The organism is Curtobacterium sp. ABR8 (genome assembly GCF_057812125.1).
Map to the genome: position 1 here is coordinate 1,802,541 of NZ_CM173818.1, position 56,818 is coordinate 1,859,358.

53 protein-coding genes, 3 tRNA genes and 1 pseudogene (2 of these 57 only partly in view) are annotated in these 56,818 nt (G+C 71.3%); 37 read left to right on the top strand and 20 right to left on the bottom strand.

The features are described 5' to 3' along the window. The 8 genes from era to ACXKZB_RS08700 form a co-directional block, all read left to right on the top strand. A protein-coding gene (gene era, locus ACXKZB_RS08665) for a GTPase Era (RefSeq protein WP_123312896.1) crosses the window boundary here: on the top strand, positions 1–729 show its 3' portion. It extends 210 nt beyond the left edge of the window; only the last 729 of its 939 coding nucleotides appear in the window; the start codon falls outside the window, past its left edge; it ends in the stop codon at positions 727–729. Positions 730–796: 67 nt separating this feature from the next. Then, entirely contained in the window at positions 797–2,059 is a 1,263-nt protein-coding gene (locus ACXKZB_RS08670) for a sensor histidine kinase (protein ID WP_488825708.1), read from the top strand. Next, the gene (locus ACXKZB_RS08675) at positions 2,056–2,745 is read left to right on the top strand and encodes a response regulator (RefSeq protein WP_488825709.1); all 690 of its coding nucleotides are present in this window, start codon (positions 2,056–2,058) and stop codon (positions 2,743–2,745) included. Before ACXKZB_RS08670 ends, ACXKZB_RS08675 begins: the two co-directional genes overlap by 4 nt. Positions 2,746–2,856: 111 nt before the next feature. After that, complete coding sequence (locus ACXKZB_RS08680; protein ID WP_488825710.1) at positions 2,857–3,609, top strand: ABC transporter ATP-binding protein; 753 nt, start codon at positions 2,857–2,859, stop codon at positions 3,607–3,609. Beyond that, positions 3,606–5,006 (top strand): ABC transporter permease, encoded by a 1,401-nt coding sequence (locus ACXKZB_RS08685; protein ID WP_488825711.1) that lies wholly within the window; start codon positions 3,606–3,608, stop codon positions 5,004–5,006. Before ACXKZB_RS08680 ends, ACXKZB_RS08685 begins: the two co-directional genes overlap by 4 nt. 415 nt (positions 5,007–5,421) lie before the next feature. Further along, positions 5,422–7,197, top strand: a complete 1,776-nt coding sequence (gene leuA, locus ACXKZB_RS08690; protein WP_488825713.1) for a 2-isopropylmalate synthase — start codon at positions 5,422–5,424, stop codon at positions 7,195–7,197. A gap of 163 nt (positions 7,198–7,360) precedes the next feature. Next, positions 7,361–8,224 (top strand): DNA repair protein RecO, encoded by an 864-nt coding sequence (gene recO / locus ACXKZB_RS08695; RefSeq protein WP_123312891.1) that lies wholly within the window; start codon positions 7,361–7,363, stop codon positions 8,222–8,224. Further along, positions 8,221–9,018 carry an isoprenyl transferase gene (locus ACXKZB_RS08700; protein WP_488825714.1) on the top strand — a complete coding sequence of 266 codons (798 nt, stop codon included), beginning with the start codon at positions 8,221–8,223 and terminating at the stop codon, positions 9,016–9,018. The genes recO and ACXKZB_RS08700 overlap by 4 nt, the downstream gene beginning before the upstream one ends. Before the next feature lie 8 nt (positions 9,019–9,026). Here ACXKZB_RS08700 and ACXKZB_RS08705 read toward each other — a convergent pair whose 3' ends face one another. Next, positions 9,027–9,977 carry a LysR family transcriptional regulator gene (locus ACXKZB_RS08705; RefSeq protein WP_488825716.1) on the bottom strand — a complete coding sequence of 317 codons (951 nt, stop codon included), beginning with the start codon at positions 9,975–9,977 and terminating at the stop codon, positions 9,027–9,029. A 70-nt stretch (positions 9,978–10,047) separates the two neighbouring features. On the opposite strand from ACXKZB_RS08705, the gene ACXKZB_RS08710 reads away from it, so the two are divergent. From ACXKZB_RS08710 to ACXKZB_RS08725, 4 genes are all read left to right on the top strand, one after another. Then, a complete protein-coding gene (locus ACXKZB_RS08710) occupies positions 10,048–11,103 on the top strand; it encodes an aminotransferase class V-fold PLP-dependent enzyme (protein ID WP_488825718.1) in 1,056 nt (351 codons plus the stop codon). Positions 11,104–11,210: 107 nt separating this feature from the next. Continuing rightward, complete coding sequence (locus tag ACXKZB_RS08715) at positions 11,211–12,596, top strand: glycine--tRNA ligase (RefSeq protein WP_123312887.1); 1,386 nt, start codon at positions 11,211–11,213, stop codon at positions 12,594–12,596. 116 nt (positions 12,597–12,712) lie between these two features. Next, positions 12,713–13,447, top strand: a complete 735-nt coding sequence (locus ACXKZB_RS08720; protein WP_123312886.1) for a DsbA family oxidoreductase — start codon at positions 12,713–12,715, stop codon at positions 13,445–13,447. A 5-nt stretch (positions 13,448–13,452) separates the two neighbouring features. Then, positions 13,453–13,662, top strand: a complete 210-nt coding sequence (locus tag ACXKZB_RS08725; protein WP_488825719.1) for a hypothetical protein — start codon at positions 13,453–13,455, stop codon at positions 13,660–13,662. Positions 13,663–13,701: 39 nt separating this feature from the next. Here ACXKZB_RS08725 and ACXKZB_RS08730 read toward each other — a convergent pair whose 3' ends face one another. Next, on the bottom strand, positions 13,702–14,187 hold the full coding sequence (locus tag ACXKZB_RS08730) for an aminoacyl-tRNA deacylase (RefSeq protein WP_488825721.1): 486 nt from the start codon (positions 14,185–14,187) through the stop codon (positions 13,702–13,704). A 47-nt stretch (positions 14,188–14,234) separates the two neighbouring features. On the opposite strand from ACXKZB_RS08730, the gene dusB reads away from it, so the two are divergent. The 11 genes and pseudogenes from dusB to ACXKZB_RS08785 all read left to right on the top strand — a co-directional run bounded on the left by dusB (position 14,235) and on the right by ACXKZB_RS08785 (position 27,080). Further along, positions 14,235–15,389 carry a tRNA dihydrouridine synthase DusB gene (gene dusB / locus ACXKZB_RS08735; protein ID WP_123312883.1) on the top strand — a complete coding sequence of 385 codons (1,155 nt, stop codon included), beginning with the start codon at positions 14,235–14,237 and terminating at the stop codon, positions 15,387–15,389. Next, positions 15,386–16,699, top strand: a complete 1,314-nt coding sequence (locus ACXKZB_RS08740; RefSeq protein WP_488825723.1) for a deoxyguanosinetriphosphate triphosphohydrolase — start codon at positions 15,386–15,388, stop codon at positions 16,697–16,699. Before dusB ends, ACXKZB_RS08740 begins: the two co-directional genes overlap by 4 nt. A gap of 113 nt (positions 16,700–16,812) precedes the next feature. Then, complete coding sequence (dnaG, locus tag ACXKZB_RS08745) at positions 16,813–18,726, top strand: DNA primase (protein WP_488825725.1); 1,914 nt, start codon at positions 16,813–16,815, stop codon at positions 18,724–18,726. A gap of 574 nt (positions 18,727–19,300) precedes the next feature. Beyond that, positions 19,301–20,932 carry an ABC transporter substrate-binding protein gene (locus ACXKZB_RS08750; RefSeq protein WP_488825727.1) on the top strand — a complete coding sequence of 544 codons (1,632 nt, stop codon included), beginning with the start codon at positions 19,301–19,303 and terminating at the stop codon, positions 20,930–20,932. Between the two features lie 116 nt (positions 20,933–21,048). Beyond that, a pseudogene (locus tag ACXKZB_RS08755) lies at positions 21,049–21,324 on the top strand (ABC transporter permease); the annotation flags it as partial. Between the two features lie 114 nt (positions 21,325–21,438). Beyond that, positions 21,439–22,125: an ABC transporter permease gene (locus ACXKZB_RS08760; RefSeq protein ID WP_488825877.1), complete on the top strand. Its 687-nt coding sequence runs from the start codon at positions 21,439–21,441 to the stop codon at positions 22,123–22,125. A 2-nt stretch (positions 22,126–22,127) separates the two neighbouring features. Continuing rightward, on the top strand, positions 22,128–23,132 hold the full coding sequence (locus tag ACXKZB_RS08765) for an ABC transporter permease (RefSeq protein ID WP_488825728.1): 1,005 nt from the start codon (positions 22,128–22,130) through the stop codon (positions 23,130–23,132). Next, complete coding sequence (locus ACXKZB_RS08770; RefSeq protein WP_488825729.1) at positions 23,129–24,805, top strand: ABC transporter ATP-binding protein; 1,677 nt, start codon at positions 23,129–23,131, stop codon at positions 24,803–24,805. Before ACXKZB_RS08765 ends, ACXKZB_RS08770 begins: the two co-directional genes overlap by 4 nt. Before the next feature lie 148 nt (positions 24,806–24,953). After that, entirely contained in the window at positions 24,954–25,883 is a 930-nt protein-coding gene (locus tag ACXKZB_RS08775; RefSeq protein ID WP_340195738.1) for an ATP-binding cassette domain-containing protein, read from the top strand. Next, positions 25,880–26,881, top strand: a complete 1,002-nt coding sequence (locus ACXKZB_RS08780) for a D-isomer specific 2-hydroxyacid dehydrogenase family protein (protein ID WP_488825730.1) — start codon at positions 25,880–25,882, stop codon at positions 26,879–26,881. Before ACXKZB_RS08775 ends, ACXKZB_RS08780 begins: the two co-directional genes overlap by 4 nt. 126 nt (positions 26,882–27,007) lie before the next feature. Continuing rightward, positions 27,008–27,080: transfer RNA gene (locus ACXKZB_RS08785), tRNA-Asn, on the top strand. A gap of 100 nt (positions 27,081–27,180) precedes the next feature. Here ACXKZB_RS08785 and ACXKZB_RS08790 read toward each other — a convergent pair. Further along, positions 27,181–28,599: an ArnT family glycosyltransferase gene (locus tag ACXKZB_RS08790; RefSeq protein WP_488825731.1), complete on the bottom strand. Its 1,419-nt coding sequence runs from the start codon at positions 28,597–28,599 to the stop codon at positions 27,181–27,183. Positions 28,600–28,740: 141 nt separating this feature from the next. Here ACXKZB_RS08790 and ACXKZB_RS08795 point away from each other — a divergent pair, with 141 nt between their 5' ends. Further along, complete coding sequence (locus ACXKZB_RS08795) at positions 28,741–29,229, top strand: hypothetical protein (protein WP_488825732.1); 489 nt, start codon at positions 28,741–28,743, stop codon at positions 29,227–29,229. Between the two features lie 17 nt (positions 29,230–29,246). Here the strand turns inward: ACXKZB_RS08795 and def are convergent, their stop codons facing one another. Further along, positions 29,247–29,822, bottom strand: coding sequence for a peptide deformylase (gene def / locus ACXKZB_RS08800; protein ID WP_123312874.1), 576 nt, complete (start codon positions 29,820–29,822; stop codon positions 29,247–29,249). Between the two features lie 39 nt (positions 29,823–29,861). On the opposite strand from def, the gene ACXKZB_RS08805 reads away from it, so the two are divergent. The 6 genes from ACXKZB_RS08805 to ACXKZB_RS08830 all read left to right on the top strand — a co-directional run bounded on the left by ACXKZB_RS08805 (position 29,862) and on the right by ACXKZB_RS08830 (position 34,823). After that, complete coding sequence (locus tag ACXKZB_RS08805) at positions 29,862–30,776, top strand: DMT family transporter (RefSeq protein ID WP_185021365.1); 915 nt, start codon at positions 29,862–29,864, stop codon at positions 30,774–30,776. Between the two features lie 123 nt (positions 30,777–30,899). Further along, positions 30,900–32,111, top strand: a complete 1,212-nt coding sequence (locus tag ACXKZB_RS08810; RefSeq protein WP_488825733.1) for a glycosyltransferase — start codon at positions 30,900–30,902, stop codon at positions 32,109–32,111. A 10-nt stretch (positions 32,112–32,121) separates the two neighbouring features. After that, positions 32,122–32,196, top strand: a tRNA-Ile gene (locus ACXKZB_RS08815). A 61-nt stretch (positions 32,197–32,257) separates the two neighbouring features. Then, positions 32,258–33,331 (top strand): AI-2E family transporter, encoded by a 1,074-nt coding sequence (locus ACXKZB_RS08820; protein ID WP_311316883.1) that lies wholly within the window; start codon positions 32,258–32,260, stop codon positions 33,329–33,331. Continuing rightward, the gene (locus ACXKZB_RS08825; protein ID WP_488825734.1) at positions 33,328–34,152 is read left to right on the top strand and encodes a DUF1684 domain-containing protein; all 825 of its coding nucleotides are present in this window, start codon (positions 33,328–33,330) and stop codon (positions 34,150–34,152) included. The genes ACXKZB_RS08820 and ACXKZB_RS08825 overlap by 4 nt, the downstream gene beginning before the upstream one ends. Positions 34,153–34,343: 191 nt before the next feature. Beyond that, positions 34,344–34,823 (top strand): DUF3145 domain-containing protein, encoded by a 480-nt coding sequence (locus ACXKZB_RS08830; protein WP_111085700.1) that lies wholly within the window; start codon positions 34,344–34,346, stop codon positions 34,821–34,823. A gap of 100 nt (positions 34,824–34,923) precedes the next feature. Here ACXKZB_RS08830 and ACXKZB_RS08835 read toward each other — a convergent pair whose 3' ends face one another. From ACXKZB_RS08835 to aceE, 6 genes are all read right to left on the bottom strand, one after another. Beyond that, complete coding sequence (locus ACXKZB_RS08835; protein WP_123312870.1) at positions 34,924–36,168, bottom strand: beta-ketoacyl-[acyl-carrier-protein] synthase family protein; 1,245 nt, start codon at positions 36,166–36,168, stop codon at positions 34,924–34,926. Between the two features lie 83 nt (positions 36,169–36,251). Continuing rightward, positions 36,252–36,500 carry an acyl carrier protein gene (locus ACXKZB_RS08840; protein WP_017886710.1) on the bottom strand — a complete coding sequence of 83 codons (249 nt, stop codon included), beginning with the start codon at positions 36,498–36,500 and terminating at the stop codon, positions 36,252–36,254. Positions 36,501–36,611: 111 nt separating this feature from the next. Next, complete coding sequence (locus ACXKZB_RS08845; RefSeq protein ID WP_123312869.1) at positions 36,612–37,616, bottom strand: beta-ketoacyl-ACP synthase III; 1,005 nt, start codon at positions 37,614–37,616, stop codon at positions 36,612–36,614. Next, the gene (locus ACXKZB_RS08850) at positions 37,613–38,554 is read right to left on the bottom strand and encodes an ACP S-malonyltransferase (RefSeq protein ID WP_488825735.1); all 942 of its coding nucleotides are present in this window, start codon (positions 38,552–38,554) and stop codon (positions 37,613–37,615) included. The genes ACXKZB_RS08845 and ACXKZB_RS08850 overlap by 4 nt, the downstream gene beginning before the upstream one ends. A 78-nt stretch (positions 38,555–38,632) precedes the next feature. Beyond that, entirely contained in the window at positions 38,633–39,847 is a 1,215-nt protein-coding gene (locus tag ACXKZB_RS08855; RefSeq protein ID WP_111085717.1) for a PucR family transcriptional regulator, read from the bottom strand. 37 nt (positions 39,848–39,884) lie between these two features. Then, complete coding sequence (aceE, locus tag ACXKZB_RS08860) at positions 39,885–42,635, bottom strand: pyruvate dehydrogenase (acetyl-transferring), homodimeric type (protein ID WP_488825737.1); 2,751 nt, start codon at positions 42,633–42,635, stop codon at positions 39,885–39,887. Positions 42,636–42,877: 242 nt separating this feature from the next. Here aceE and ACXKZB_RS08865 point away from each other — a divergent pair, with 242 nt between their 5' ends. Next, positions 42,878–43,366 (top strand): peroxiredoxin, encoded by a 489-nt coding sequence (locus tag ACXKZB_RS08865; RefSeq protein ID WP_222660854.1) that lies wholly within the window; start codon positions 42,878–42,880, stop codon positions 43,364–43,366. A 53-nt stretch (positions 43,367–43,419) separates the two neighbouring features. Then, the gene (locus tag ACXKZB_RS08870) at positions 43,420–44,346 is read left to right on the top strand and encodes an alpha/beta fold hydrolase (RefSeq protein WP_488825739.1); all 927 of its coding nucleotides are present in this window, start codon (positions 43,420–43,422) and stop codon (positions 44,344–44,346) included. A 13-nt stretch (positions 44,347–44,359) separates the two neighbouring features. Here the strand turns inward: ACXKZB_RS08870 and ACXKZB_RS08875 are convergent, their stop codons facing one another. The 5 genes from ACXKZB_RS08875 to ACXKZB_RS08895 form a co-directional block, all read right to left on the bottom strand. Then, the gene (locus ACXKZB_RS08875) at positions 44,360–45,946 is read right to left on the bottom strand and encodes an alpha/beta hydrolase (protein ID WP_488825740.1); all 1,587 of its coding nucleotides are present in this window, start codon (positions 45,944–45,946) and stop codon (positions 44,360–44,362) included. Next, complete coding sequence (locus ACXKZB_RS08880; protein WP_488825742.1) at positions 45,943–46,911, bottom strand: amino acid--[acyl-carrier-protein] ligase; 969 nt, start codon at positions 46,909–46,911, stop codon at positions 45,943–45,945. The genes ACXKZB_RS08875 and ACXKZB_RS08880 overlap by 4 nt, the downstream gene beginning before the upstream one ends. Next, positions 46,908–48,083 (bottom strand): acyl-CoA dehydrogenase family protein, encoded by a 1,176-nt coding sequence (locus ACXKZB_RS08885; protein WP_221180546.1) that lies wholly within the window; start codon positions 48,081–48,083, stop codon positions 46,908–46,910. The genes ACXKZB_RS08880 and ACXKZB_RS08885 overlap by 4 nt, the downstream gene beginning before the upstream one ends. Next, positions 48,080–48,367, bottom strand: coding sequence for an acyl carrier protein (locus tag ACXKZB_RS08890; RefSeq protein WP_222660863.1), 288 nt, complete (start codon positions 48,365–48,367; stop codon positions 48,080–48,082). The genes ACXKZB_RS08885 and ACXKZB_RS08890 overlap by 4 nt, the downstream gene beginning before the upstream one ends. Before the next feature lie 101 nt (positions 48,368–48,468). Continuing rightward, positions 48,469–48,846, bottom strand: coding sequence for a holo-ACP synthase (locus tag ACXKZB_RS08895; protein ID WP_488825743.1), 378 nt, complete (start codon positions 48,844–48,846; stop codon positions 48,469–48,471). A 103-nt stretch (positions 48,847–48,949) separates the two neighbouring features. Here ACXKZB_RS08895 and ACXKZB_RS08900 point away from each other — a divergent pair, with 103 nt between their 5' ends. Together ACXKZB_RS08900 and ACXKZB_RS08905 are read left to right on the top strand one after the other, a co-directional pair. Further along, entirely contained in the window at positions 48,950–49,999 is a 1,050-nt protein-coding gene (locus tag ACXKZB_RS08900) for a nitroreductase family protein (RefSeq protein ID WP_488825744.1), read from the top strand. Further along, positions 49,996–51,570, top strand: a complete 1,575-nt coding sequence (locus ACXKZB_RS08905) for a phenylacetate--CoA ligase family protein (protein ID WP_488825745.1) — start codon at positions 49,996–49,998, stop codon at positions 51,568–51,570. Before ACXKZB_RS08900 ends, ACXKZB_RS08905 begins: the two co-directional genes overlap by 4 nt. Before the next feature lie 33 nt (positions 51,571–51,603). On the opposite strand, the gene ACXKZB_RS08910 is transcribed toward ACXKZB_RS08905, so the two are convergent. The 3 genes from ACXKZB_RS08910 to ACXKZB_RS08920 are packed head-to-tail and all read right to left on the bottom strand — an operon-like array spanning position 51,604 to position 53,695. Next, positions 51,604–52,155 (bottom strand): hypothetical protein, encoded by a 552-nt coding sequence (locus tag ACXKZB_RS08910; RefSeq protein ID WP_396291018.1) that lies wholly within the window; start codon positions 52,153–52,155, stop codon positions 51,604–51,606. Then, positions 52,152–53,132 (bottom strand): aldo/keto reductase, encoded by a 981-nt coding sequence (locus ACXKZB_RS08915; protein ID WP_488825746.1) that lies wholly within the window; start codon positions 53,130–53,132, stop codon positions 52,152–52,154. Before ACXKZB_RS08915 ends, ACXKZB_RS08910 begins: the two co-directional genes overlap by 4 nt. Positions 53,133–53,167: 35 nt before the next feature. Then, positions 53,168–53,695 (bottom strand): hypothetical protein, encoded by a 528-nt coding sequence (locus ACXKZB_RS08920; RefSeq protein ID WP_488825747.1) that lies wholly within the window; start codon positions 53,693–53,695, stop codon positions 53,168–53,170. 408 nt (positions 53,696–54,103) lie between these two features. On the opposite strand from ACXKZB_RS08920, the gene ACXKZB_RS08925 reads away from it, so the two are divergent. Beyond that, a complete protein-coding gene (locus ACXKZB_RS08925) occupies positions 54,104–54,859 on the top strand; it encodes a hypothetical protein (protein WP_488825748.1) in 756 nt (251 codons plus the stop codon). A gap of 181 nt (positions 54,860–55,040) precedes the next feature. Here the strand turns inward: ACXKZB_RS08925 and ACXKZB_RS08930 are convergent, their stop codons facing one another. Beyond that, a complete protein-coding gene (locus ACXKZB_RS08930; RefSeq protein WP_488825750.1) occupies positions 55,041–55,904 on the bottom strand; it encodes a hypothetical protein in 864 nt (287 codons plus the stop codon). Continuing rightward, positions 55,904–56,548 carry a SatD family protein gene (locus ACXKZB_RS08935; protein WP_488825752.1) on the bottom strand — a complete coding sequence of 215 codons (645 nt, stop codon included), beginning with the start codon at positions 56,546–56,548 and terminating at the stop codon, positions 55,904–55,906. The genes ACXKZB_RS08930 and ACXKZB_RS08935 overlap by 1 nt, the downstream gene beginning before the upstream one ends. A gap of 111 nt (positions 56,549–56,659) precedes the next feature. Between ACXKZB_RS08935 and ACXKZB_RS08940 the strand changes: the two genes are divergently transcribed. Together ACXKZB_RS08940 and ACXKZB_RS08945 are read left to right on the top strand one after the other, a co-directional pair. Then, a tRNA-Val gene (locus ACXKZB_RS08940) sits at positions 56,660–56,732 on the top strand. A 25-nt stretch (positions 56,733–56,757) separates the two neighbouring features. After that, positions 56,758–56,818: the 5' end (the start) of a hypothetical protein gene (locus ACXKZB_RS08945; protein WP_488825754.1), read on the top strand. It continues 137 nt past the right edge of the window; 61 of the gene's 198 nt are visible here — the first part of the coding sequence; it begins with the start codon at positions 56,758–56,760; the stop codon falls past the right edge of the window.

Genomic DNA, 56,818 nt, shown 5'->3' on the forward strand with positions numbered 1-56,818 from the left:
GACACCCCGGGCGTGCACCGTCCGCGCACCCTGCTCGGCGAGCGGCTCAACGACCTCGTGCAGTCCACGCTCGGCGACGTCGACGTCATCGGGTTCTGCGTCCCCGCCAACGAGCCGATCGGGCCGGGCGACCGCTTCATCAACGACACCCTCGACCAGTACCCGCGGGCCAAGAAGGTCGCGATCGTCACGAAGATCGACCGCACCTCGAAGGACAAGGTCGGGGAGCAGCTGCTGGCCGTCTCGAGGCTCCGTGACTGGGACTCGATCATCCCGACGTCGGGCACGAAGGGGCTGCAGCTCGAGGACCTCCTCGGCGAGATCACCTCGCTGCTGCCGGAGTCGCCCCAGCTCTACGACTCGTCCGCCGTGACCGAGGAGACGGACGAGGAACGCATCAGCGAACTCATCCGCGAAGCCGCGCTCGAGGGCGTCCGCGACGAACTGCCGCACTCGCTCGCCGTCGTGATCGAGGACATCGTCGAGCCCGACGAGGACGACGACGCCGACGGCCCCCTGCGCATCTTCGCGAACCTGTTCGTCGAGCGCGACAGCCAGAAGGCGATCGTCATCGGCCACAAGGGCGAGCGCCTGAAGGACGTCGGCTCCCGTGCCCGCGTCGAGATCGAGTCGTTGCTCGGCGGTCGGCACGTGTACCTCAACATCCGCGTGAAGGTCGCCAAGGAGTGGCAGCGTGACCCGAAGCAGCTCGGACGCCTCGGGTTCTGAGCTCCCGGCGCCGGGTGTCATCCAGGCGAGGGACGCGACGGTGACCCGAGCGCCGTACCGTGGACACGTGTTCCGTCCCATGTTGCGCGCGCAGGTCATCACCGACGTCGTCATCGCCGTGGTGCTCGGCTCGCTCGTGCTGATCACCTCGGCCCGGGGGATGGACACCCCGCTCGCGATCGTCACCGTCGTCGGGATGACCGCCGCGCTGGCGCTCCGACGGCTGTCACCGGGACTCGCCCTGGCGGTCGCGTGGGTGTTCGCGGTCTTCGAGATGCTGACGGGCCAGATGCCCGACCTGTCGAACGTGTTCATCGCGGCGGTGCTCTACACGACGAGTGCCTACGGCAGCCGACGGGTCCGGCTGGCGGGACTCGTCTCGGCCATCGTCGGGTCCGTCACCGCGGCGCTCTACATCGGCGTCGACGACTACCGGAACCGCCTGACGATCGAGACCGCCTCGACCCCGTTCCAGGAGTCGCTGCAGGTCACGGTCTCGTACTTCGCCGTCGTCCTGCTCCTCCTGCTGCTGCCGTGGTTGGCGGGCCTCGTCCTGCGCACCCGTCGGTCGGCGAGCATGAGCCGCGAGGCGCAGCTGCTCGCCGAGCGCGACGCCGCCCGCGCCGACCGCGCCGTCGCCGTCGAACAGGAACGTGTGCGGATCGCCCGCGACATGCACGACATCGTCGCGCACTCGCTCGCGGTCGTCATCGCCCAGGCGGACGGCGCTCGCTACGCGCTGAAGGCCGACCCCGCCGTCGCCGACCAGGCGCTCGGCACCATCTCGACGACCGCCCGCCGTGCGCTCGGCGACGTGCGCGAGCTCCTGGGCGCGCTGCGGCACGAACAGGGGACCGTCCCGACACCCGAGATCGACGACATCGACCGGCTCATCGGTGAGATGCGGCAGGTCGGCCTCGACGTCCGGGTCGAGCGCGAGGGCGACCCTGCCGGTCTCCCCACCACGACGCAGCTCGCGGTGTACCGGATCGTCCAGGAGAGCCTGACGAACGCGTACAAGCACGGTGAACCGGGGACCCCGGTGCACGCATCGCTGACCTACCGCCCGGACACCGTCGAGATCGCGGTCGTGAACCGCCGCGCGGACGACGGCACGCGGGGTCCCGGCACCGGCCACGGCCTCGTCGGGATGCGCGAGCGTGCGACCATGACCGGCGGCACGATGACCGCAGGGGTTCGCGGACCGGACTTCGAGGTCTCGGTCCGGATGCCCGCGGTCCCCGCCAGCGGACAGATGCCCCGCGGCCGTGTCACCCCGACCGCCGGCCCGACCGCCAGCCCGACCGAGCAGGAGCGCACCGCCCGATGACCACCACCCCGCCGGCCGACGGCCGGATCCGCGTCGCCCTCGTCGACGACCAGGCACTCTTCCGCACGGGCATCCGGATGCTCATCGACTCCCAACCCGACCTGCAGTTCGTGGGCGAGGCGGGCGACGGCGCCGAGGGTGTCGAGCTCGTCCGTCGCACCCGTCCGGACGTCGTCCTGATGGACGTCCGCATGCCCGTGATGGACGGCATCACGGCGACCTCGCACATCGTCGACCAGGCCGGGACCGACGGCGCCAAGGTGCTCGTCCTGACCACGTTCGACTTCGACGAGGCCGCGGCGAAGGCCATCCGGGCCGGGGCGAGCGGCTTCGTGCTGAAGGACGCCGACCCCGAGTTCCTGCTCGCCGCCGTGCGGACCGTCCACGCCGGCACCGCGGTCTTCGCGGCCTCGGCGACGCGGGAACTCCTGCGGCGCTACGACGACTCCGTCGAGCAGACCGCGACCGTGCCGGCGACGTTCGACGACCTCACCCCGCGCGAGCGGGAGATCTTCGACCTGGCTGCCCGCGGCTTCAGCAACAGTGAGATCGCGCAGCACGAGTACGTCAGCGAAGCGACCGTGAAGACCCACATCTCGCGGGTCCTGACGAAGCTCGGACTCCGCGACCGCGTGCGCCTCGTCGTGTTCGCGCACGAGCACGGGCTGGTGAGCAAGGCCGACTGACGGAGGTCATCCGATCGGATGACCCGTCCACAGGAAGTCGAGCCGAGCGGCTCATCCACAGGAGCCGCCCGACGGACGCGGGGCGGGCCTCCCGGCCGTCATCGTTGGTGCATGACCACCAGCCACGCTCCGATCATCCGACTCGACCACGTGTCCAAGCACTACGGCGATGCCGCGCGCCGGGTGACGGCACTCGACGACGTCAGCGTCGACATCGGCGCGGGGGAGTTCACCGCCGTGATGGGGCCGTCCGGGTCCGGCAAGTCCACCCTCATGCACGTCGCCGCGGGCCTCGACGCGGTGTCCGCGGGCCGCATCGAGATCGACGGGGTCGACATCACCGGGCTCGGCGACAAGGACCTGACCGAGCTCCGTCGCCGCCGGCTCGGGTTCGTGTTCCAGTCGTTCAACCTGGTGCCGACGCTCGACGTCAGCGAGAACATCCGGCTGCCGTTCCTGCTCGGCGGCCACAAGCCGTCGAAGGACGAGAGCGCATGGATCGACCGCCTGGTCGACCAGCTCGGACTCGGCAACCGGCTCGCGCACCGGCCGCACCAGCTGTCGGGTGGGCAGCAGCAGCGCGTCGCCATCGCCCGGGCGCTCGCCTCGCGGCCGGCTGTCGTCGTCGCCGACGAGCCGACCGGTGCCCTCGACTCGCGCACCGGCCGTGACGTGCTCGCGATCCTGCGCGGCGCCGTGCAGGAGTGGGGTCAGAGCGTCGTCATGGTGACGCACGACCCCGTCGCGGCCGCCAACGCCGACCGGATCCTGTTCCTCGCCGACGGCCGCGTCGTCGCCGACCGTCCGGCGATGGACGCCGGCGCGATCTCCACCACGATGCTGGGGATGGAGGCAGCAGCGTGAACGGCGTCCGCTCCTTCGCCCCGACCGTGCTGGTCGCGGCGCTCGGCACGACGTTCGGCTCGGCACTCGTCATCGCCCCCGGCATCGTGACCGAGGCGCTCGGCGCGGCCGGGCTCGCCGACCTCGGGCCGGTCAAGGCGATCCTGTCCGTCGTCGGGTGGCTGTTCCTCGGCATCGCGCTGTACGTCGGTGCGATCGTGACCGCCAACACCTGCGCGACCCTCATCGCCGGCCAGACCCGCATCATCGCGCTGCAACGTCTCGTCGGTGCCACCGGCGCCACGCTCCGGGCCCGGATCACCCGCACCGGACTGGTCGTCGGGGTGCTCGGCGGACTGATCGGCGCCGTCGTGGGCACCGGACTGTCCGCGGTGTTCGTCGTCGTCCTGCGCGGCAACGGCTTCCTGCCCGACGCGGACTACACGCTCCTGCCGTGGGAGCTCGTGCTGCCGGTCGTCGCCGTTGTCCTGGCGACATGGGGAGCCTTCGCCGCGGGCTCCCGCCGGGTGCTGACCGTCACCCCGCTCGAGGCGCTGTCGTCGAGCGTCGAACCGAGCCACGACGACGTCCGCTCCGGCACCGGCCGCAAGGTCTGGGCCATCGTGCTCATGGGCGGCGGCGCGGCGCTGATGCTCATCGGGCTCGCAGTCAGCGCGAGCTCGCCCATCGCGGTGCTGCCGGCTGCCCTCGGCGGGTTCGTGTCGTTCGCCGGCGTCGCGGTCGGGGCGACCATCGTGATGCCGCCCGTCCTGCAGCTCATCGGCCGGATCGGCTCGCACGACCCCGTCGTCCTGCTCGCCGGCCGCAACGCCATGCGTGCGCCGGGTCGGTCCTCGCGGGCGACGATCGGGCTCGTGATCGGCGTCACCCTGCTCGTCACCTTCGCGGTCGCGCTCGGCATCATGCAGCACGTGCTCGAGGCCCAGCTCGAGGACCTGGGGCAGGGCCAGATGACGACCGAGATGGTGCAGGCGCAGCGCGACTTCTTCGTGCAGCTGAACGCCGTCGTCAGTGTCATCGTCGGGTTCTCCGCCGTGATCGCCGCCGTCGGGGTCGTGAACGCGCTCGCACTCGGGGTCCTGCAGCGTCGCCGTGAGCTCGGGCTGCTGCGGGTGCTCGGACTCACCGGGGCGCAGGTCCGCCGGATGATCGTGACCGAGGCCGTGCAGATGGTCGTCGCGGCCGTCGTGTCCGGGCTCGTGCTCGGCACCTTCTACGGCTGGGTCGGCGGGCAGACGCTGCTCGGGTCGCTGGGCGCCCCGGTCACGCCCGTGCTGCCGCCGCTCACCATCGGGATCGTCGTCGTCGGGGCGCTCGTGCTCGCGGTCGTCGCGACGATCGCGCCGGTGCGGCGCGCGATGCGCGTGCCCCCGACCGAAGCGCTCGCGGTCGACTGACGAGCGGCCGTGGTCCGCCCACGCGACGGACGGGAGGCACGGTGCCAGCTGGCACCGTGCCTCCCGTCCGTCGTCCCGTGCCTCCACCGCCCCGGCCGCTCCCGCCCCGCCGCGCCCGCCACGCCGCTCGCGTTCGCCGAGGTTCCACGATCTTGGACTCCGGACGGACGCCGGCGACGGTTCGTGGAACCTCGGCGTCCGGCCGACGGCATGTCGTGACCACTCGAACGCCCCTCGCTGTCACACGAGTCGCGGCCGGTGCTACCGTGGACCCGATGTACTCGGCACTCCTCCTCCTTCGCTGCCGCGACGAGGCCTGACACACCGGCCCACCTCGTCGCGGAGTCCGTCGTGGCCGCCTCAACCCAGAGCCCACGAACACCGGCTCACGAACACGCGACGAAAGCGACGAACGATGCAGAACACGCAGCAGCCCTCCGGGATGCCGATCCACAAGTACGTCCCCTTCCACGAACAGATCGCGGTCGACCTGCCCGACCGCACCTGGCCGACGAAGCGCATCGACAAGGCGCCGCGCTGGTGCGCCGTCGACCTGCGTGACGGCAACCAGGCCCTCATCGACCCGATGGACGCCGAGCGCAAGCGCGCGATGTTCGACCTGCTCGTCGGCATGGGCTACAAGGAGATCGAGGTCGGGTTCCCGAGTGCCTCGCAGACCGACTTCGACTTCGTCCGGTCGCTGATCGACGAGGGCGCGATCCCCGACGACGTCACGATCCAGGTGCTGACCCAGGCGCGCGAGCACCTCATCCAGCGCACGTACGAGGCGATCGACGGCGCGAAGCAGGCCATCGTCCACCTGTACAACTCGACGAGCATCGTGCAGCGCGAGGTCGTCTTCCGCACCGACGTGCAGGGTGTCGTCGACATCGCGGTCGCCGGCGCGAAGCTGTGCAAGGCGGCCGAGGCGACGCTGCAGCACGACACGACGGTCTACTACGAGTACTCGCCGGAGTCCTACACGGGCACCGAGCTCGAGGTCGCACTGGAGATCTGCAACGCCGTGCTCGAGGTCTTCGAGCCGACCCCCGACCGCAAGGTCATCATCAACCTGCCGGCGACCGTCGAGATGGCGACGCCGAACGTCTACGCCGACTCGATCGAGTGGATGTCGCGCAACCTGGCCCACCGTCAGGACGTCATCCTGTCGCTGCACCCGCACAACGACCGTGGTACCGCCGTCGCGGCCGCGGAGCTCGGCTACATGGCCGGCGCGGACCGCATCGAGGGCTGCCTGTTCGGCAACGGGGAGCGCACCGGCAACGTCGACCTCGTCGCGCTGGGCATGAACCTGTTCACGCAGGGCATCGACCCGGAGATCTCGTTCGCGGACATCGACCAGGTGAAGCGCACCGTCGAGTACTGCAACCAGCTGCCGGTGCCGGAGCGTCAGCCGTGGGCGGGCGACCTCGTCTACACGGCGTTCAGTGGCTCGCACCAGGACGCCATCAACAAGGGCTTCGAGGCGATGAAGGCCAAGGCGGCCGCGGCGGGCAAGGACATCGACGAGATCGAGTGGGCGGTGCCGTACCTGCCCGTCGACCCGAAGGACATCGGCCGGTCGTACGAGGCCGTCATCCGCGTCAACTCGCAGTCCGGCAAGGGCGGCGTCGCCTACCTGCTCAAGACGGACCACGCCCTCGACCTGCCCCGCAAGCTGCAGATCGAGTTCTCCGGCGTCGTGCAGCGGCACACCGACACCGAGGGCGGCGAGTTCTCCTCGCAGCGCATCTGGGACGTGTTCCAGGACGAGTACCTGCCCGCACCGACCGACGACGACAAGTGGGGCCGCTACGAGCTCACGAAGACGGCGACGTCGAGCGACTTCGACGGCACGACCTCGCTGTCGGTCGCGCTCCGCGTCGACGAGGGATCAGTCACCGCTGACGCCGTGGGTACCGGTCCGATCGACGCCTTCCTCAAGGTCCTCGCCGAGCAGGGCGTCCAGGTCACGCTGTACGACTACTCGGAGCACACGATGAGCGCCTCCGGTGACGCCAAGGCGGCGTCCTACGTCGAGCTCGACGTCGACGGCGTGCGGCTGTGGGGCGTCGGCATCGACGCCGACATCTCGACGGCGTCGCTCAAGGCGATCGTCTCCGCGGTGAACCGTGCGGTCCGCGCGGGAGCCGCGACCGGCGCCGACTCGCCGGAGCTCGTCTCCGCCTGACACGCGCGGTACTTCCCCCGTCACGCGCGATGGCACGTCGGATCGGGCGTACCTGGTCGTTTCTTTCGACCAGGTACGCTCGGTTCCGCCGAGTACGCGCCGCGCACGCCCAGCCCCCGCCCCCGCGCGGCGCGGTGTCGGCGGGGCGGGGGATACTGGTGGCATGCCGCTGTACCGGGACGAGTGCGTCGTGTTGCGCACCCACAAGCTCGGTGAAGCCGACCGGATCGTCACCATGCTCAGCCGGCAGCACGGCAAGATCCGCGCGGTGGCCAAGGGCGTGCGGCGGACCGCGTCGAAGTTCGGCAGCCGCCTCGAGCCGTTCATGGTCGTCGACGCCCAGTTCTACGAGGGGCGCTCGCTCGACATCGTCACGCAGGCCGAGTCGCTCGGCGCCTACGGTGCGCAGATCGTCGCCGACTACGGCGCGTACACGGCTGCCAGCGCGATGGTCGAGACCGCCGACCGCCTGAGCGAGGCCGACGCCGGCCTGCAGCAGTACCTGTTGCTCGTCGGCGCGCTGCGGTCGTTGTCCCGCGGTGAGCACCACTCCAGCGCCACGCTCGACTCCTACCTGCTCCGCGCGATGAGCATCGCGGGGTGGGCGCCCTCGTTCGGCGACTGTGCGGTCACCGGGGAGCCCGGGCCGCACTCGGCCTTCGTCGTGCAGCTCGGCGGCGTGGTCGCCGATCGCGCTGCGCCTCCCGGCACGCCGCGGCTCGACCCGGCGACCCTCGGGGTGCTCGGCTCGCTGCTCGCCGGCGACTGGGCGAGCGTCGACGCCACCGACGAGCGGACGCGGTCACGGGCCTCCGGCGTGGTCGCGGCCTACGCCCAGTGGCACCTGGAACGATCGCTCCGGTCCCTGCCGCACGTCGACCGGTCGGAGCACCCGCTGCCGGTGCCGCTGACACACGACGGGCCCGAGGCGACGGCCCGTGCGGTCGCCTCCACCCCGGCGCCCTCCGTCCCGGACCCCGCCGACTCCGACCTCGATCCCGCCGCCGAAGGAACCCCCACCGCATGAGCCCCCGCCGCCCCGACGACGCCGAGCCGTTCCGCCCGATCGACTGGACGGGCCAGACGCCCCCGGCGATCCCGGCCCGGTTCGTGCCGGACCACGTGGCCATCGTGATGGACGGCAACGGCCGGTGGGCGAACGGCCGAGGGCTCACCCGGATCGAGGGGCACAAGGCGGGTGAGGCCTCGCTGCTGGACGTCGTCGCCGGCGGCATCCAGATCGGCGTCAAGCACATCTCGGCGTACGCGTTCTCGACCGAGAACTGGAAGCGGTCCCCGGAAGAGGTCCGGTTCCTGATGGGCTTCAACCGCGACGTCATCCGCCGACGGCGCGACCAGCTCAACGAGTGGGGCGTCAAGGTGCGGTGGGCCGGTCGGCGTCCGCGGCTGTGGCGGAGCGTCATCGACGAACTGGACCGCGCCGAGCAGATGACCGCGGGCAACGACGTGTTGACCCTGACGATGTGCGTCAACTACGGCGGCCGGAACGAGATCGTCGACGCCCTGCGGGGGATGGCGGAAGAGGTCGCCGCCGGACGCCTCAAGCCGAGCCAGGTCACCGAGAAGGCCCTGGCGAAGCGGCTGTACGTGCCCGAGATGCCCGACGTCGACCTGTTCCTCCGCAGTTCAGGGGAGCAGCGCACGAGCAACTTCCTGCTCTGGCAGTCGGCGTACGCCGAGATGGTGTTCCTCGATCGCCTGTGGCCGGACTTCCGCCGCACCGACCTGTGGGGCGCGATCGAGGAGTACGCACGTCGCGACCGTCGCTACGGCGGTGCGGTCGACGCCCCGACTGCGTAGCGGAACCGTCAGCCGGGTCCGTCGAGCAGGTGCGCCGCCGACCGCACGGCGTCCAGGGCGGCCAGCACGCTGGGGACGCGCTCGGCCCCGCGCGCCACGACGACCTCGACGCGTCGAGCCAGGTCGTCGTCGACGGGATCGACCCGGACCTCGGCGGGGATCACCGTCGTCGCGAGTGCCAGCCGGGGGAGCAGCGCCACCCCGAGTCCGGCGGCGACGAGCCCCACGACCGCCGCCGCGTTGTCGGTCTCGAGCACGATGTCGGGCGTGAACCCGGCGGTAGCGCACGAGGCGAGCAGGTGCCCCCGGCACCGCGGGCAGCCGCCGATCCAGCGGGCATCGCGGTGTGCCGCCAGGTCCACGGGAGCTGGGCCCGCGGGGCGGACGGACCCCGGGCCTCCCGGTCGGCCTGCCCCGGACGGCGTCACCAGCGCGAGCGGGTCGCGCCCCAGCGCCCGGGTGACGAGCCCGGGGTCCGGGGTGGCTCCGACCTCGTCGCCGACGTAGGTGAAGGTGAGGGCGACGTCGACCTCGCCGCTCAGCAGCAGGTCGTGTGCTTCGGGCGGTTCGACCTCCACGTAGGAGGTCGTCACGCCCGGAGCCGTCGCCGCCAGCCGAGCGAGCACGGCGGGCACGAGGGCGGAGGAAGCGCTCGGGAACCCGGCGAGGCGCACCCGGCCGCGGGTCAGGCCCCCGACGGCATCGAGGTCCTCGCGCGCGGCGGTCAGCGCGGCCTGCACGTGCAGGGCGTGGTCGGCGAGCACCTGCCCGGCGTGCGTGAGTGTGGCACCGCGTCCGCCACGGAGGACCAGTGCGTGCCCGAGCCGCTGTTCGGCGCGTGCGAGCAGCTGGCTGACCGCCGGCTGGCTTGACCCGAGCGCTGCGGCGGCACGGGTGATCGACCCGCCGTCGGCCACGGCGCGCAGCACCCGGAGCAACTGGGGATCGATCTCGTCCATCACGTCATGTTATCGGTGGCACAACGAACCGGGCCTGGTGTGATGGGGAGCGAGCCGAGACGCTGTCCGCATGGACTCCTTCCCCGCCGGCCGCGGCTACCTCGCGGCGTGCACCGCCGGTCTGCCGACCCACGGCACCCTCGCGGCCCAGCGCGCCGACCTCGACGCATGGTCCCGCGCCGAGACGTCGCCGGCCCACTACGGGGCGCTGGTCGAACAGGGACGCTCGCTCTTCGCGGAGCTCGTCGGGGTCCCGGCGTCCCGCGTCGCGACCGGCTCGCAGACCTCGGTGATGGCCGCGGTCGTCGCCGACGCGCTGCCGGACGGTGCCGAGGTGGTCGTCCCCGACGGCGACTTCAGCTCGGTCGTGTTCCCGTTCCTCGCCCAGGCACACCGCGGCGTCCGGGTCCGGAGCGTCCCGCTCGACCGGCTCGCCGCGTCCGTCGGGCCCGACACGGCCCTCGTCGCGTGGTCCGCGGTGCAGTCCGCCACGGGCGCGGTCACCGACCCCGACCCGGTCGTGGCTGCGGCCCGCCGCGTCGGCGCCCTGACCCTGTGCGACCTCACGCAGGCCGCCGGGGTCCTGCCCGTCGACGCGGCACCGTTCGATGTGACGCTCACGCACGCCTACAAGTGGCTCTGCGCGCCGCGCGGCGTCGCCTTCATGACACTCTCCGACACCGCCCTCGGCCGGCTCCGCCCCGTGCAGGCCGGCTGGTACGCGGGGGAGGACGTGTGGTCGTCCTGCTACGGACCCGCGATGCACCTGGCCGACGACGCCCGTCGCTTCGACGTCTCGCCGGCCTGGCAGGCGTGGCCCGGTGCCGTGGCCGCGCTCGAGCACGCGGTCGCGCTCGACCAGCAGGCGGTCTGGAGGCACGCCACCGGTCTCGCAGATCGGCTGTGCGACGCCCTCGGGTCGCCTCGGCAGGGCGACGGGCAGGCGATCGTGACGTTCGCGGACGCCGACGGGTCGGCCCTCCGGGCCCTCACCGCCGCGGGGCTCACCGCCTCCGGACGTGCCGGGCGGCTGCGGATCGCGTTCCACCTGTGGAACGACGAGGCGGACGTGACCGACGTCGTGGCCGCGCTGGGCGGGGTGGGGCCGGGCGCGTCGGGAAGGTGAGCGCGGACGGCGGACGCGGGGCGGGCCTCCCGGCCGACGAACGCCGGTAGTCTTGCCCGGACCGTTTCCGCACCGAGCACCCAGCTCGGCGACCTCTGGAGCACCCTTTGGCACAGCCCTCCCGTCTCGACAGCGTCATCGCCCTGGCCAAGCGCCGCGGCTTCGTCTTCCAGTCGGGTGAGATCTACGGAGGCTCCCGCTCCGCGTGGGACTACGGGCCCCTCGGTGTGGAGCTCAAGGAGAACATCAAGCGCCAGTGGTGGCAGCGGTTCGTCCGCGGCCGCGGGGACATGGTCGGCCTCGACTCGGCCGTCATCCTGCCCCGCAAGGTGTGGGAGGCCTCCGGCCACGTCGCGACCTTCACCGACCCGCTCGTCGAGTGCCTGCACTGCCACCACCGGTTCCGTGCGGACCACCTGACCGAGGCGTTCGTGGCGAAGAAGGGCCGCGACCCCGAGGGCGGCATGGCGGAGATCGCCTGCCCGAACTGCGGTACCCGCGGCGAGTGGACCGAGCCCCGCGAGTTCTCCGGCATGCTCAAGACCTACCTCGGCCCGGTCGAGTCGGAGGAAGGCCTGAACTTCCTGCGCCCCGAGACCGCGCAGGGCATCTTCGTCGACTTCGCGCAGGTCGTCACGACCAGCCGCATGAAGCCCCCGTTCGGCATCGGCCAGGTCGGCAAGGCGTTCCGCAACGAGATCACGCCCGGCAACTTCATCTTCCGCACCCGCGAGTTCGAGCAGATGGAGATCGAGTACTTCGTGCCGCCGGCCGAGGCGGGCGAGCACTACGAGCAGTGGATCGCCGACTCCGTCGCGTTCTACACCGACCTCGGCATCGACCCGGAGAACCTCCGGCGCTTCGACGTGCCGGACGGCGAGCGGGCGCACTACTCGGACGCCACCGCCGACATCGAGTACCGCTTCGGCTTCACCGGTTCGGAGTGGGGCGAGCTCATGGGCGTCGCGAACCGCACCGACTTCGACCTCAACAACCACATCGAGTCGTCCGGCCAGGACCTGCGCTTCTTCGACCAGGCCGCCAACGAGAAGTACGTGCCGTACGTCATCGAGCCGTCGTTCGGCCTGACCCGTGCGCTCATGGCGTTCCTGCTCGACTCGTACCACGAGGACGAAGCCCCGAACGCGAAGGGCGGCGTCGACAAGCGCACCGTGCTGCGCCTCGACCCGCGCCTGGCGCCCGTCAAGGCCGCGGTGCTGCCGCTGTCACGCAACGAGCAGCTCTCGCCCGTCGCCCGTGGCCTGGCAGATGACCTGCGCAAGAACTGGAACGTGGACTTCGACGACGCCGGCGCGATCGGTCGCCGATACCGTCGCCACGACGAGATCGGCACGCCGTTCTGCATCACGGTCGACTTCGACACGCTCGAGGACAAGGCCGTGACCGTGCGCGAGCGCGACACGATGGCGCAGGAGCGGGTGGCGTTGGACCAGCTGCAGGGCTACCTGGCGCAGCGGCTGCTCGGCGCGTAGGGGTTTCGGCGGGCGTCGGAACCAGGTTCCGGACACAGCACCACGAAGATCCACGGTGCGGTGTCCGGAACCAGGTTCTGCGGGAATGCGCGCGCACGCCGCGCGTTGGCATCAGCATGAACGACTCCGTGAAGGTCGATGTCTGGTCGGACATCGCCTGCCCCTGGTGCTACATCGGCAAGCGCAAGTTCGAAGCCGGCGTGGCCGCGTTCGGCGCCTCGTCGGACTCCCTGCCGGTCGAGGTCGAGTACCACTCCTTCGAGCTCAGCCCGGACACCCCCGTCGACTTCGAGGGCACCGAGGCCGAGTTCCTGTCGAACCACAAGGGCATGCCCGTCGAGCAGGCGCAGCAGATGCTCGACCAGGTCACCGGCATCGCCGCGAGCGTCGGACTTGACTACGACTTCGAGGCCATGCACCACACCAACACGGTGAAGGCGCACCAGGTCATCCACCTCGCCAAGCAGCACGGCAAGCAGCTCGACATGGTCGAGCGCCTGTTCACCGCCTACTTCGAACGCGGCGAACACGTCGGCGACGAGGCGACGCTGGCCGACCTGGCCGCCGAGATCGGGCTCGACCGCGACGAGGTCCTCGCGACGCTCCGCGACGACGCACAGCTCGCCGCCGTCCGCGCCGACCAGGCCCAGGCGCAGGCCTTCGGCATCAACGGCGTCCCGTTCTTCGTCATCGACGGCAAGTACGGCGTCTCCGGCGCGCAGGATCCGGCCGCGTTCGAGCAGGTCCTGACGCAGGTCGTCGCGCTGCGCGGGACGACGCCCGACGAGGTCGCCTCGGCGACCGAACGCGCCGCGGACGACGCGAGCGCCGACGTGGCGGCGACCCGATGACGGACATGACCATCAGCGACCAGGGCGCGGTGCGCCTCCAGGCCGTGACGTCCGTGTCGTCCGTGCCGGACGCGCTCACCGGCCTGGAGGCGCGCCCCACCCTGCTGACGCTCGTCACGCCCGGCGGGGCGCCGGTCTGCGAAGGCGATGCGTGCCTGATCGACGCCGGCTCGTTCGCCGGCGCCGAGGGTGACTGGTCCGAGGTGCCGGACTGACGACTCCGTCGGTCGCGCGTCGCGCTGCTGCCGACGCGATCAGTCGCGCTGCGGTTCCTCGTCGGTGATGTCGGCGACCGTCGCGCCGTACGCGGCGATGAGGTCGTCGGCGTCGACGAGGGCGCTCGCGCCGTGGCGACCGGCGCCGAGGGCGACCCGTCGACCGACGATCCGTTCGTCGGCGTAGACGGGCAGGTCACCGGTCGCTCCGATGGGGGTGATGGTGCCGCGCTCGTAGCCGGACGCCTGGAGCGCGGTCGCCGCGTCGGGCATCGAGAGCTTGTTCACGCCGACCACGGTGCGGAGCTTCTTCCACGCGATGCTCCGACCGCCCGGCACGAGTGCGAGCAGGAAACCGCCGTCGTGCCGCTTGACGACGAGCGTCTTGACGATGTCGCCGGGGTCGATGCCGAGCAGCTCGGCGGCCTGCTGCAGGGAGTCCGCAGCGGGGCGTTCGACGACCTCGACCGTGAGGCCGCGGGCCGCTGCGTCGGTGTCGAACCGGGTGCTGGCGTCGATCGTCATGTGGAGAACGCTACCGCCGCGCACCGACGTGGGAGGATGGAACAGGTATGACGATCACACAAGCCCCAGCACGGCCTCTGCGCATCGGCCCGATCGAGGTCGACGTGCCGGTCGTGCTCGCGCCGATGGCGGGCATCACGAACATGGCGTACCGCCGGCTCTGCCGCGAGTACGGCGCCGGTCTGTACGTCTGCGAGATGATCACCTCGCGCGCGCTGGTCGAACGCACCCCCGTGTCGATGCAGCTCATCCAGCACCACGAGTCCGAGACCCCGCGGTCGATCCAGCTGTACGGCGTCGAGCCGAACACCGTGGCCGAGGCGGCATCGATCCTGGTGGGCGAGGACCGCGCCGACCACATCGACCTGAACTTCGGCTGCCCGGTGCCCAAGGTCACCCGCAAGGGCGGCGGGGCGGCACTGCCCTGGAAGCTCGAGCTGTTCCGCGAACTCGTCACGAAGACCGTCCGCGCGGCGGGCGACGTTCCCGTCACCGTGAAGATGCGCAAGGGCATCGACGAGGACCACCTCACCTACCTGGACGCCGCACGCATCGCGCGGGACGCCGGCGTCGCCGCGGTCTCGCTGCACGCGCGCACTGCGAACGAGCACTACTCCGGTCACGCCGACTGGTCCGCGATCGCGACGCTGAAGGAAGCCGTCACGGACATCCCGATCCTCGGCAACGGGGACATCTGGTCCGCGGCCGACGCCCTGCGCATGGTCGACGAGACCGGCGCCGACGGTGTCGTCGTCGGGCGCGGGTGCCTCGGGCGTCCGTGGCTGTTCGGCGACCTGGCAGCGGCGTTCCGCGGCGAGGGCCTGCGGTACATGCCGTCGCTCGGCGAGGTCGCGGACGGCTTCCGCAGGCACGCCGAACTGCTCGTCGAGTTCTTCGGGTCCGAAGAGCACGGCTGCCGCGACATCCGCAAGCACGTGGCCTGGTACTTCAAGGGGTACCCGATCGGCAGCGACGTGCGGTCCGGACTCGCGATGGCGTCGAGCCTGCAGGAGATCGACGACCTGCTCGGGCAGCTCGACCACGACGCGCCGTACCCCGGGGCCGACGCCGAGGGGCCCCGCGGCCGCTCCGGCAACCCGAAGCGCACCGCCCTGCCCGACCGCTGGCTCGAGTCCCGCGACGTCGACAGCGAGTTCCGCAAGGTCCTCGCCGCCGCCGAGCTGCACCACAGCGGCGGATGAGCGCCACCGCCTCGTACGGTCCGGCCGACGCCGAGCGCTGGCTGCCGGAAGAGCACGGCAACCGCAGGTCGGACTTCGCCCGCGACCGTGCACGGCTGCTGCACTCGAGTGCGCTCCGACGCCTCGCCGCCAAGACCCAGGTGCTCAGCCCGACGACTGGACTCGACTTCGCCCGGAACCGCCTGACGCACTCGCTCGAGGTGGCGCAGGTCGGTCGTGAACTCGCGGACTCGCTCGGCCTCGACCCCGACGTGGTGGACACCGCGTGCCTGGCGCACGACATCGGCCACCCGCCGTTCGGTCACAACGGTGAGACCGCCGTCAACGCCTGGGCAGCCGGCATCGGTGGCTTCGAGGGCAACGCGCAGACGCTGCGGCTGCTCACCCGGCTCGAACCGAAGGTCTACGGGCTGCGGCCGGGCGCCGACGTCGGCGCTGCCGGGAGCGGGGACCGTCCGTTCGGGCTGAACCTGACCCGGGCCTCGCTCGACGCCAGCTGCAAGTACCCGTGGCCGGCGGCGCAGGGCGTCTCCGAGTCGTCATCGGGCCGGACCAAGTTCGGCTTCTACGACGACGACCACGACGCCTTCGAGTGGCTCCGCGCCGGGGCGCCCCGGCGCCAGCGGTGCATCGAGGCGCAGGTCATGGACCTGTCGGACGACATCGCCTACTCGGTGCACGACTTCGAGGACGCCGTCGTCGCCGGCTTCATCGACGTCGCGGCCCTCGGTGACCGCGTCGGCGAGAACGACATCGTCACCGCGATGCACGCGTGGGTGGGCGACGACCTGAGCCGCGAGGAACTGCTCGAGGCGTTCGACCGCCTCCGGGCACTGCCGCTCTGGATGACCTCGTACGACGGGTCCCGCCGCGACGCGGCGCACCTGAAGAACCTGACCTCGCAGCTGATCGGACGCTTCGCGCGGACGGCGACGGCTGCGACACGCGAGTCCTACGCCTCCGGGTCCCTCGTCCGGTTCGCGGCCTCGGTCGTCACACCGCCCGAGATCATCGGGGAGATCGCGGTGCTCAAGGGCATCGTCGCGGCGTTCGTGATGACCCAGGGCGACCGGCAGCCCGTGTACGAGGACCAGCGGCGGATCCTGACGGAGCTGCTCGATGCCCTGGCGGCGTCCGGGCCGTCGGACCTCGAACCCGGCTTCGCGGCCGACTGGCGTGCGGCGACCGACGACGACGGACGACTCCGGGCAGTGGTCGACCAGGTCGCCAGCCTGACGGACCAGGGCGCGATCGCCTGGCATCGGCGGTTGGTGGTCGGCGAGCGGGAAGCGGTCCACATCCCGGTGTGAGCGGGGGCGTCGGTGGCTCGTCCACATCTCGGTGTGAGCGGGGGCCTCGGTGGCTCGTCCACATCTCGGGGCCGCGGTCGGCCGAGGTCGGCGCCACGAACTAGGATCAGAGGGTGGCTGGCAGGATCGCGCGGAACGACATCGACGAGGTCCGCTCGCGTGTCAACATCGCCGACGTCGTCGGCGACTACGTCACGCTGAAGAACGCGGGCGTCGGCTCGATGAAGGGGCTCTGCCCCTTCCACGACGAACGCTCCCCGTCGTTCCACGTCCGGCCCCAGGTGGGCCGGTACCACTGCTTCGGCTGCGGTGAGGACGGCGACGTCTTCAGCTTCATCATGGCGCAGGACCACACCACCTTCGCCGAGGCCGTCGAGCGCATGGCCGCCAAGATCGGCTTCACCCTGCACTACGAAGAGGGCGACGGGCCGCGCACCGACTACAACACCCGCGCCCGGTTGATCGCCGCCAACGAAGCCGCGCTCGAGTACTACACGGCGCAGCTCACCACCGCCGCGGCCGACCCCGCACGGCGGTTCCTGGGGGAGCGCGGGTTCGATCCCTCGGCGGCGCAGCACTTCGGTGTCGGCTTCGCGCCGAAGTCGTACGACATGCTCAAGGACCACCTGCGCGGTCGGGGCTTCACCCTCGAGGAACTCACCTCGGCCGGGCTCGTCAGCCAGGGCGACCGGTCGCCGTACGACCGGTTCCGCGGGCGCCTGATGTGGCCCATCCGCGACGTCACCGGGGCGACGATCGGGTTCGGTGCCCGGCGCCTGCTCGACGACGACAAGGGCCCGAAGTACCTCAACACGCCCGAGACCCCGATCTACCACAAGAGCCAGGTGCTCTACGGGCTCGACCTGGCCCGTCGCGACATCTCGAAGCAGAAGCAGGTCGTGATCGTCGAGGGCTACACCGACGTCATGGCCTGCCACGTCGCCGGCATCACCACCGCCGTCGCCACGTGCGGCACCTCGTTCGGCGTCGACCACATCAAGGTGCTGCGCCCGATGCTCGGCGACCTGGCCGGTGCCGACCCGAACGCCAACGGCGAGGTCGTCTTCACGTTCGACCCGGACGAGGCCGGGCAGCGAGCCGCCTCTCGCGCCTTCGCCGAGGAGCAGCGGTTCGCCGCGCAGACCTTCGTCGCCGTGGCACCCGGCGGCCTCGACCCGTGCGACCTCCGGCTCGCCCGCGGCGACGACGCCATCCGCCGGCTCATCACCAACAAGCGTCCGATGTTCGAGTTCATGATCCGCCGTACGTTGGAGGGCCACGACCTCGAAACGGTCGAGGGTCGCGTCGGTGCACTCCGCGCAGCCGCCCCCGTGCTCGCCGGCATCCGCGACCGATCGCTCACCCAGGGCTACGTCCGTGAGCTCGCCGGGTGGCTCGGCATGGACATGCCCGAGGTCCGCCGAGCGGTCGAGACCGCGCGTCGGCGCGCGGGGTCGACGGACGATCGGTCAGGAGGCCCGGGGCGCGACGGTCGCGCCGGTCACGCCACCGACGGGGCCGGTGTGGTCGAGGAGCCCGTCGCCGGGATCCGCTCGCTGCCGAACGACCCGATCAGCCGCATGGAGCGCGACGCCGTGATGGCGATGGTGCAGCAGCCGACCTCCGTCGGGGCGCCGTTGCTCGGGCTCGCCGCGTCCGCCACGTTCTCGGCACCGATGCTCGCGGTCGTGCGGGACGCCGTGGTCGCCAACGTCGACGTCATCGGGGCGCAGGACTGGCTCGACCGGTTGCTCGCCGACGTGCCGACGCCGTTGCGCACCCTCACGCACGAACTGGCCCTCGCGCCGATCCCTGCGCGGAACGCCGAGGACCTCGCCGCGTACTGCCGGAGCATCGTCGTGGCCCTGGTCGAGCGGGACCTGCTCGCCCGCAAGGCCTCGCTGCTCGGGCAGCTGCAGCGCGCGGATCCGCACGAGCAGGCCGAGCGTCGCGCCGAGATCCAACGGCAGCTCGTGGACATCGACGCACAGCGGATGCGGTTGCGCGCCGACGCCGAGGCGTCCTAGCCCCCGAGCCGCCCGGCGGCTGTGTGCGGTTCGTCCAGGTTCCGAAATCTGCACATCTGGCCGCACTCGAGCGGCCCTTCGTGGAACCTCGGCGAGCACGAGTGCCGAGGTGACGCGACCGCACGACGTGACTGAGGCCGTGCGGCGCGACCACGTCGGCGAGGTGACGGTCACGGAGGAGGTGTGACGGGCCTCCCGGTCGGCGTGCCGAGGTTCCACAACACGCCGCGTGCGCTCCGCCGAGGTTCCGGTGCCGGGCCGAACGAGCGCCGAGATGCCGAGATTTCGGAACCTCGGCTGGCCGGAGGTTGGCCGGAGGTGGGCCGGACGCGGGGCCCGGGCGCGCTCGGGCGATGCGTTGCACGGCGCAACTTTCGTGTGCGGCGCGCCGGGTCGATGCGCACGAATGATGCATCACGCGACGGGTGCGTGCATTACAGCGGTGTAAACAAATCGCTCCCGGTTCGATCTGTTCCGTGACAGGGTGATACCAATGAGCGTTCCTGGCCGGGCACACAGACGTTCCACCCGCCGGTCAGGACACTTGCACCCATCTTCAAGAGAGGCATCGAACATGGCATCCGTGTTCAAGAAGCACACAGCCACGTGGGGCAGGCGCGGCATCGCGCTCGGCGCCGGAGCAGCAGCGACGGCGCTGGTGCTGACCGGCTGCGCGAGCAGCAGCGTGAGCGACACCGAGCTGAACGGCCTGAGCATCGGGACGACGGACAAGGTCACGTCCCTCGACCCGGCCGGTTCCTACGACAACGGCTCCTTCGCCGTGCAGAACCAGGTCTTCCCGTTCCTGATGAACACGCCCGTGGGCAGCCCGGACGTCGAGCCGGACATCGCCACGAAGGCGGAGTTCACGAGCCCCACCACGTACGAGGTCACCCTCAAGGACGGCCTCGAGTTCGCGAACGGCAACAAGCTCACCTCGAGCGACGTGAAGTTCTCGTTCGACCGTGAACTCAAGATCAACAACGAGAACGGTCCGCAGTCGCTGCTGGCCAACCTCAAGAGCATCGACACCCCGGACGACACGACCGTGGTGTTCAACCTCGACCACGCCGACCAGACCTGGCCGCAGGTGCTCTCGAGCCCCGCCGGCCCGATCGTCGACGAGGACGTCTTCAGCGCGACGAAGCTCACCAGCGCCGACGACATCGTCAAGGGCAAGGCGTTCGCCGGGCAGTACCAGATCAGCTCCTACAAGGAGAACCAGCTGATCCAGTACAAGACGAACCCGAAGTACGACGGCCTGCTCGGCAAGGCGAAGACGTCGGAGGTGACGGCCAACTACTTCACGAAGGAGACCGACCTCAAGCTCGCCGTGCAGAAGGGCGACGTCGACGTGGCGTACCGCTCGCTGACGCCGACCGACATCTCGGACCTGCGCAAGGACGACGACCTCAAGGTCACCGACGGCCCCGGCGGCGAGATCCGCTACGTGGTCTTCAACTTCAAGACGCAGCCGTTCGGCACCGGTCAGGACGACGCCGACGAGGCGAAGGCCCTCGCCGTGCGCCAGGCCGCCGCTGACGTGGTCGACCGCGCCGCCCTGGCGAAGGAGGTCTACAACGACACCTTCACGCCGCTGTACTCGATGGTGCCGGACGGCCTCACCGGTGCGGTCCAGCCGTTCAAGGACATGTACGGCGACGGCGACGGCGGCCCCGACGTCGCCAAGGCGAAGAAGACCCTCGCCGACGCCGGTGTCTCCGGCAAGGTGCAGCTCGACATCCAGTACGCGCCCGACCACTACGGTTCGGCCTCGGACGACGAGTACGCGCTGCTGAAGACGCAGCTCGAGGACTCGGGCCTGTTCACCGTGAACATCCAGTCGACGGTCTACACGACCTACGCGCAGGAGCGCACGAAGGACGCGTACCCGGAGTACCAGCTCGGTTGGTTCCCGGACTTCTCCGACGCCGACAACTACCTGTCGCCGTTCTTCACCAAGGAGAACTTCGTCCAGAACCACTACGACGACTCGGTCATCCAGGACCTCATCGCGAAGGAGCAGGCGGAGTCCGACCCGGACAAGCGTGCCGACCTGATCGAGCAGGCCCAGGAGCGCGAGGCTTCGCAGATCTCGACGCTGCCCCTGCTGCAGGGCAAGTCCGTCGCCGTCGCCGGCAAGGACGTCAAGGGCCTGACCCTCGACGCCTCGTTCAAGTTCCGGTACGCCACCCTCAGCAAGTAGCACCACGCCCCTCGCGCAGGCCGCGGGCGTTCCCACGAGGAACGCCCGCGGCCTGCGCACCGGCATGAAAGGCACCCCTCCCCGTGACCCTGAGCACCCCAGAGGCGACCCAGGACGTGAACGGCACCGATCCGACCAAGCCACAGGCACAACGCAGTGCCAAGAGCAGTGGCGGCGGACTCGGCCGGTACATCCTCGTCAGGTTCCTCCTCATCATCCCGACCGTCTTCATCCTGGTGACGCTCGTCTTCTTCCTGATGCGCGTCATCGGGAACCCGATCACCGCGTCGGTCGGCGGCCGGCTCACGCCGACGCAGCTGCAGGAACGCCTGCACGCCGCCGGGTACGACCGTCCCGTGCTCGTGCAGTACTTCGAGTACCTCGGCAACATCCTGCGTGGTGACTTCGGCAACGCGTCGACGGACAACCGGCCGATCACCGAGATCATCCTGCAGTACGGCGGTGCGACCGCCGAGCTGGTGTTCTACGCCCTCGTCGTCGCGCTCGTGCTCGGCATCCCGCTGGGCATGCTGGCCGCGTACACGCGCGACAAGTGGCCCGACGTGCTGCTCCGCGCCCTCGCGATCCTGACCTACGCGACCCCGGTGTTCTTCGGCGGCCTGCTGCTGAAGCTCGTCTTCTCGGTGTGGCTCGGTTGGCTCCCGCTCGGCGACCGCGCCTCGACCAGGGTGGAGCTCATCCTGGACGGCATCCCCGGTGCGAGCGGCATCTACATCATCGACGCGCTGCGGACCGGCAACGCCGCGATCATCGGCGACGTGCTGCAGCACGCGGTCCTGCCGGCGCTGACGCTCGGGCTGCTGACCGCCGGCATCTTCCTGCGCCTGGTGCGCGCGAACATGATCGGGTCGCTCGGCTCCGAGTACGTCGACGCGGCGCGCTCCCGCGGTGTCCGCGAGTCCCGGCTTGTCCGGACCCATGCATTCCGCCCCGCGCTCGTGCCGATCATCACCGTGATGGGCCTGCAGATCGCGATGCTGCTGGGCGGCTCCGTCCTGACCGAGACCACCTTCGGGTGGCGCGGCCTGGGCTTCGAGCTGAACCAGTACCTGTCGGCCCGGGACTTCGTCGCCGTGCAGGGCATCGTCGCGATGCTGGCGGTGATCGTCGCGGTGACCAACTTCATCGTCGACGTCGTCGCCGCCCTGATCGACCCGAGAGTGAGGTTCTGACGATGGCCGACATCACCCTCGTCGACCGCCACGAGCCGCTCTGGAAGCGGCTGCCCGTGGTGGTCCAGCTCCGCAAGAGCACCGGCTGGCAGCGCGCCATGCTCATCGTCGGCGTGGTCATCTGCGCCCTGTACCTGCTCGTCGCGGTGTTCGCGCCGCTCCTGGCCCCGTACGGCTTCGGCCAGCTGCAGGGCGCGGACGGCGAGAGCTTCCCGCGCACCGGCGCTCCGAGCGCCGAGCACATCTGGGGTACCACCGTCGGCGGGTTCGACGTGTTCAGTCGGGTCGTCTACGGCGCCCGCACCGCGGTCCTCGTCGTGATCGTCGCGGTCGTCGTGTCGATCATCGTCGGCGTCCTGCTCGGCCTGGTCTCCGGTTACCTGGGCGGCTGGCTCGACCGGGTCCTGGTCGTGGTCGCCGACGCGATCTACGCCTTCCCCTCACTGCTGCTCGCGATCGTCGTGTCGATCGTGATCTCCGGCGGCAACTCGAGCTACTCGGGCGGCATCATCGCGGCGGCGATCTCGATCACCGTCGTCTACGTGCCGCAGTACTTCCGGGTGGTCCGTGCCGAGGCCGTGCGCCTGAAGAACGACGCGTTCGTCGAGTCGGCGCGCGTGATGGGCACGAACCCGTGGCGCATCATGATCCGGCACGTGCTGCGGAACTCGACGCGGTCCCTGCCGCTGATCCTGACGCTGAACGCCAGCGACGCGATCCTGACCCTGGCCGGCCTCGGCTTCCTCGGGTTCGGCATCGGTCCGACGTCCGGCGCCGAGTGGGGCTACGACCTCAGCCGCGCGCTGTCCGACGTCGCGAGCGGCGTCTGGTGGACCGGCGTCTACCCGGGTGTCGCGATCGTGGTGCTCGTCCTCGGTGTGACGTTCATCGGCGAGAGCCTCAACGACATCTCCGACCCCCGTCTGCGTGCGCGCCGACGGCTGAAGCAGCTGGTGTCCACGCGCGACGCGCGCAACACGGCCACCGCGGATGGAGCGGGCGCATGACGACCGACACCGAGAACGCACCCGTCGTCGTCGTCGACGACCTGACCGTCACCTTCGCCACCGACGGCGGCGCCGTCGACGCGGTCAAGGGCGTCAGCCTCGACGTCCGTCCCGGCGAGGTCCTCGCCCTGGTCGGCGAGTCCGGCTCCGGCAAGTCCGTCACCGCTCGCGCGATGCTCCGGTTGATGCCGGAGACGGCGACGCTCGGCGGCGCGGTGCTGCTCGACGGCACCGACGTGGTGAGCGTGGGCGCGCAGAAGCTCCGCAGCCTGCGGGGGACCGCCGGGGCGATGGTCTTCCAGGAGCCGTCGACCGCCCTCAACCCGGTGTTCACCGTCGGGTGGCAGATCGCCGAGGGGCTCCGCGCCCACGGCGGGATGTCGAAGAAGGAGGCACGGGCGAAGGCGATCGACTACCTCGGTCGCGTCGGCATCCCCGACCCCGAGACCCGCGTCGACCACTACCCGCACCAGTTCTCCGGTGGGCAGAAGCAGCGTGTGGTCATCGCGAGTGCGCTCGCGCTCGAGCCGTCGGTGATCATCGCCGACGAGCCGACCACGGCGCTCGACGTGACGGTGCAGGCCGAGATCCTCGACCTGCTCCGCCGGTGCCGCGACGAGTTCGGCACCGCGATCGTGATCATCACCCACAACATGGGCGTGGTGGCCGACCTCGCCGACCGCGTCGCCGTGATGTACCAGGGTGAGATCGTGGAGGAGGCGTCGGCGACGGACCTCTTCGCGCGGCCGCAGGCCGACTACACGAAGCGGCTGCTCGCCGCGGTGCCCCGGCTCGAGGCGTCGACGGGGACCGCCCGCCGTGCCGCGATCACCGAGGACGTCACACCGCTGGTCGAGGCGAAGGGGCTCGAGATCGAGTACCCGGGCCGCCTCGGTTCGCCCGCGTTCAAGGCCGTGAAGGGCGTCGACCTGGCGATCCGTCCCGGCGAGGTCCTCGGACTGGTGGGCGAGTCCGGTTCCGGCAAGACCACGATCGGGCGCGCGATGGCCGGCCTGACGAAGGTCACCGGCGGGTCCCTGAAGGTCCTCGGTGCGGAGATGCTCGGCTACCGCGAGCGGGAGTTCAAGCACCTGCGGAAGGACATCGGGTTCGTGTTCCAGGACCCGGCGACCTCGTTCAACCCGCTGCTCACGATCGCCGAGTGCGTCGCCGAGCCGCTGGTCGTCCACAAGGAGGTGTCGAGCCCCCGTGCGGCCCGCCAGCGCGTCGACGAACTCCTCGAGGCTGTCCAGCTGCCGAAGGCGTACGGCGACCGCTACCCGCACGAGCTCTCCGGCGGCCAGCGTCAGCGCGCTTCGCTCGCCCGGTCGCTCGCGCTCCGGCCGAAGCTGCTCATCGCCGACGAGCCGACGAGCGCGCTCGACGTGTCGGTGCAGGCGCGCGTGCTGGAGCTCTTCCTCGAGCTCCAGCAGGACCTGGGCTTCGCGTCGCTGTTCATCAGCCACGACCTGGCGGTCGTGGGCGCGCTGTCCGACCGGATCGCCGTGCTCTACCGCGGAGACCTGGTCGAGGTGGGCACGACGGCGCAGGTCCTCGGTGCCCCGCAGCACCCGTACACGCAGCGCCTGCTGGCGTCGCTCCCGGTGCCGGACCCTGCGGAGCAGGCCGAGCGACGGCGTACGCTGGAGCGACTGGAGAACGCCGGGTCCTGACCCGACGTGACCCGCCCAGGAGGCCCGACCTGCGTCGTCGACGCACGCCGGGCCTCCTGGGCGGTCGCCTCCACAGCTGTACGCACGACGGTCCTGCCAGCGCGGTCCGTCGCGAACCGCCGCCAGGGGGCGGCGTGGAAGGGGACCCATGATCGCGGTCAACGGACCGGCGGTCGTCGCGGACGACGTGTCGATCGAGTACCGGGGCGGACGGGGGTCCGAGTCGATCCGAGCGGTCGACGGGGTCAGCCTGACCGTGCGGCAGGGCGAGATCCTCGCGCTGCTCGGGGAGTCGGGGTCCGGCAAGTCGACCTTCGCCGCCGCGATCGCGGGCCAGCTCGGGTCGCACGGCGAGGGCGACGGTGCGCTCCGTCGCCACATCGTCGGGGGCGAACTCACCGTCCTCGGCCAGAAGACCCGCGGTCTGCGCGGTTCGTCACGGAAGCTCGAACGGTTGAGCGGACGCATCGGCTACCTGCCGCAGGACGGTGCCGACCGGCTCAGCCCGGACCTGACGGTCGGCGAGGCCATCGCCGAACCGATCTACCAGCGCGACCGCCGCTTCGACCGGAAGGAGGCCGGCTTGATCGTCGCCCGACTGGTCGACGCCGTGCACCTGCCGCTCGGCGTGATGCGCCTGAACACCTGGGAACTGTCCAGCGGGCAGCGGCAGCGCGTCGCCCTGGCGCGGGCCCTCGTGCTGGAACCGCAGCTCCTGGTCGCCGACGAGCCCGCCCGCGGTGTCGACGTGCTCGTGCGCCAGTCGGTGCTCGAGGCACTGGCGACCCTGCAGCGCAACCGGCAGTTCTCCGCCGTCGTGGTGTCCAGCGACCTGCGCGAAGCGGGTGCCCTGGCGGACCGCGTCGCCGTGATGGCCGACGCCCGGCTCGTCGGCCTCGGCACCTTCGACGAGGTCCTCGACAACCCCGTCGACCCCTACGTGAAGACCCTGGCTGCGACCGCGGCCCGCGGCGTCAAGCGACGCCCGGCAGCCACCGCCCCGCGCCGCTCGACGGCGCCGCGCCGACCGGTCGCCGCCGGCACCGGCCCCCGCACGGACCGACAGGAGAACCCGTGAGCACCGCCACCCGAGGCCACCGCGCCGTCGTCCCGACCTCCGGTGCCCCGTTGCCGATCGACGCGCCGCAGTCCGGTCCCGTCGCCGTGCTGCCGGAACCGACCGACCTGCACGTCACCGCGGTGACCGAGGCCGGCGGGACCGTCGCGCCGCTCGACGCCCAGACCCGCGGGCTCGTCTGGCTGGACCCCCGCGACCCGTCCGGGCTCGCCGACGCGCTCGACGCCGCTCCGGGTGTCGGCTGGGTGCAGTTGCCGTTCGCCGGTGTCGACGCCTTCGCGCACCTCATCCAGGAGCACGGGGACCGCGTCCTCTTCACCTCGGCGAAGGGCGCGTACGCCGAACCCGTCGCCGAGCACGCCCTGGCGCTGACCCTCGGGACGCTGCGGGTGCTGCAGAAGCGTGCCCGTGCGCACTCGTGGGCCACCGAGCCCGAGGGTGTGTCGCTGTACGGCCGCAACGTCGTCGTCATCGGTGCGGGCGGGATCGCGCTCGAGTACATCCGCCTGCTCGCCCCGTTCGACGTCGACGTCACCGTGGTGCGCCGCTCGGCCGACCCGGTGGACGGCGCCTCCCGCACCGTCACGACCGACCAGCTCGACGCGGTCCTGCCCGACGCCGACGTCGTGATGATCGCCGCCGCCATGACCTCGGGCACCGCGAAGCTGTTCGGCGCGCGGCAGTTCGCGATCATGAAGCCGTCCGCCCGGCTCGTGAACATCGCCCGCGGGGGACTCGTGGACACCAACGCCCTGGTCGACGCCCTGCGAACGGGTGCGATCGCCGGCGCGGGGCTCGACGTCACCGACCCCGAGCCGCTGCCCGACGGCCACCCGCTGTGGTCCGAGCCCGGCGCGGTCATCACGCCGCACCAGGCGGACACCCCGGAGATGGTCGCGCCGCTGCTCGCCGAGCGGGTGCGGCTCAACACCACGGCGTTCCTCGACGGCAGCGGCGAGGGGTTCGTCGGCGTCGTCGACCCGGTCGCCGGGTACTGAGGAACAGCGCTGCACCGGGGTGCGCGTCGCGGCGCGCCCGGGCGGCGTGTCCGATGCGGTGAGTGGCCCCGCGGTGCTGCTATGCTGTTACCCGTTGTTCGCACGACATTCGCCAGCGGACAGTGATCCTCGATAGCTCAATTGGCAGAGCAGCCGGCTGTTAACCGGCAGGTTGTTGGTTCGAGTCCAACTCGGGGAGCGTCTGGCCCGGATCCTCACGGATCCGGGCCGTTTGCGTTTCCGGGCCGTTTGTGTTTCAGGGGCGGTGCCCGCGGCCGCGCGTCGCGCGGGCGCGCCGATCAGGACGCGGGGGTGTCCGGCTCGATGCGGAGCGTGCCGTCACGGTTGTTGTCGTCGATCGTGCCGGTCTTGGTCACGTAGACGTCGAGGTAGTCGAGCCGGAAGTGGTCGAGCTGGTCGGCGTACTCGGACAGGAACTCCGCGACCTGGTGCGGCATGGCGCGGCGGTCGTCGTGCCCGACGACGATCGCGTCGAAGGGTCCGTACTGCGGCTTCTGCGTGCCACGCTCGGGCAGGTAGATCCGCCAGGTGTTCGCGCTGAACCGGGCGAACAGCACGCCCTCGGAGTCCTTGCCGCGCACCTGGAGCGCATCGGAGAGCAGGGCGATGCCGCTCGGACGGGACTGCGCCACCGCGACGCCGAGCCGTACCGCCGGCACGAGCAACGACGCCACGAGCACCGTGGCCACGATGCGACCGACGGGCGGGCGCACCGCGGTCAGCCGGGCGTACCCGATCGCCGCGAGCGCGATGACGAGCGGCATCCACGCGTCGTAGTAGTAGGGGAGCGAGACGTTCGCGACGATGACGTAGAAGACGAGGAAGACGCCGAGCGCGATGCCGAGGAACGCGACGAGCCGGTCCGGCCGGATCGCGAAGGCGCAGACGACGCCGACGAGGAGCACCGAGAGCAGCAACCAGCCGGTGCCGGCCGCCAGGAACGCGAAGTTCGCCCACCACGGGGCTGCGGGGTAGATCGTGCCGAGGATCGTCGTCGGGTGTCCGTGCGCGTTCTGCTGCGCCTGGAACTTCAGCATGTGCCCGATGGCGGTGAACAGCCCCACCGGCAGGTACAGGAGCACGAAGACGACCACGAACGCGAGGCCGCCGAACAGTGCACCGACGCCCAGGTCGCGCCAGCGCCGGAACAGCAGCGGCAACGCGCCGATCGCGAGCACGAGCACCGCGGTCGAGACCTTCGACGTCACCGACATCGCGAGCAGCGCACCCGCGGCCGCGATCCACCAGCGGTTGCCGGTGCGCATCCAGGTCCAGGCGGCTGCGAGCGAGGCGACCGCGAAGAACACCATCAGGGGCTCCAGCATCGCGAAGCGGTCGATCCGCGCGCCGATGACCGAGCCGGCCTCGGCCCAGCCGGCGCCGGACCCGCGCGGCGTCAGCCACCACGCGCCCGCGGCGAGGAGTCCTGTCCAGAAGCCGACCTCGCGCCGCAACCAGACGAGCAGGACCACGCCGGTGCCGAGCATCGCGGCCGCGGCGACCAGGCGGGGCCCGAGCGGTCCCTGCCCGACGACGAGCTGCGCGATGCCGTACAGGTACTTCGCCGTCGGCGGGTGCTCGAGGTTGAGCGAGAAGTTGCCGTGCACGTAGGCCCAGCTCGCCCGCAGGTACACGAACTCGTCGTTGACGATGGTCGGGCGGCCGAGGTGCCAGACGGCGACGAACAGGGCAGCCACGGCGACGACCACGAGGGCGGCGACGCGGACGGGGCGGGAGTGCAGGCGGGGGATGAGGACCTCCAGGGCGGGGCGTGCCCGACCATCATCGCAGGAGCGGCCGTGCGGCTCCTGCCGGGCAGTTGCTGTTAGCGTTCACAGGTGCACCGATCCCGTCCGACCCGCGACGCGCTCCTCGGCGTGCTGCTCGCGGTCGTGGTCGCGCCGGTGCTGGTCGGGTGCAGCGGTGCCGGACCGGACACCGATTCGTCCGAGGAGCCCACGAGTTCGGAGACCGGGCTCGGGTCGGGTGCCTCGCCGGTCGTGTTCGCGTTCGTGTGCGACGACGGCGACCCCGAGACCTACACGACGTACTCCGCGGTGTGGGAGGACGAACGGACCTCGTGCACCGCGAAGCGGCTCACGGGCTCGGTGCCGTCGGCGCAGCAGCAGGCCGCGGTCGACGCGGCCCGCGGTGACGCGACGCTCGTCGAGCTCGCGAGCACCTGCGCCGTGACCGGCACGGACCCGTGGACGTCGGCCGTGGCCGACGACGGCGCCGCGCACGTCGCGGCCGGGCTCCTGCAGTACTGCCCGGGGCACCCGGAGACCGACCACCTGCGCGACGCACTGTCGACGTACCGGAGCTGAGCCGGGCCTCCTGGCCGTCAGCCCTCGGGGTGGTCGCGACCCGGCAGCCACGACTGGCCGGGGCCGCCCCAGCTGTTCTTGCGGATCGCCTTCGCGACCTGCTTGCCGTAGGGGTGCACCAGGCGGTCGGCGTAGAGCCAGCCGTCCAGGTGGTCGTACTCGTGCTGGAAGACGCGCGCGAGCCAACCGTCGGCCCGGACCTCGAAGGGTTCGCCGTGCTCGTCGAACGCGCGGAGCAGTGCGCTGCCGGAACGTCGGAGCGGGAAGCGCTCGCCCGGCACGGACAGGCAGCCCTCGGACTCGTCGTCCTCGTCGAGCTCGTCGACGGACTCGGGGACCGGCGGGCTGATCCACAGGACGGGGTTCACGGCGGCACCACGGTGCAGGACCTCGTCGTCGTCGGTGTACGAGTACACGAACAGGCGCTTGCCGACGCCGACCTGGGGTCCGGCCAGCCCGACGCCCGGGGCGAGGTCCATGGTCTCGAACATGTCGGCGACGAGCGAACGGAGGTCGTCATCGAACTCGGTGACCTCGGCTGCACGCTCGTGCAGGACGGGTTCGCCGGTGATGCGGATCGGGAGAACGGCCATTCACCCAGGTTATCCGGCGCGGAACGGTAGCCTCGACGCGTGACGACGGACCTCCAGCTGCCGGACGCAGTGAGCAACCTCACGCCGTTCCAGGCGCTCATGATCCCGGTCGCGCTCATCGGTGCGGTGTTCCTGTCCCTCGGTGCGCAGTTCCAGAGTCGCGGCGTGCAGCGGGTCGAGGCACGGCTCGGGCGGCAGTCGAAGGGGCTGAGCGTCCGGCACGTGGTCGGCCTGCTCTCGAGCGGCTCCTGGGTGCTCGGCACGCTGATGCTCGGCATCGCGGTCGTCCTGCAGCTGGTCAGCATCACCTTCGCGCCCCTGATCGTGGTGCAGCCCCTCGGCGCCGTCGCGCTCGTGATCACGACGTGGTTCTCGTCCCGGTCGTCGGGCGTGCCGCTGGGGCGTCGAGCGCGGCGTGCGGTGTGGACGTGCATCATCGGTGTCGCGATCTTCGTCGGCATCGCGGCCTTCGTCGGGCACGAGAGCGCCATCACCCGGCAGCAGCTCGTCACCGTCCTGGTGATCCTGGCCGTGGTCCTGGTGCTGGTGCTCGTGTCGTTCCGGCTCGTGGCCAAGCACAAGAGCGCGCTCTACTACATCGTCGGCGCCGGCGTCCTGTACGGCTTCGTGGCGACCTTGGCCAAGGTCGTGCTGAACCGGTTCGTGAACGGCACGTTCGACTGGTTGACGGTGCTCGCGATCGTCGGGGTGGTCGTGGCGGCATCGCTCGGCGGGTACTTCGTGCAGAACGCGTACTCGAGCGGCTCGGCCGACCTGGTGATCGCGGGGTTGACGGTGATCGACCCGATCGTCGCGGTCGGGATCGGCGTCATCGTCCTCGACGAGGCGTCCGGGGCGCCGTGGGGTGCGGTCGCCGGGTTCGTGGTCGCGGCCGGCATCGCCATCACCGGGGTGTTCCTGCTCGCCAAGCACCACCCCCAGACCCGCGCCTGACGGCTGGGGCTGCGTCACCCCGGGGGACCACGGGGTCCTCCGCGCGGCTGACGCGGCAGCGGAACCAGGTGCGGTACCGTCGCAGTCCGACCAGCAATCGCCCACGAGAGGACGACGCCCGCCGTGTCAGGAGACGTCACCACCGCCACCGCCGAACCGACGGGTGCGACGGGCGGGCACCGACCGTTGCGCGTCCTGATCGCCGCGGACACCTTCCCGCCGGACGTCAACGGCGCCGCCACCTTCGCCGAGCAGCTCGCCGTCGGCCTGGCCGAGCGCGGGCACGAGGTCCACGTCGTCGCCCCGGCGTCGAGCCGCCAGTACGGCACCTTCGACGAAGAGCACCAGGGCGTGACCCTCGTCGTGCACCGCCTGAAGTCGTACAAGTGGCCCCTGCACGCCTGGCTCCGCTTCGTGTGGCCGTGGAGCGTCAGGAAGTGGACCGGCCCGATCCTCGACGCCGTCAAGCCGGACGTCCTGCACATCCAGTCGCACGTCGTCATCGGCCGCGGCATCGTCCCCGAGGCGAACGCGCGCGGCATCCGGGTCGTCGCGACGAACCACTTCATGCCGGAGAACCTGCTCGAGTACACGCCGTTCGGCAAGTGGACGCTGCCGATCGCGCTGAAGATCGCGTGGAGCGACGCCGCGAAGACCTACCGGCTCGCGGACACCATCACGACGCCGACCAACCTGGCCGCCGACTACCTGCGGAAGGCCATCGCCGGGCAGCGCGTGCTCGCCATCTCCTGCGGCATCGACGCGTCCCGCTACGTCGCACGCGAGGGTCGACCGGCGAACAACGACATCGTGTTCGTCGGCCGGGTCGCGCCGGAGAAGAACCTCGACGTCCTGGTCCGCGCCGTGGCCCTGCTGCCCGGTTCGCTGGCGGCGACCCTGACGATCGTCGGCGACGGCGAGATGATCCCGAAGCTCACCGCCCTGGCGAAGGAGCTCGGGCTCGAGGACCGCGTCCGCTTCCTCGGGTTCGTCTCGGACGAGGCCAAGCGCACCGCCCTGACGAACGGCACGGTGTTCGCGATGCCCTCGACCGCCGAGCTGCAGAGCATCTCCTCGCTCGAGGCGATGGCGTCCGGACTGCCGGTCGTCGCCGCGGACTCGATGGCCCTGCCCCACCTGATCGACGGCAACGGGTACCTGTTCGTCCCGGGCGACGAGCACGACCTCGCCGCCAAGCTCGAGGCCGTGCTCACGGCCCCCGAAGCGCAGTACACGGCCATGCGGCAGCGCAGTACGGCCATGATCGAGGCACACGACATCAACCGCACGCTCTCGACGTTCGAGGCGCTGTATCGTGGGGAACCGGTGGCCTGAGGGTCGTCGAGGGGCGGTAGCCAAGCTGGTCAAGGCAGTCGGCTCATAACCGAACGATTCGCGGGTTCAAGTCCCGCCCGCCCTACGTGCACCTGCCGAGAAAGCGCGACACACCGCAGCAAGAGGACCACAGCCCGACGCCCAACGTGACGTTCGAGGTGACCCGTGGTGGCACCGGCGTGCGCGTCAACGCCTTCCGCATCGGGTTCATGGGTGCCATCGGTGTGCTCGTCGCGCTGCTCGCCGGCACCATCATCGGCGAGCTCAGCACCGTCCTCGTCTACATCGGGGTCGCCTTGTTCCTCGCGCTGGGCATCGACCCGCTGGTGTCGTTCCTCGAGCGGATCATCCCGCGGTGGGCGGCGATCACGATCGTGGTGGTGGGCGTCCTCGGGGTGTTCGCCGCCGTCGTGTTCGCGGTCGTCCCGATCCTGGTCGAGCAGGCGACGAACCTGATCCAGAACTTCCCCGAGGTCGTCGACGACATCTCGAAGCAGCAGTGGGTGCAGGACCTGTCGAAGCAGTTCGCCGGGTCGTTCGACATCGACCACGCCCTCGAGTCCGTGCAGTCGTTCGTCGAGAACCCGGGCAACCTGCTCAGCGTCGGCGGCGGGATCCTGGCGGTCGGCAGCGGCATCCTGTCCGGGCTCACCGGCGTCCTCATCGTCCTCATCCTGATGCTCTACTTCCTCGCGTCGATGCGGGGGATGAAGCGTGCGGCGTACCGGTTCGTGCCGGCGTCGCGCCGCGAGAACTTCATCGACGTCAGCGAGCAGATCACCCAGGCGGTCGGTCGGTACGTGGTCGGGCAGGTGTCGCAGGCGCTCATCAACGGCATCCTGAGCCTGGTGTTCCTGCTCATCATCGGTGCGCCGCTGCCGGTGCTGCTGGCGTCGTTCGCGTTCCTCGGGTCGCTCATCCCGCTCGTCGGCACCCTCGGAGCCGCGGTCGTGATCTCGCTGCTCTGCCTGTTCGCGTCGCCCGCGACCGCCCTTGCCGCGGCGATCTACTACCTCGTCTACATGCAGGTCGAGGCCTACCTCATCTCGCCGCGCATCATGTCGCGTGCCGTGCAGGTGCCCGGTGCTCTCGTGGTCATCGCCGCGGTGGCCGGTGGCACGATCGGCGGCGTGCTCGGTGCCCTGGTCGCCCTGCCCGTCGCCGCGTCGGTCATCATCATCGTGCAGAAGGTCATCTACCCGCGCCAGGAGCTGGCGTGACCGACGCCGCCTTCGCCGCGCACGTCGGCGAACGCGATCGCTGGGCGCGCGGCCCCCGGGGTCCGCTCGCGCTCGTGAACGCCCAGCGCGTCGACCACCCGCAGCCGGTGTGGCCGGTGCCGGGCACCTGGGCGCCGACGGCAGGCGGCCTCACCGTGACGGCTGCCGCGGCCGACGGCGTCGTCGTGGACGACGCGCCGGTGGACGGCACCGTCCTCGTTGCCGGTGACACCGCCGTGGTGCCGTCCGTCGTCGTGTTCCCCGACGGCTTCGCGGGCACCGTGTCCGGTTCGACGCTGCGCGTCTGGGACCCGGCGGCGGAGCCGATCCAGCGGTTCGCGCGGATCGCCCGGTTCGACCGGTCCGACGACTGGGTGCGGTCCGGCACGTACGTCCCGCTGGGGGATGGTCCCGGTGACGACCGGGAGGCCCGTGGCAGCGTCCTCGACGCCGCCGGCGACGCCCTTCCGGTCGCCGGGCACATCGAGACGGCCGTCGGCAGCACCACGGTCCGGTTCGTCGCGGTCCGGTCGGCAGCGTTCCGGGGTGCACCCCGGCTGCAGCTCATCGTGCAGGACGCCACGAGCGCCCTGCCCGAGGACGACCCCGGGAGCACGTACTCCATGGGTCGGTTCCTGTACCTCGACGACCCGGGCGCCGCAGGCCCGGTCGAGCTCGACTGGAACCTGCTGGTGCTGCCGCCATGCGCGTTCTCGTACCAGTTCGCCTGCCCGATCCCACCCGAGGACAACCGCGTCACCGTGCCGATCACGGCGGGGGAGCGGCACCCCGTCGACGCCGCGGGCACCGTCCTGCACTGAACCGGATCGCACCCGGCGAGGTCCTTGCCGTTCCCAGCCGGAACGCTGCATAATGGGCGTGTCCTGTACGGACATCACAATCGCATACCGAATGGTTCCGTGGCTCGCAGCCGCTCGGATCCTCCGCACCAGGTCGATGGGGAAGTCGCACCTGACGTATCGGAGGAACCGTGAACGGAACGACGACAGGAGTGCTCTACGTGCACTCCTCACCCCGCGCGCTCTGCCCGCACGTCGAATGGGCAGCAGGTCGCGCGATGAACCGCGCCGTGAACTTCTCGTGGCTCGACCAGCCGGCACAGGACGGTGCACGTCGGACCGAGTTCACGTGGACCGGTGCGGTGGGTGCCGGTGCCGCGATCGCCTCCGCGCTGCGCGGCTGGGAGCACCTGCGCTACGAGGTCACCGAGGAACCGACGACCGAGTCCGACGGCGGCCGCTGGATGCACACCCCCGACCTCGGGGTGTTCTACGCGCAGACCGACGTCACGGGCAACATGGTCATCCCCGAGGACCGCGTCCGCTACGCCATGGAGGTCGCGGGCAGCAACGCGCTCGAACTCCACCGCGAGCTCCGACTCGCCCTGGGCCAGGCATGGGACGACGAGCTCGAGCCCTTCCGCCACGCGGCCGAGGGCAACCCCGTCGTCTGGCTGCACCGCGTCGGCTGACGGACACACGCCCCCGCGGGCCGGACCCTGGACAGCGCCACCGGACGACGGAAGCCCGCCCCGACGACGCGGGACGGGCCTCCTGGCAGGGTGCGACGGATCAGACGCTGCGGAACGCGACCACGGCGTTGTGGCCGCCGAAGCCGAACGAGTTGCTCACCGCGAGCAGGTCACCGTCGGGCAGCGCACGCGGCTCGCGCGCGACGTCCATGACGATCTCCGGGTCCTGGTCGTGCAGGTTGATCGTGGGCGGTGCGACGCGGTTGTGCAGGGCGAGGACCGTGAACGCGGCCTCGATCGCACCGGCACCGCCGAGCAGGTGACCCGTCGACGCCTTGGTCGCCGACACGACGATGTCGTCGAGGTGGTCGCCGAAGACGCGACGCATCGCGTGGTACTCGGCGACGTCGCCGACCGGCGTCGAGGTGGCGTGCGCGTTGACGTGCACCACGTCCTCGCGGCTGGCGCCGGCGTGGTCGAGCGCCTGCAGGACCGCACGGGCGGCAGCGCTGCCCTCGGGGTCCGGTGCCGTGATGTGGAACGCGTCCGAGGTGATGCCGGCTCCGGCGACCTCGGCGTAGATCGTCGCCCCGCGGGCCTCGGCGTGCTCCTTCGACTCGAGGATGAGCGCCGCTGCGCCGTCACCGAGCACGAAGCCGTCACGCGTGACGTCGTACGGACGCGACGCGGTCTCGGGGGAGTCGTTGCGGCGGGACAGGGCCTGCATCGCCGCGAACGCCGCCAGGGGCAGCGGGTGCAGGGCGGCCTCGGCGCCACCGGTGATCACGATGTCGGCGTCCCCGTCGGCGACGTGGCGGTAGGCCTCGGCCAGCGACTCGGTCGACGAGGCGCAGGCCGACAGGTAGGTGCGGGCGCCGCCACGGGCGCCGAACTCCATCTCGATGGCCGCGGCCGGGCCGTTCGCCATGAGCATCGGGACCGTCATCGGCAGGACCCGACGCGGTCCCTTCTCGCGCAGGGTGTCCCACGCGTCGAGCAGGGTGTTCACACCGCCGATGCCGGTCGCCCAGTCGACGATGAGGCGCTCGGGGACGACGGACTCGGCGTCGATGCCGGCGTCGGCCCACGCCTCACGCGCCGCGACGAGCGACAGCTGCGAGGACGGGTCCAGGCGCTTCGACTCGGGGCGGGTGAGCTGATCGGTGAGGAACCGGCGCGCCTGGCCGGCGAACTCCACGGGGAGCTCGAGCTCGGCGTAGCGCGGGTCCTCGATGCGGGTGATGCCGGACTTGCCGGCGAGCAGCGCGTCCCACGTTTCCGGGGCAGTCGCGGCGAGGGGTGAGATCGCACCGATCCCGGTGACGACGACGGTCTTCTTGGTCATGGAACGACGGTTCTTTCGTTGGGGAACAAGATGAGCGCCGCGGCCGACGGTGACCGCTGGCCGCGGCGCTCAGGAAGCTCGTGTCAGGCCTGGGCCTTGACGATGTAGTCGACCGCGTTGCCCACGGTCTTGAGGTTCTTGACCTCTTCGTCCGGGATCTTCACGTCGAACTTCTCCTCGGCGTTGACCACGATGGTCATCATCGAGATGGAGTCGATGTCGAGGTCGTCCGTGAAGGACTTGTCGGCGGCGACGGTGTCGGTGGCGATACCGGTCTCGTCGTTGATCAGCTCGGCCAGGCCGGCGAGGACTTCTTCGTTGGACAGGGCCATGAGTTTCTCCTTGAGGGGGTGTCGTTTGACCGTGGACCAGCCTAGGGCACGCAGCGTGCTCGCGCCCGGAGGCTGGTCGGGGTGGTCGCGCGGGTGCGCGGCCGGGTGGGTTCAGGGGAGCACGACGACCTGCGCGCCGAACACGAGTCCGGCACCGAAGCCGATCTGCAGCGCGAGCCCGCCGGACAGCTCGGGGTGTTCCTCGAGCAGGCGGTGCGTGGCGAGCGGGATGCTCGCGGCCGAGGTGTTGCCGGTGGTGGTGATGTCGCGGGCGATCGTGACCGACTCGGGCAGGCCGAGCTGCTTCGCGAACTCGTCGATGATGCGGATGTTCGCCTGGTGCGGCACGAACGCGGCGAGGTCCTCCGGCCGGACGCCGGCGGTCTCGAGGGCTTCGCGGGCCACCTTGACCATCTCCCACACGGCCCAGCGGAAGACCGTCTGGCCCGCCTGGCGCATGGTCGGGCGGGGTGCGCCGGCCTCCCACTCGTTGTAGGTCGCCGTCATGCCGATGGCGTCCCACTTGGAGCCGTCGGAACCCCAGATGGTGGGGGCGATGCCGGGGAAGTCGCTCGGGCCGACGACGGCCGCGCCGGCGCCGTCACCGAGCAGGAACGAGATCGAACGGTCGGTCGGGTCGACCACGTCGCTGAGCTTCTCGGCCCCGACGACCAGCACGTGGTCGGCGAGTCCGGACTTGATGAACGAGTCGGCCTGGGCGATGCCGTAGGCGTACCCGGCGCAGGCGGCGCTGATGTCGTACGCGGCCGCGGGGGTGGCGCCGATCCGCTCGGCGAGCAGCGACGCCATCGACGGCGTCGCGACGGTGTGCGTCACGGTGCTGACCAGGACGACGCCGATCTGCGACGGCTCGATGCCGGCCTTCTCGATCGCCTCGCGCGCGGCGGTCTCGGCGAGGTCGACGGCCTCGACGTCCTTGCCGGCGCGCTTGCGGGTGATGATCCCGGTGCGCTGGCGGATCCACTCGTCGGACGAGTCGATCGGGCCGACGAGGTCGTCGTTCGGCACGACGTTCTCGCCGCGGGCGGCGCCGAACGCCAGGATGCGGGTGAACTCGTGGCCGCGGCGCTGGGACAGTGCGGGGCGTTCGGTCATGCGGATGCGTCTGCTTCCTGGCCCGCGCGCTGCAGCAGGTCGATCGCTGCGGGCAGGTCCTCGGGGGTCTTGATGGCGACGGACGGCGTGCCGCGCAGGCCGCGCTTCGCCAGGCCGACGAGGGCACCGGCCGGTGCGAGCTCGATGATGCCGGTCACGCCGGCGGCGGAGAAGGACTCCATGACCGCGTCCCAGTGCACGGGGTTCGCGATCTGCTGGACCATCAGGTCGACGAACCGGCGACCGTCGTCGACCCGGGAGCCGTCGGCGTTCGTCCAGATCGGCAGGGTCGGGTCCTGCACCGTGGCGGCGGCGGCGACCGGGGCGACCCGCTCGACGGCGGGGGCCATGTACCGGGTGTGGAACGCACCGGCGACCGCGAGCGGGATCACGCGGGCCTTGGCGGGCGGGTCGGCGACGAGCGCGGCGATGGCGTCGGCGGCGCCGGCGACGACGGTCTGGCCGCCACCGTTGTGGTTCGCGGGGACGAGTCCGTGCTGCTGCAGTGCGGCCGCGACCCCGTCGGCGTCGCCACCGAGGACGGCGGCCATCGAGGTCGGCTCGAGCGCAGCGGCGTCCGCCATGGCCCGGCCGCGCTCGGCGACCAGCGAGACGGCGTCGGTCGGTTCGAGGATCCCGGCGACCGCGGCGGCCGTGAACTCGCCGACCGAGTGTCCGGCGACCCCGCCGACCAGCGCACGGCGGCCGTCGGCGAGCAGGGCGTCGGCGGTCACGAGACCGGCGGCGACGATGAGCGGCTGTGCGAGCGCGGTGTCCTTGATGGTGTCGGCGTCCGACGTGGTGCCGTGCGCGGCGAGGTCCACCCCGATCGACTCGGACCACTGCCCGACGCGTTCACGAACGGCGGCGTCCTCGAGCCAGGGGGCGAGGAAGCCGGGGGTCTGGGAGCCCTGTCCGGGCGCGACGACGACGATCACCGGACAATCCTGTCGCTCATGCACCGCGGGGCCCGTGTGGGCTTCCCACACGAAACCCCGCGTGACATTGTCGGATCCCTACCGGCGCGGGGTGATCCGGCGACGACCCGTGGCCGATTCCGACATGGCGCCGAGGATCAGGGCGGACTGCACGATCAGGGCATCCCGCGCGTGCGTGGCGTCCCACCCGATGATGTCCGCGACGCGGCGCAGGCGGTAGCGGACGGTGTTCGGGTGCACGAAGAGCTCGCGCGCCGTGGCCTCGAGTGACCGCCCGGTGTCCAGGTAGCACCACAGGGTCTGCAGGAGTTCGGTGGACTGGTCCTTCAACGGCACGTAGATGCGCTGCACCAGGGCGGACCGGGCGAGCGGATCGCCGGCCAGGGCACGCTCGGGCAGCAGGTCGTCGGCCAGTGCCGGACGCGGCACGCCCCGCCAGGCGCGTGCGACGGCGAACCCGGCGAGGGCCGCCTTCGCGCTGGTGGAGGCGTCGACGACCCCGGGGACCTCGTTGCCGAGGACCAGGTGGCCCTCGCCGAACAGCGGTTCGAGCGCCTGCGCGATGGCGGTGAACGAGACCGGGTCCTCGCCCTCGGGCACGTCGTCCCGCGGGGTGGAGCGGCCGATCACCACGACGAGCCGCGAGCCCTGCACCCCGACGAGCACGTCGGCGTCCATGTGGCGGGCGGTGCGGCGCACCTGGTCGACCTCGAGCTGCTTCGGCGCCGTGCCGACGAGCACCGCCACTTCGCCGTGTCCGTGCCAGCCGAGGGCCGCGATCCGGGACGGGAGTTCGTCGTCGTACTCGCCCGACAGGATCGAGTCCACCACGAGCGCCTCGAGTCGGGCGTCCCACAGCCCGCGGGCCTCGGCGGCGCGCGCGTAGACGTCCGCCGCCGCGAAGGCGATGTCCCGCGAGTACTTGAGGATCGCCTCCTGCAGCATCTCGTCGTCGGCGGCGCGTTCCTCGACCACGGTGACGACCACGCGGATGAGCTGCAGGGTCTGCTGCAGGCTCACCGAGCGCAGGAGTTCACGCGGAGCCGAACCGAAGACGTCGGCCGCGGCGATCCACGGCGTCGACGCGGTGCCCTCGAGCCAGCTGATGAACGAGGTGATGCCCGCCTGGGCGACGAGCCCGACGGCCGAACGGCGCCCCGGTGGCATCTCGCTGTACCAGGGGAGGGTGTCCTCGAGCCGCTTGATGGTGGCGGTGGAGAGTTCCCCGGACACCTGACGGAGCCAGGAGAGCGCCCGCTCGCGCGCGCTCTCCTGGCTCTGGGCCTTGGACAGCCCCTCGGTGTCCGGTCGGACTGGCGTCACCGGCTGATCAGCTCTCGCCGCCCGCGCTGCCCGTGGTGCCGGCGGTCACGTCGTGCAGGCGGTACTTGTCGATCGCCTGCTGGACGAGTGCGCCGTCGACCTTGCCCTGGCGGGCGAGCTGCTGCAGCGTCCGCACGACGACCGAGGGGCCGTCGATGTGGAAGAAGCGGCGCGCGGCCGGACGGGTGTCCGAGAAGCCGAAGCCGTCCGCGCCGAGCGTGGCGTAGTCGGTCGGCACGAACGGACGGATCTGCTCCTGCACCTGGTGCATGAAGTCGCTGACCGCGACGACCGGCCCCTCGGTGGCGAGCAGGCGCTCGGTGACGTAGGGCGTGCGCGGCGACTCGTTCGGGTTGAGGAACGCGTGCTGCTCCGCGTCGAGACCGTCGCGGTACAGCTCACCCCAGCTCGTGACGCTCCAGACGTCGGCGGAGACACCCCAGTCCTCTGCGAGGAGCTGCTGCGCCTCGAGGATCCACGGCACGGCCACACCGGACGCGAGCAGCTGGGCCTTCGGGCCGTCGTGCTCGCTCGACTTGAGCAGGTACATGCCCTTGACGATCCCGTCGACGTCGACGTCGACGCCCTCGGGCTCCGCCGGCTGGACGATCGGCTCGTTGTACACCGTCAGGTAGTACATGACGTTCGGGTCGCTGTGCTTGGGCGAGCCGTCCTCGTTCGTGCCGTACATCCGGTCGAGGCCGGCCTGCACGATGTGCCCGATCTCGTACCCGTACGCGGGGTCGTAGGACACCACGGCCGGGTTCGTCGTCGCGAGGAGCAGCGAGTGGCCGTCGGCGTGCTGCAGGCCCTCACCCGTCAGGGTCGTGCGACCGGCGGTGGCGCCGATCATGAAGCCGCGGGCCATCTGGTCGCCCGCCGCCCAGATCGCGTCGCCGGTGCGCTGGAACCCGAACATCGAGTAGAAGACGTAGACCGGGATGAGCGGCTCGCCCTGCGTCGAGTACGAGGTGCCGACCGCGGTGAACGCCGCCAGGGCGCCCGCCTCGTTGATGCCGACGTGGATGATCTGGCCCTGCGGGCTCTCCTTGTAGGCCAGCAGGAGCTCCCGGTCGACCGACGTGTAGTGCTGGCCGTTCGGGTTGTAGATCTTCGCCGACGGGAAGTACGCGTCCATGCCGAACGTGCGCGCTTCGTCCGGGATGATCGGGACGACGCGGTCGCCGAAGTCCGGGGAGCGGAGCAGGTCCTTCAGCAGTCGGGCGAACGCCATGGTGGTGGCGATCTCCTGCTTGCCGGAGCCCTTCTTCACGACCTGGTACTTCGAGTCCTCGGGCAGGGTGATCGAGGTGTACTTCGTGCGACGCTCCGGCACGTAGCCGCCGAGCGCCTGACGACGCTCGTGCATGTACTGGATCGCCTCGTCGTCGTTGCCCGGGTGGTAGTACGGCGGCGTGTAGGGGTTCTCCTCGAGCTGCGCGTCGGTGACCGGGATGCGCATCTCGTCGCGGAACTGCTTGAGGTTGTCGAGCGTGAGCTTCTTCATCTGGTGGGTCGCGTTGCGCCCCTCGAAGCTCGGGCCGAGGCCGTAGCCCTTGACCGTCTTCGCCAGGATGACCGTCGGCTGGCCCTTGTGCTCGGTCGCGGCCTTGAACGCGGCGTAGACCTTGCGGTAGTCGTGGCCACCGCGCTTGAGGTTCCAGACCTGGTCGTCGCTGTAGCCCTCGATGAGCTCGAGCGCCTTCGGGTCGCGCCCGAAGAAGTTCTCGCGGACGTACGCGCCGTTCTCGGCCTTGTACGTCTGGTAGTCGCCGTCCGGCGTCTGGTTCATCAGGTTGAGCAGCGCGCCCTCGGTGTCGCGGGCGAGCAGGTCGTCCCACTCACGCCCCCAGACGACCTTGATGACGTTCCAGCCCGCGCCGCGGAAGAACGCCTCGAGCTCCTGGATGATCTTGCCGTTGCCGCGCACCGGACCGTCGAGCCGCTGCAGGTTGCAGTTGATGACGAAGTTCAGGTTGTCGAGACCGTCGTTCGCGGCGACCTGGAGCTGTCCGCGCGACTCGACCTCGTCCATCTCGCCGTCGCCGAGGAAGGCCCAGACCTGCTGGTCGGAGGCGTCCTTGATGCCGCGGTTGGTCAGGTACTTGGCCTGCTGCGCCTGGTAGATCGCGTTGATCGGGCCGATGCCCATCGACACCGTCGGGAACTGCCAGAAGTGCGGCATGAGGCGCGGGTGCGGGTACGACGACAGGCCGCCGCCGGCGTGGGACTTCTCCTGACGGAACCCGTCGAGCTGGTCCTCGCCGAGACGCCCTTCCATGTAGGCGCGGGCGTACATGCCGGGGGAGGCGTGGCCCTGGAAGAAGACCTGGTCGCCGCCGGACGCGTGGTCCTGCGCACGGAAGAAGTGGTTGTAGCCCACCTCGTACAGCGCGGCACTCGACGCGTACGTCGAGATGTGGCCGCCGACGCTGATGCCCGGACGCTGCGCGCGGTGCACCGTGATGGCCGCGTTCCAGCGGATCCACCGGCGGTACCGGCGCTCCAGCTCCTCGTCGCCGGGGAACTCGGGTTCGTTCTCCGGCGCGATGGTGTTCACGTAGTCCGTCGTCGGGACCATCGGCACACCGAGGTGCAGTTCCTTGGACCGCTTGAGCAGGCTCAGCATGATCTCGCGACCGCGCTGGTGTCCGTGGGTCTGGACCAATCCGTCGAGGGACTCACGCCATTCGGCGGTCTCCTGCGGGTCCTGGTCGTTCGCCCCGGTGCTGTACGGGTCCTGGTCGTTCACCGTCACCCTTGACCTCGTTCGTTCTCGTGGTGGTGGACATGGTGGCTCCGGTGGTCGGGTCGCGACCGGATGGGGCCCCGTCCACTCTAGGCCCCAGCACCGACTCGGATGCTGATGGTGCCGTGCAGGTGGACGGGTGCTTGCTTTCGCGTGTCGTCGGCGTAGCATGGCCGATCGTGCACACGCGACCCGCGTGCGCACGGACCCGACGGGCACACCCCACACCCGAGGAAGAAGCACACCTACCGATGGCTCTCGAGATCGGCTCTCTCGCGCCGGACTTCGAGCTCCCGAACCAGTTCGGTGAGCACGTCCGACTCAGCGACTTCCGCGGCAACCGCCCGGTCGCACTCGTCTTCTTCCCGCTGGCGTTCTCGTCGAACTGCACGAACGAGCTCTGCGCCCTGCAGGACAACGTCGCGATGTTCCAGGACCAGCGCGTCGAGCTCATCGGCATCTCGGTCGACTCCAAGGCGACGCTCCGGTCGTTCGCCGAGCTCAACGGCTACGACTTCGAGCTCCTCGCCGACTTCTGGCCGCACGGCGCGGTGTCGAAGGAGTACGGCGTCTTCCTCGAGCACAAGGGCTTCGCCACCCGCGCGACCTTCGTGATCGACGTGCAGGGCCGCATCAAGGCATCGATCATCACCGAGCCCGGCCTGCAGCGCGACGTCGCGGAGTACAAGGCGGCCCTCGACCGGCTCGCCGCCTGCGCCGCACCCGTCCCGGTCGGCTAGCGTTCCGAACCCCTCCTGCGACGCATCCGCGTCGACAGCTGACAGGAGGCACGGTGCACGCCATCGACACGGACGCACGTGACCGTGTGGTCACCACCGAGGCCTACGCCCCGTACCCGGTGTCGCCCTCGCCCGCCACGTGGCACCTCCGGCGCACCGAGGTCCCGACGCCCGCCGGACCCGTCGTGGTGCACCACCGGCCCGGCCCCGACCCGCTCCTGCTGCTGCACGGCGTCGCGGGGTCCTGGTCGACCTGGACCCCGCTGCTGACCGCTGCCGACGGCGTCGGCGACCGGGGACTCGTGCTCGTCGACCTGCCGGGATGGGGATCGTCGCCGGCACCGGCACACCCGTTCGACCTGGACGACGTCGCCGGGTCGCTGACCACGGTGCTGGACGCGCTCGGGATCGCGACGGTGGACGTCCTCGGGCACTCGATGGGCGCCTTCGTCGGGATGCACCTGGCGGTCGTGGTGCCCCTGCGCGTGCGGTCGGTGGCCCTGGTGTCCGGCACGACGGTCGCGACGGCGGACGCCGCACGGCACCCCGTCCGGGCGGTCCGGACGCTGCCGGCGTTCACCCTGCTGCGTGCGGGGCTGTCGATCACCGGTGAGGCTGCGCGGCCGGTGCTCCGGGTGCTGTCCCGTGTCGGGCTGCTGCCGCTGCTCGCCGCGCCGGTGTTCACGCACGTGCGACGCCTCGACCGCAGCGTGCTCGACGCCTTCGTCCAGGAGCTCCGGCCGACCCGGTTCACGGACGCGGCACGCACCGCGGCGGGCTACGACCTCGGTCGCTGGCGCGACATCGCCTGCCCGGTCACCGCGATCGCCGGGCGCGACGACGTGTTCGCGCGCGTCTCGGACCTCGAGGCCGTGCGGGAGCTCGTGCCGCAGCTCCGCACGGTGCTGCTCGAGGACTGCGGGCACTTCGCCCACGTCGAGCACCCGGACGCCGTCGCGCGCGAGCTCGGACTCACCTGACCCCTGCGGACGATCAGGCGGGGACGGGGAACGTCGCCGCGACCCGGGAACGCACCTCGGCGCGGACGGCTCGGCGCATCACGGGGGAGAACAGCGAGTGGTCGCCGTCCTCGACGCGCACGATGGACACGGAGCCGCGCCGGCCGACCCCGCCGTAGCGGCGCAGGGCCTTCTGGCCACCGAGCCGGTCGAACAGGGCGGCGTCGTCCGGAGCGGCGATCACGACGACGTCGGTGCCGTGCTCCACGAGCGGTCGGACGTGCTCGACGACGCCGCCGACTCGGTCCCGCCGGGCGATCCACTCGCGCAGGGCCTTCGGCACGACGGCGTTGTACCGCTGGCGGACCCACAGTCGACCGGGCGAGGGGGCGTCGATCGCCCGCACGGCGTCCTCGTAGCTGCCGGGGGCTGCCGGCTGCCGGCGGTAGTCGTTCGGGCTGATCTCGACGACCAGGCGGGGTGCCTCGTCGACGGACCGACCGGCGAGCCAGGCGCCGGCGCACATGCCGACGAGCACCAGGCGGTCCGACGGGGTGCCGAGGTCGGCGACGACGGCGGACTGGTCCTCGACCCACTCCTGGGCGAAGAGGAAGCTGCGTTCGTCGTCGCGCACGGTGGAGCTCTCGCCGGTGGCCCGGCGGTCGACCCGGACGACGCGGGCACCGTCACGGGCGAGCGCCCGGGCGAGGTCGACCTGGTAGTCCGTGGCACCGACCCGGTGCTCGGCGGCACCGTTGTGCAGGACCACCAGGGGCGCGTCGTGGTGCTGCGCGGACGAGACGGTCTCGACGGCGAACAGTTCGTCCGGACCGAGGCGGACGATGCGCTCGGACACCCGCCCGTCGACGTCCAGGACCTCGTCGAGCACGGGCGGCACGACCGGTCCCGACGCCGCAGGGGCCCAGGCGTCGAGCCAGGCGACGGCGGTCTCCACGGCGGCTCCCGGGATCCGTGCGTGGATGCTCGTGCCGTCGAGCAGCTCGGCACTGCCGGGCACCTCGACGGTCTCGACGGGCCCGAGGGTCTTCGGGGCTCGGGTCTCCGGTCGCACGAGCGCCACGGTCGGACCGGTGCGCGGCGCGAACGCCAGGGCGGAGAGCGCTGCCGCTTCGTCCGGTTCGACCTCGATGCCGATCAGGCTCTCGACGCCGTCCACGAACCGCTCGCTGCCGATGGTGATGGTCGCCAGCGCGCGCTGCCGGCGGAGCCAGCCGCGGCCCGAGGCCGGAGCGTCCCAGACGAGCAGGGCGTCGGTCTCCTCGGCGGCGGTCGCGGCGACGAGCGCGGCCGAGGCGAGCCCGACGAGCGCGACGTGCCGGACCCCGGACGTGCGGAGCACGGCGGCGGCGTGGCGCGCGGACCGGACCTGCGCGTCGGGGTCGGTGTCGGGTGCGCCGTCACCACGTCCGGACGGGTCGTAGCGCACCGAGGCGATGCCACGGGCCTCCAGGCGGTCTGCGAGCAGGCGGAGCGTGCGGTAGGCGATGACGCCCTCCTGCCCGAGCGGCGGGCAGATGACGACCCCGGCCCGCGCAGCGGGCGGCAGCTGCACGGCGGCGCGGACGGCCGGCGAACCGGACCACCCGTGCAGCGTCGTCACAGCGCGAGCGCCGCGCGGACCGGCGCCGGCCAGGCGTCGACGTCCGTGCCGTGTGCGGCGAACAGGGCGATGGTGATGCGCTCCAGTCCGAAGGCGATGCAGGCGCTGTGGGCGACCTCGCCGTCGGCGGTGCGGAGACCGAACGAGGTGCCGAAGTGGTCCTCGTGCAGGTTCGCCGAGCTGATCGCCGTGGTCGGGTGGTCGTCGCCGTAGACGGGCGTGACGAACTCGAACTTCAGCGCCTGCTCGACCTGGTTGCGGGCGAGCATCTGCCCGACGCGACCGAAGAAGGGGTCGTTGGCGGGGACCACGTCGATCTCGAGCCCGAACGACTCGAGCAGCTCGCGCATCACCGGGATCCGGCCGTCGCGGTGCTGCTGGGCGGACGCCGGCGTGCCGATGTGCACGAACTCGTGCATGTGGAAGGCCTGCAGGCGCATCGGGTCGAGCGACGGCTCGCGGCGGAACGAGTCGCCGACGATGTCGAAGAACCGGCCCTCCTGCGGGATCGTGTCGCCGACCAGGCCGTACACCGGGTGGCAGACCGCGGGGGTGAGCATGAGGTCGGCGGGCTCGAGGAAACCCTCCCACCGCTCACCGCGCTCGCGGGCGGCGAGCAGTGCCCGGTGCGTGCGGTCGTCGCCGGTGAAGCCGGAGATCGACGCGGCGAGGTCCGGGAACGACGCGATGTAGTCGGTGCGCTCGAACGCGGCGAGCGGCTCGACCGGCGGGAACCGCAGCACCTCGGCGTCGAGGTCCTGCTGGCTGCGGACGGCCGCGGCGTCGACGGCCGTGTACACGCGCTCGAACACGCCGGTCCGGCCGTACAGCCCGGGGGAGCCGAGGTCGATGAGCACGCGATCGGCGAGCAGGCGGGCGCGGAGGGCGGCCCGCGCGGCGTCGAGGTCCGGCGCGGTGGTGCTGGTCGCGGTGGTCGTGCTGGTGGTGGGGTCCGTGAGGGTCACAGGATCACTCCCGTCATGAGGGCCAAGTCGGCGTCGTTCTTGAGGAGACGGTCGTTGCTCACCATGACGGCGGCACCGTGGGCGTCTCGGAGGTGTCGGGCGATGCTCATCGGGCCGGAGGCCGCGTACCCCGCGATCCCGACGATGCGGAGCGCCTTCGTGACGATGTCGGTGACGCGCTCGGACGCACCGATCTTGAGGGCGTTCGCGGCGAGGGCGTAGGCGCTCGAGGCGAGCACCTCGGGGTCGTCGGCCGCGGCGTCGAACCGCTCCGCGGCGTGCCGGACCGAGTCGGCGAGGGCCTGCAGGTCGACCAGGAGCTCGGCGAGCCGGAGCGCTCCGGGCGGGGTCGTCCCGATCGCGGCACGCGCCTGCTTGCGGACCGCGGTCCGGGCGCGCTCGCTCGCCGAGGCGGCGATGCCGAGCCAGACCGAGGCCCAGAGCACGTGCGAGACCGGCAGGACCGTCTGCGCCGAGATCGCCGCGTAGTCGTCGCGGAACACCCGGTCGACGGTGGTCTCGGTGTCGAGGATCCAGCCGTTGCTGCAGGTCCCGCGCAGCCCCATCGTGTCCCAGGTCGAGGTCTGCGAGAGCACCATCGAGTCGGTCCGGCAGATGAGCAGGCGCTGGTCGGAGGCCGGGGCGTCCGGGTCGCGGCGGGCGGTGACGAACACCGCGTCGGCCTCGGTCGCGTACGAGATCACCGGCGCGTCCTTGCGCAGGCGGATGCGGCCGTCGTCGGTGGCCTCGATCGAGCAGGTCGAACGGCGGGCGTCGCCGCCGACCCCGCGCTCCGTCGTGGCCGAGGCGACGAGCGCGCCGTCCCGGACCGCGGCGATCGTGTCGAGCACACCGGCACCGTCGCCGCCGTGCCGCCAGAGCGCCATGACCTGGCCCTGGTGCATCGCGAACACCATGCCGGTGGCGGCGCAGGCCCTGCCGAGCTCGGTGGCGATCGCCGAGAGCTCGGACACGGATGCGCCCTCGCCACCGTGCTCCGTGGGGACCGCGGCGGCGAGCAGACCGTACTCGCGCATGGCCGCGATGGCCTCGCGCGGCGGGCGGGCGTCGCGGTCGACCTCGTCCGCGAACTGGGCGGCGACCGCGGCCACGGCGGCGGCGCGCTCGGCGAAGCGGTCGACGACCGGTGTCGTCGGCAGGGTCAGGGTCACGAGGCGAGCTCCGCAGCGGCGACGATCGACTCGACGGTGGCGAAGGTGGAGCGGTTCAGGACCGAGTCGGGGAACTCGACGTCGAGCTCGGACTCGACCGCGAGCATGACGTTCACGGTGGCGTGCGACGACAGCCCGAGCGCGTACAGGTCGGCGATCGAGGCGACGTCCTGTGCGTCCACGGTCAGGCGCCCGTGGTCGGCGAGTGCGCGGCGCACGGCCTGTTCGATCGTGGGGTCGAGCAGCGTCGCGGTCGTGCTCGAGTGCTGTGGTTCCTGGTCCATGCTGGCAACCATAAGGAGAACCGGGCCTCGGGAAACCGCCGTGCGGGTGCGGGAAACCGCACGCGATCCGCACCGCCTGTGCCGCGGCACAGGCGGGGACGTCAGCGGTCGGAGAGCGCCACCGCCGTCGCGACGGCCAGACCCCGCTCGTGCGCGAGGGACACCGCGATCGCGCCGCACCCGATCGCATCGGCCAGGGCGGCCGCGGTCCCGGTCAGCTCCACCGTCGGCGCGCCGTGGTCGTCGAGGACGATCGCCACCTCGCGCAGCGGGATCGCCTGGTCCGGTGCGGGACGGAGGAGCTTCACCACGGCTTCCTTGCCCGCGAACCGGGCGGCCAGGCGCTCCGGGTCGTCGCCCGCGTCGGTGCGCTCCCGGACGGTGAAGAGCCGCTCCAGGTAGCGCTCGCCGTGCGCCGAGATGCCCGCCACCACGTCCTCGACCGCGGCGAGGTCGGTCCCGGTCCGGATCGTGCTCATGGCTGCAGGCTACGCAGGTCGCGGCGGAACCGCATGCCCGCAGCGGCATGGGCGTCGGGGGCGGTTCGTATGATCGGTGCGAGAGACCACCGAGGGGGAACCGATGGCATCACCGTGGACCGGCATCATCGAGGACGCGCGACACTACCCGTCGCCGCACAACTCGCAACCGATCGTCGTGCGCGTCGAGGACGACCGCACCGCGACCGTCTTCTACGACCTGCGGCGGGGGTTGCCGGCGGAGTCGTTCGGCATCCCGTTCGGGCACGTCTGCGCCGGGGTGTTCCTGGCCGGGCTCGAGGTCGTGGCCCGAGCGCACGGCTTCGCCGTGCAGGAGCGGCTCGACCACGCCGAGATGGACTTCGGTCGGCGCGACGCCGGCGACTCCGGTACCGCCGACGACCACCTGCACCGGTTGGGCACGGTGCGCCTGCGTCCGCGGGCGGTCACCGCGGACGACCGGGAGGCCCTGGCCGTCTTCCTGGCACGGCGCACCTCGCGCAGGCCCTACGACGCGACCCTGGTGGACGACGCCGCCGTGGACGCCGCGTCCGCCATCGCGTCGGCCGCCGGCCAGCGGTTCCGCACCACGTCCGACCGAGCGACCGTCGACGAGATCGTCCGGGTCAACCAGGAGACCCTGTTCGACGACCTGCAGCACGACGCCGTGCACGACGAGATCCTGCACTGGCTGCGGTTCTCGAAGCGGCAGGCGGTGACCACCGGCGACGGGCTCTCGGCGGAGACGATGCTCATGCCCGGACCGGTCCTGCGGTTCGCGATGGAGCACCGTGGGCTGTGGGAGGCACCCGGTGTCGGCGCGGTCTTCAAGCGGGTGTACCTGTCGACGATGCGCGGGGTCCGGCAGCTCGGCTGGCTCGAAGGACCGTTCCGCACGCCCGCCGAGTACGTCGAGGCCGGCCGGGTGTTCATGCGGATCTGGCTCGAGTTCAGCGCGCGGGGGATCGCCCTGCACCCGTTCGGCACCGTGATCACGAACCCACGGTCGCACGCCGCCTTCGTCGCACGCGCCGGCGTCGACGAGTCCGACGGCCGGATGGCCTGGATGCTGTTCCGCTTCGGGCACAGTGCGCCACCGCCCCTGGCGCACCGCAGACCCGCGGCCGCCATGATGCTCGGGGGTGCACGGTGAAGCGCGCGGCGGTCTTCACGGTCGTGTGGGTCGTCGAGACCTTCGTGGCGCTGTTCATGCCCCGCGTCGGCACCCACAAGCTCCTGCTCACGCCGGGCATCGAGCCGCTCCGCTGGACCCTCGGACGCTGGCGTGCCTGGCGGACCGTGGAGCGGGCTGCGAAGCGGGTACCCGCCTACGGGGCGTTCCTGGCGGAGGCGGGACGGGCCTCCCGGCTCGACACGCGTGGCGGGATCGCCGCGGCGTTCTCGGACCTGCCCGAGATGGACAAGGACTCCTACGTCAGACGGTGGAGCATCCCCGAACGCTGCGTCGACGGACGGCTGCCACGGCGCGGCGTGGTCGTCGACGAGTCGAGCGGGTCGAGCGGCACGCCGACCAGCTGGGTCCGCGGTCCCGACGAACGGCAGGCCACCCGGCAACTGCTGCAGCTCGGGTTCTCGCGCACCGCGAAGGACCTGCCGAAGCAGCCGTTCGTGCTCAACGCCTTCTCACTCGGGGCGTGGGCCACGGGCATGAACGTGACGGCATCGCTCACCGAGTCGTCGATGATCAAGTCGATCGGGCCGGACCGCGACAAGATCGTGCAGACGATGCGCGAGTTCGGCACCGACTTCACCTACATCATCTGCAGCTACCCGCCCTTCCTGAAGGCGCTGTTCGAGGACGACCGGCTCGACTGGAGCGAGTACACGATCGTCGCGGCGTTCGGTGGCGAGGGCATCAGCGAGAACATGCGCGCCCACATCGAGCAGTACGCGCAGGCCGTCCTCGGTTCCTACGGGGCGAGCGACCTCGAGATCAACCTCGGCATCGAGACGCCGTTCAGCGTGCAGCTGCGCCGGGCGATCGCGGCGTCACCCGAGCTGTCCGCCACGCTGACGAAGCAGGCCGAGTACGGCGTGCTGCCGATGGTGTTCCAGTTCAACCCGTTCGGGTACCTGATCGAGACGAACGACCTCGGCGAACTCGTCGTCACCATCACCCGGTCCGAGAACATCAGTCCACGGATCCGGTACAACATCCACGACCGCGGGCACGTCGTGCGGATGCGGTCGCTGCGCCGGACGCTGCGCACGCACGGCTTCGACGAGCTCGCCGACGCCGCCGAGCTCGACCTGCCCCTGCTGTTCCACTACGGCCGCTCCGACCTGTCCGTCGACTACAACGGTGCGGTCGTCGCGCCCGACGTCGTGCGCGACGTGGTCTACGACGACCCCGAGCTGCTCGAGGCCGTCGAGAACCACCGGCTGATCAGCTACGAGGACGACCGGGGCGACCGACAGCTGCACATCGCGTTCCAGCTCGCGTCCGGGGCGGCGGGCTTCGACTCGGACGCGGCCCGTCCCGCGGTCATCACCGAGCTGCGGCGGTTGAACAAGGACTTCTCGAACGCGATCCGGACGGCGCCGCCCGGCACCCTGCCGACGGTGGCGTTCTACCCGTACCGGACAGGGCCGTTCCGCGAGGACGGCAAGAAGCTCAAGAACGAGTACGTCTGGCAGCTGCCGGCCGGTGCGGTGGACCAGTGGGAGCTCGACCTGGCGTGGGTCGCGCCGCAGGAGGCCTGAGCGGGCACGCCGCGCGGGGCGGGCCGGTGCTCGCTAGCCGTACTGCGGTGGCCAGTCGAAGGGGGCGGGCAGGTGCGGGACCTCGCCGATCGTCGTCACGATGAGGACGACCTCGCGCCGGTTCGTCAGCTCGATCGAACGCGGGTTGCCGATCCGGCGGTGGCCGTCCACCCACACGGTGAGCTCGCCACGCAGGCCGCCGACGTGCTCCGGACCGAGCGAGACACCCCACTCGTCGAAGAACTGGCCGAGCGTGAAGGTCTGCTCGGTGGGGGACTCGACGTGCACGATGCCCGAGGTGTCGTGCGTGTGGATCTCGGCGGCGAACTTCCCCCGGTCCGAGTGCCCGATGTTCGCCGGGACCGTCACCGGGTCGTCCCCGTCCAGGATCGTCAGGTGGGTGTGGACGTGCTCGGCGAGCCGCTCACCCCACACGTTCCGGAGGCCCGCCACGTCGGCACGGGCGGACAGGTCGGTCGGCCGCGGCCAGGGCGGAGCGTCGCGCGACGTCCCCGCCCCCGGCGCGGCACAGCCCGACAGCAGCAGGAGTGCGGCCACCGCGACCGCGACGACGCGGGTCCTCACCAGCGGTCGTGGACCGTGGCGCGGAACCACGTGTCGTACAGGTCGCGCACCGTGGCGTCGAGGCCCTCGATCCGCGGCAGGTCACCGGCCGCCGCGTTCGACCGGGCCTGCTCCGGGTTGCGGGCGCCGGGGATCGCCGCGGTGACACCGTCCTGCGCGATGACCCACGCCAGCGCCGCCTGCGGCACGGAGACGGCGTCGGGCAGGGATGCTGCGAAGGTCTGCGCCGCGCGCACGCCGTCGTCGTAGTCCACACCGCTGAACGTCTCGCCCTGGTCGAAGGCCTCGCCGTGCCGGTTGTAGTTGCGGTGGTCGCCCTCGGCGAACGACGTCTCCGTCGTGTACTTGCCGGACAGCAACCCCGAGGCCAACGGGACGCGCGCGAGGATGCCGACCCCTGCCTCCAGGGCCGCCGGCAGCACGCGGTCCAGCGGCTTGAGCCGGAACGCGTTGAGGATGATCTGGACGCTCGCGACGCCGGGCCGGGCGATCGCGGCCAACGCCTGGTCGGCCGTCTCGACACTGACGCCGTAGGCGGCGACCGAGCCGTCCGCGACCAGCGCGTCGAGGGCGTCGTACACGGCGTCGTCCCCGATGACCTCGGACGGCGGGCAGTGCAGCTGCACCAGGTCGAGCGTGTCCTGCCGCAGGTTCGTGCGCGAGCGGTCCACCCACTCGCGGAAGTTCGCCGCCACGTAGTTCGACGGGACCTGCTCGGCGCGGCGGCCCATCTTCGTCGTGACCGTCAGCGGCACGTCGGGGTTGGACGCACGCCACGCACCGATGAGCTGCTCGCTGCGACCGTCGCCGTACACGTCGGCGGTGTCGAAGAGCGTGACACCGGACTCGACCGAGGCGTCCATCACGGCGTTCGCGTCCGCGTCGCTCACCGGACCCCAGTCACCGCCGAACTGCCACGTGCCGAGACCGATGGGGGAGACTTCGCGGCCGGTACGGCCGAGGGTGCGACTCTGCATGGCGCCGATCGTAGTCAGCGGGTTCGCGCGGTCGTTCAGCCGATGGTGGAGACCCCGCGGCGGAGCAGCGCACGGGCCGCCCGAGCGCGGGGGATGACCCAGACGGCCGCCCACAGGACCATGCCGGCCCAGAGCAGGATCAACATCGTCGTGATGAGGGCGTCGTGCTGGTCGCGCATCGACCACGTCATCGCGATCCACAGCGTGCCGAGGACGACCTTGCCCCAGCCGGCTCCTTCGCGGTCGGCCTGCGCCTGGACCAGCGGGATCCACAGCTCCGCCGGGACGCCGTACGGCACCTGACCGTCGGCGATCCACTCGCGCACCGCGATCGAGCGCTCGTACCCGCCCTCGGCACGCCAGGCGCGCAACTGCAGGAACACGGCGATCGCAGCGCCCGCCGCCGCGGTCGGGATGCCGACGGACACCAGGACGGTGGTGGTCGCCTCGGTCCACGACGACAACACGAGCATGACGAGCACGACCGCGAACGCGGCACCCGTCACCCCGGAGCCGAGGAGCCGCAGCCGCCCGGATTCGTCGAGGACACCGGCACCGTTCACGAGGGAGAGAGTACGCGCCGTTGCTGCCCGCCCGCCCGTCGTCCGTCCGTCGGTCCGTGGTTCCGCGGTGTGCGCCGAGGTTCCAAAATCTCGGCATCTCGGGCCGCTGTTCGCCCGGGATCGGCACCTCGGTGATCATCGCGCGGCATGTCCTGGAACCTCACCGCGTCCGTCGGGTTCGGACTGGAGGCCCGTCCCGCGTCGTTCTCCACAGATGCGTCCCATCGGGGTCGGGCCCGACACCTCGTGCGCGATGCTCTCGTCATGGGGAATCGAGCACGCGTCGACCACTCGCCGAGGCCGTTCCCGGTGCGAGAGGCGCTGGCGGCCGGAGCGAGCCCGTCGCAGCTGACCCGACGCGACCTCAGGGCTCCGGTCCACGGTGTCCGAGTCCGAGCAGACGTGCCCGTGACGGTCGTGGAAGCGATCGCCGTCGTCCTCCGGAGTGACCAGTTCGTCAGCCACACCACGGCCGCTCGGCTCTGGGGAGCGCCGCTCCCGTCACGGCTCGACGACGAACTCGTGCACGTGACGTCGATCGGGACCGCGCCGATCATGCGCCGCCCCCAGGTCGTCCCGCACCGCACGCGTATCGAGGGCTTCCGGCCGGATCTCGTCCGGGGCATCCCGGTCAGCCCGCCAGCGCGCGCGTGGTTCGAATCGGCGTCACTGCTCACCGTCGTCGAACTCGTCGTCCTGGGTGACCACCTCGTCGGTCCGAGCGGGCTCGCCACCATCGACGGACTGGCGGCCGCGATCGTCCCCGGAAGTCGCTCGGCACGACGAGCACGAGCCGCACTCGACAGGGTGCGGACCGGAGTCGAGTCGCCCATGGAGACCCGTCTCCGACTCGGAGTGGTCGATGCGGGGTTCCCGGAGCCCGAGGTGAACATCGACGTCGTGGACGACCACGGTTCCTTCCTCGGCCGAGCAGACCTCGCGTGGCCGACGCTCCGGATCGCCCTCGAGTACGACGGTGACCACCACCGTGACCGCCGGACCTTCCAGCACGATCAGCGCCGGTCGAACGGCTTCGCGGTGAACGGCTGGATCGTCATCCACGCAACATCCGCCGACACCGGGCGTCCGGCAGTGTTGTTCGAGCGACTCCGACAGGCCTTCGTCCAACGCCAGGTCGAGGGTCGGACCCGCCGCGCGGCCTGACGCGTCTTCGAAGCGGCGCGGTGCGGGTGGACTCGCTGCGCCGAGGTTCCGCAACTCGCCGTGCGTTCGTCGCCGAGGTTCCACACTGACGTGCTCAGGGCCGCGAGATACCGAGATTTCGGAACCTCGGGGACGGGGAACGGGACGCACGGGCGGACGCGGCCGACGGGCTCCGCGCGGGTCAGCTGTGCGCCAAGAGCCAGCACATGCCGGCGGCGGCGAAGGCCATCGCCCAGCTCACCAGGCTGCCGATCAGGAAGTACTCCGCCTGGTAGCCGGTCGTCTCGCGCCGGATCTCGGGGAACCGGACGATGCCCTTGGCCGCGATCAGCGCAGCGACCACCGGGAAGGCTCCCGCCACCGCGAACCCGGCCAGTAGCAGTCGTTCGATCGGGCCGATCAGGCGACCGCCCTTGAGGCGCACCGTGCTGTCCCCGGACTGTTCGGCGTCGGCGTCGGGGTCGGAGCGTCGACGTCGCCCGAACCGGCGGCGGAGGTCATCGGCCTCGGCGCCCGTGACGGCTCCGCGCTGGAGTCCCGGCGGGAGTGCCTGGGCGACGACCACGTTCGCGGAGTCGACGAGGAACAGCGCCGAGCCGACACCGCCCACGACGGCGGCGAGCGGAACGGCGTCGACGAACGCCAGGCCCGAGCCGTCGTGCCAGTCGACCACGAAGCCCGTGCCGTCGGGCAGCGGCCCCCAGAGCAACAGCACCGCCACGGCGACGGCGAGCAGGACCGCGGGCCAGGACCCCGACCGTCGCAGCAGCCCCCGGGCCGTCGGTTCGCCACGGTCGCCGTCCGCGGTCCCGCCACCGGCTCGGACCGGCTCGGTCGTGGCGATCCACGCCGCCGCGAGCACCACCGTGACGAGGACGCTCCACACGGGGACACCGAGACCGAGCCAGGCCACAGCAGACACCCCGGCCCACAGCACCACGACCGCGATGGTGGTCAGCATGCGCTGTCGGCGCGCGTCGGTACCGGTGCGTGCCCGGACGACGTCGCCCAACCCGATGAGTGCGAGGAGGATCCCGGCGAGCATCAGCGTTCCTGTCCCGCGAGGACCCGGAGACCCTCGACGATCGCGGCCACGCCCGACTTCTGCACCGACTGGGAGACCGCTGACGGGGTGATCCCCTCGGTCGCGGCGATCTGCGCCTGGGTCCGGCCCTGGACGAGTCCGAGCGCAATGCGTCGAGCCCGTGGTGTCAGGCGGGCCACGACGTGGTCGCGGCTGAGGAAGTAGGCGTTCACGAGTCGCTCCTCGGTGCCGTGGCGGTCGTCGGACGCGTGGAACCACGACCGGAGGAAGGACGTCCGGCCGTCTTCACGGCGGTGCGTCTCGTTGATGGCGTCGCGGGCGGACCACCACGCCGGGCCGTCCTGGAGCGGACCGCTCGTGCCGGACCCCACGGTGCGCACCGTCCCGCGACCCATCCCGAGTCGGACCTGCACCGTCGGTGGCAGCGCGAGCATTGCCGCGGTGCTGGCGACGAGCGCGTCGGTGAGCGTTGCGTAGATCACCTGGAACTCGTCGCCGACGGTCGCGTGCACCGGGTCCACCGGGGTGACGTCGGTCGTCTCGCGGAACGCCCGCTCGACGTCGCGCTGCGCGGCGGGGCGGTCCTCGAGCGTGCGGGAGTCGACGAGATCGAGGATCACGGCGTAGATGGGCTCGTCCGACATGGGTTAAGTGTACGTCTTACTATCGGCGAAATGAAGCCGAGCGCTGAACTGGCTTGCGGACGGGCTGTCCAGCGCAACGATACGGGGGATCGACCTCTAGGATCGAGTCGCGGGCTCTTAGCTCAGTTGGTAGAGCACTTCGTTTACACCGAAGTGGTCGGCGGTTCGAGCCCGCCAGAGCCCACCGCAGACGCGATCACGGGGGTCCGATGAACAGCCGACGACACGAACCGGTCCGACAGCACTCTGTCGACTTCCTGCCGGGAACGA

Excerpts from the sequence above, each read along its gene's own strand:
- ACXKZB_RS08845 (WP_123312869.1), bottom strand. The coding sequence starts at position 37,616 with ATGACCGAACGCCCCGCACTGTCCCAGCGCCGCGGCCACGAGTTCACC.
- ACXKZB_RS08750 (WP_488825727.1), top strand. The coding sequence starts at position 19,301 with ATGGCATCCGTGTTCAAGAAGCACACAGCCACGTGGGGCAGGCGCGGC.
- ACXKZB_RS08935 (WP_488825752.1), bottom strand. The coding sequence starts at position 56,548 with ATGTCGGACGAGCCCATCTACGCCGTGATCCTCGATCTCGTCGACTCC.
- recO (WP_123312891.1), top strand. The coding sequence starts at position 7,361 with ATGCCGCTGTACCGGGACGAGTGCGTCGTGTTGCGCACCCACAAGCTC.
- ACXKZB_RS08840 (WP_017886710.1), bottom strand. The coding sequence starts at position 36,500 with ATGGCCCTGTCCAACGAAGAAGTCCTCGCCGGCCTGGCCGAGCTGATC.
- ACXKZB_RS08675 (WP_488825709.1), top strand. The coding sequence starts at position 2,056 with ATGACCACCACCCCGCCGGCCGACGGCCGGATCCGCGTCGCCCTCGTC.
- ACXKZB_RS08740 (WP_488825723.1), top strand. The coding sequence starts at position 15,386 with ATGAGCGCCACCGCCTCGTACGGTCCGGCCGACGCCGAGCGCTGGCTG.
- ACXKZB_RS08720 (WP_123312886.1), top strand. The coding sequence starts at position 12,713 with ATGAACGACTCCGTGAAGGTCGATGTCTGGTCGGACATCGCCTGCCCC.
- leuA (WP_488825713.1), top strand. The coding sequence starts at position 5,422 with ATGCAGAACACGCAGCAGCCCTCCGGGATGCCGATCCACAAGTACGTC.
- ACXKZB_RS08775 (WP_340195738.1), top strand. The coding sequence starts at position 24,954 with ATGATCGCGGTCAACGGACCGGCGGTCGTCGCGGACGACGTGTCGATC.
- ACXKZB_RS08730 (WP_488825721.1), bottom strand. The coding sequence starts at position 14,187 with ATGACGATCGACGCCAGCACCCGGTTCGACACCGACGCAGCGGCCCGC.
- def (WP_123312874.1), bottom strand. The coding sequence starts at position 29,822 with ATGGCCGTTCTCCCGATCCGCATCACCGGCGAACCCGTCCTGCACGAG.
- ACXKZB_RS08915 (WP_488825746.1), bottom strand. The coding sequence starts at position 53,132 with ATGCAGAGTCGCACCCTCGGCCGTACCGGCCGCGAAGTCTCCCCCATC.
- ACXKZB_RS08725 (WP_488825719.1), top strand. The coding sequence starts at position 13,453 with ATGACCATCAGCGACCAGGGCGCGGTGCGCCTCCAGGCCGTGACGTCC.
- ACXKZB_RS08680 (WP_488825710.1), top strand. The coding sequence starts at position 2,857 with ATGACCACCAGCCACGCTCCGATCATCCGACTCGACCACGTGTCCAAG.
- ACXKZB_RS08865 (WP_222660854.1), top strand. The coding sequence starts at position 42,878 with ATGGCTCTCGAGATCGGCTCTCTCGCGCCGGACTTCGAGCTCCCGAAC.
- ACXKZB_RS08765 (WP_488825728.1), top strand. The coding sequence starts at position 22,128 with ATGGCCGACATCACCCTCGTCGACCGCCACGAGCCGCTCTGGAAGCGG.
- dusB (WP_123312883.1), top strand. The coding sequence starts at position 14,235 with ATGACGATCACACAAGCCCCAGCACGGCCTCTGCGCATCGGCCCGATC.
- ACXKZB_RS08710 (WP_488825718.1), top strand. The coding sequence starts at position 10,048 with ATGGACTCCTTCCCCGCCGGCCGCGGCTACCTCGCGGCGTGCACCGCC.
- ACXKZB_RS08770 (WP_488825729.1), top strand. The coding sequence starts at position 23,129 with ATGACGACCGACACCGAGAACGCACCCGTCGTCGTCGTCGACGACCTG.
- ACXKZB_RS08835 (WP_123312870.1), bottom strand. The coding sequence starts at position 36,168 with ATGACCAAGAAGACCGTCGTCGTCACCGGGATCGGTGCGATCTCACCC.
- ACXKZB_RS08895 (WP_488825743.1), bottom strand. The coding sequence starts at position 48,846 with ATGAGCACGATCCGGACCGGGACCGACCTCGCCGCGGTCGAGGACGTG.
- ACXKZB_RS08705 (WP_488825716.1), bottom strand. The coding sequence starts at position 9,977 with ATGGACGAGATCGATCCCCAGTTGCTCCGGGTGCTGCGCGCCGTGGCC.
- ACXKZB_RS08700 (WP_488825714.1), top strand. The coding sequence starts at position 8,221 with ATGAGCCCCCGCCGCCCCGACGACGCCGAGCCGTTCCGCCCGATCGAC.
- ACXKZB_RS08930 (WP_488825750.1), bottom strand. The coding sequence starts at position 55,904 with ATGCTCGCCGGGATCCTCCTCGCACTCATCGGGTTGGGCGACGTCGTC.
- ACXKZB_RS08900 (WP_488825744.1), top strand. The coding sequence starts at position 48,950 with ATGGCATCACCGTGGACCGGCATCATCGAGGACGCGCGACACTACCCG.
- ACXKZB_RS08890 (WP_222660863.1), bottom strand. The coding sequence starts at position 48,367 with ATGGACCAGGAACCACAGCACTCGAGCACGACCGCGACGCTGCTCGAC.